The organism is Pseudomonas hunanensis, from assembly GCF_013393325.1.
GTDB lineage: Bacteria > Pseudomonadota > Gammaproteobacteria > Pseudomonadales > Pseudomonadaceae > Aquipseudomonas > Aquipseudomonas putida_P.
On record NZ_QJRC01000094.1, the window covers coordinates 1 to 55,278 of the forward strand.

Below are 55,278 nucleotides of genomic sequence, written 5' to 3' on the forward strand. Positions count from 1 at the left end.
TCCAGGTGTACCGCCCCCGGCTTTTCTTCTTCGGCCAGGCGGAAGGCTTCGCGCATGCGCGACGGGATGTTGTCGGCCGAGGCGAACTGGTGGGTGTACTTGGTGATGGGGTCCATCATGCCGCACACGTCAATGATCTGGAAGCGGCCCTGCTTGGACTTCTTGATCGGCTTCTGCCCGGTGATCATCATCATCGGCATGCCGCCCAGGTAGGCATAGGCGCTGGCGGTGACCAGGTTGGTGGCGCCAGGGCCGAGGGTCGACAGGCTGACGCCGGTCTTGCCGGTCAGGCGGCCGTAGGTGGCAGCCATGAAACCTGCAGACTGCTCGTGACGGGTCAGTACCAGCTTGATCTTCGACTTGCGCAGGGATTCGAGCAGGTCGAGGTTTTCCTCGCCGGGAATGCCGAACACGTACTCAACACCTTCACTTTCCAAACATTGCACAACGAGATCAGCTGCCTTGGCCATCTATTTGCCCTGCCACTATCGAGAGTGAGCCACGCGAGCAGATGACGAAACATCTGCCCGGTGCTGAATGAGTTTTATGATAAAGAGGAAACTTGCGGATTATGCTGTTTTTCGAGGAAGCACTAAGGTGGCGTCAATAGCAACCAAAGCATTCAACGCGAGCGCCGATACACCCACGGTAGCTCGTGCTGGGTAAGGCGCTTCAAAGTAACGGCCCATTATTTCGTTCACGACACCAAAGTGCGAGAGTTCCGTGAGGTAAATAGTGAGCTTTCCTACGTCAGAAAAACTACCGCCTGCGGCTTGTGCTACTGACTGGAGGTTCTCGAATACCTGAATGGTTTGGGCTTCAATGCCTTGAGCCAATTCCATCTTTTCAGGGTGAAGCGCGATTTGCCCTGTCAAGAACACCAACTCACCCATGTGGACTGCTTGCGAATACGGGCCAATAGCTTTCGGCGCCTGGTCACTGTGGATAGCGATTCTGCTCATTAAAATTGATCCTGCCTTAGGGAGCGATCCAACCCGCCTGCCAATGGTCGCCTTGCAAAATGAAGCGTGCCCGTTGGTGGATATCCTGGGTAAGATCGAGCCACTCTATTTGTCGTAGGTGGACAGCCAGTAAAGCGAAATTCTTGAAACCATCCATGTGCGTTTCGTAAGCTGTTGAAGGTGAAGAAATAGCCTCACCGGGTATGCGTCCATGGCGAAAGAGCGCTTGAGTTCGTCCTCGTGCCTGCTCCCAGTGCCTGGCAAGGAGCGACACATCCGACAACGGCTCACCTAGGCCTTCAACCCGAAGTTGACGCTTGCCAGACGGGTCGACGGAGGTAATGCCGACTCTAGGTTCGGCCAGTATCTCTGCAAGTTTCGCCGAGCGCTTGTCCACATAAAAGATGATCGACTTCGTACACGCATCCGCATGTCGCAAGACAACAGTGCTTACCTTAGGTTGCCCTTCAGTATTGACGGTGGCCAGTTGCATCAAGCGATATGGATTTGGAATACCGCCAACAGGTATGGATAAATCTGACCATACCTTAGCCAATATCAGATCAAGCATGACAATCGCCCAAAATGAAAAAGGGCCGCGTACTGCGTGCGGCCCGGAGGCATTCAGACGCTGCGGGTAACGCCGCCGTCGACCTTGATGTTCTGGCCGGTAATGTAGGCTGCCCCTTCGCTTGCGAGGAAGGCGATAGTGGCGGCAATTTCCTCACTGGTGCCATAGCGCTTGAGCGGCACACCTTCTCGACGCTGTTCGGTAGCTGGGAGGCTGTCGATCCAACCAGGCAGCACGTTATTAATGCGAATGTTGTCAGCGGCGTACTTGTCAGCATAGATTTTGCTGAACGACGCCAAACCGGCACGGAAAACTGCCGAGGTAGGGAAGAGTTCGCTTGGCTCGAACACCCATGCAGTGGAAATGTTGATGATTGCACCACCGTTCTGGCGCTGCATGTACGGGGTCACCAGCCTCACAGGACGAATTACGTTGAGCAGGTATGTCTCCATACCCTGGTGCCAGTCTTCGTCGCTGATCTCAAGGATCGGTGCCCGCGGACCATGGCCGGCGCTGTTGACCAACACATCGATACGGCCCCATTTATGAATGACTGCGTCGACGAGGCGCTGCAGATCTTCATTTGACTGGTTACTGCCGGTTACGCCAATGCCGCCTAATTCCTGCGCCAGGGCCTCGCCCTTGCCAGATGAAGAGAGAATACCGACCTTGAAGCCATCGGCAGCCAATCTACGTGCTGCCGCCGCTCCCATGCCGCTACCACCGGCAGTGACTATTGCTACTTTTTCTACTGACATACATCCTCCTGAGTGAGGCGTGGACGGGTTGTTGGTGAAATGAGACTAGCACCGCTCAGCACCGCTCAGAGAGACAGCAACCCTTCTTCATGCCAGTAGATAATCTATAGTCTTGTTTGTTCAAGCAGCCAGATTCGAACGATATCGAGGGCCGCCTGCGGGTGAGCGTTTCGTGGCCAGGCCAGACAATAGGCATTGTCCTAGCTCGTCGGCGGCTACCCGAAAATTCAAATGACGGGCTGCTACGTCATCTGAGTGGAGCAGCCTGGCGCCTCAAGGTGCTTGGCCACTTTTTTCGCCAGTTCGACAAAGGCCCTCGCTGCAGCCGTTTGGTAAGCCCCTTTTCGTTGCATCAGAACAGCAGTGCGTTGCAAGCGCTGCTGGTCCGGCTCGATAGCGACCAACTGCTCGTGAGCCAGGGCGATGGTAGCCGGCAACAAGGTCGAGAGCGTGGTCCGGCCGTTTGGATCGAGGGCGGCGTGATAGCGACCGTAGCACTACAGCGCCGCTACTTGGATCCGCGCCGCCAGCGCATCAACGCTTGTCGTGCAACTCAGCCGGCCAAGCACTGAAAAGCAGGTACATACCTGGGCCACCTACCCAAGCCCAGTTGCTGCTTGGCCACACTACCGTCGCAGCGATCCAGGCTACGATCAGCGCTATCCCGGTGCGCCGACGGCGCCTTGGCGTGAGCCACTCTTGCAAAGCCTTATGTCTCTCCCGCAACCTCATTACCACTCTCCCTGTTTGGTAAGCGGCGAGCATACCACCACGAAACAATTCCGCTGACGACTGGGCCGAATTGCGAATCTGGAAAAGTACGTGATTGGTTAAAAATTGGTACAGGATTAAATATCGTTCACTTTGCGCCCTTTAGTCATAAGGCATTCGACAGCAATTCAGCCATACTCCAGAATGCATCGGTTTTAGGGGGAAAACCCTTGCACAGCCAACGACATACCAACTTTTAGTGAGCCTCAACGTGAAAACATCCCTGTCCATCCTCAGCCTGCTGCTGTTGCTCACAGGTACCGCGACCCTTCCGTCGACTGCTGCTGCACAACCCCCGGTCCAGGCTCAACGAGACCCGTCCAAGCTGCACCTGGCTTCAGGCAGTGCCCTGCTGATCGACCTGAACAGCAACCAGGAATTGTATTCGAGCCACGCCGACCGCGTGGTGCCGATCGCCTCGGTAACCAAGCTGATGACAGCGATGGTGGTGCTGGATGCCAAGCTGCCCATGGATGAAATGCTCACCATGACCATCGCCAACAACCCGGAAATGAAAGGCGTGTATTCGCGCGTGCGCCTGGGCAGCCAGCTCGACCGCCGCGAAACCTTGCTGATTACCCTGATGTCGTCGGAAAACCGTGCGGCCAACAGCCTGGCCAACGCCTACCCCGGCGGCTACCCGGCGTTCATCAAGGCCATGAATGCCAAGGCCCGCAGCCTGGGTATGGCACACACCCGCTATGTTGAGCCGACTGGCCTGTCGACGCAGAACGTGTCCACCGCACGCGACCTGGCCAAGCTGCTGATGGCCTCGCGCAAGTACCCGATGCTGAGCGAGCTGTCGACCACCCGCGAAAAGACCGTGGCCTTCCGCAAGCCCAACTACACCCTGGGCTTCCGTAACACCGACCACCTGGTGAACAAGAGCAACTGGGACATCAAGCTGACCAAGACCGGCTTCACCAACGAGGCCGGGCATTGCCTGGTGCTGTTGACCCGCATGGACAATCGCCCGGTAGCCATGGTCATTCTCGATGCCTTCGGCAAGTACACCCACTTCGCCGATGCCAGCCGCATGCGTCAGTGGCTGGAAACCGGTGCCGCCAAGCCGGCGCCAGCAGTGGCCATGCAGTACAAGGCGGACCGGCAGAGCAAGGGCCGCTTGGTGACCGAATAACCACTACCTGCTACTACGCGCGTGTCTGACGGAGCGGCCCATCGCGACACATGGCCGCTCCTACAGGGACTGCGCATGCCGGCGGGATGATCAGGCCGTGGCGCTGACCATCCCGCCGGCACTGCTGCCACCCTCTTGCTGCAACAGCTCCAGCAATTGCGCCGTGGCTGCCATGATCTGCCCATTGATGGTGGCAATGCTCGCCTGCTTGGCGCCCACCGCAGCCGCCTTGGCGGCCTCGTCCATCTTGCTGTTCTGCAGCGCAGCCAATTGCTTCTGCTCTTCAGCCAGTTGTTTCTGCAGATCCTTGATCAGCTGACGCAGCTCGGTCACGGCCTGCGACTCGCCACTGTCTTCAGTGTCAGTGGATTGCGCCTGGCTACCCGCTGAAACTTTCATGCTGTCACTGCTGATGCTCAGTGGCCCCAGTGCCTCACCGGCCTGTTTTGCCTGTTCGCGTTCAGTCGCTGCGTTGGCGCTCAGCGTCTGCGCTGAAACGCCGTTGATCATCAGGTTGCTTGCCGTTATTCCGCTCATGTCGATTCCTTGCCAAAAAGATCGGTCCTTGCCGTAACCACCCTATCGGCCGCCTCATGCAGTTCTTGAGCCCGCTTAAATTCCCCCCCGCCTGGCTCGTTCCAACTCATGTACTTGCGCAGGAGCCGGAGCCCCGGCGGGCGTCCATATTCGACCATTCAGGGAATCGCAGCCATGAGCCAGCCCTCACAGCAGGAAACCATCAAAGATCTGATCGGCGTGGGCTTCGGCCCTTCCAACCTGGCCTTGGCCATCGCCCTGGAAGAACTCGCCGAGTCTCAGGGCCATGCCCTCGACGCACTGTTCATCGACAAGCAACAAGACTACCGCTGGCACGGCGAAACCCTGGCCACCCAGAGCGAGCTGCAGATCTCGTTCCTGAAAGACCTGGTGTCACTGCGCAACCCCACCAGCCCCTACAGCTTCGTCAACTACCTGCACCAGAAGCAGCGCCTGGCCGACTTCATCAACCTCGGCACCTTCTACCCCTGCCGCCTGGAGTACAACGACTACCTGCGCTGGGCCGCCGAGCATTTCGCTACCCAGGCGGTGTATGGCCAGGAAGTGTTGCGCATCGAACCGGAATTGAATGCCGGCCGGGTCGAGCACCTGCGCCTGGTTTCACGTGACGCGCAAGGCCGCGAATACAGCCGCCGCACCCGCTCGGTGGTGGTCGGCAGCGGCGGCACGCCGAAAATCCCGGAAAAGTTCGGCGCCTTCAAGGACGACCCACGGGTGTTCCACCACTCCCAGTACCTGAGCAGCCTGAACAAGCTGCCGTGCACCGACGGTAAACCCATGCGCATCGCCGTGATCGGCTCAGGCCAGAGCGCCGCTGAGGCGTTCATCGATCTCAATGACAGCTACCCGTCGGTCAAGGTCGACATGATCCTGCGCGGGTCGGCCCTCAAACCCGCCGACGACAGCCCGTTCGTCAACGAGATCTTCTCACCGGATTACACCGACCTGGTCTACAACGAACCGGCCGACCAGCGCAGCAAATTGCTGGGCGAGTACCACAACACCAACTACTCGGTGGTCGACCTCAACCTGATCGAGCGCATCTACGGCATCCTTTACCGTCAGAAGGTCGCCCACCAGCACCGCCACAACGTGCTATGCCGGCGCCAGGTGGAAGCGGTGGTGGCCACCCGCGAAGGCCTGGAACTGACCTTGCGCGACCTTGCCACCGGCCAGCAGCAAACCCACCGCTACGATGCCGTGATCCTCGCCACCGGTTACGAGCGCCGCTCGCACCGTGACCTGCTGGCGCCACTGGCCGGTTATCTGGAGGACTTCAGCGTCGACCGCAACTACCGTGTACTGGCCAGCCCCGACCTGCAGGCCTCTGTTTACTTGCAGGGCTTCTGCGAAAACAGCCACGGCCTGAGTGACACGCTGCTTTCAGTGCTGCCGGCCCGCGCTGCGGAAATTGGCCGGGCGCTGTACCAGGACCTGGCGCAGCTGCACGGCAAGCCGCAAGCGGCGGTAGCCCTGACCCGCGCCTGAACCCTCTGCAACAAGCCTTCAAGGCCGGACTGACGCCGCGTGCGCCGTCCGGCCTTCGTCTTTTGAAACATTTGCTTTCATTTTAAAAGGCAGGTTTTCAATTCTCATTCGTCCTTATCAGTACAGCCCTCTTTGGTTGGGCACACGCTCGACCACCCATTGCAGAAGACCGTCTGATGGCCAAATCACCGAAAAAATCCAAATCCAGGCTGTGGTTCCTGGTCCACAGCTGGCTTGCCTTGCCGATCTGGTTCTTTGTCCTGATCGTCTGCTTCACCGGCATGCTTGCCGTGGTCAGCCAGGAAATCGTCTGGCTGGCCGACTCGGCCGTGCGCGCCAACAAGCCAGACGCGGACGTGCAACGCATGAGCTTCCAGCAGGTGCTGGAAGCCTTGCACAAGGCCGAGCCGGATATGGTCGTGGACCGGCTCAGCCAACCCGATGGCTCGCACTTCGCGGTAAAGGCCAATGTCACCCTGCCAGACGGCACCAGCCCGACGCTGTACGTAAACCCCTACACCGGCGCCATCCAGGGCAAGACCCCTGACTTCAACTTCGAAGCCTTCACCCGGGCCCTGCACGGCTGGTGGCTGGTGCCGTTCACCAATGGTTTCAGCTGGGGCTGGTACCTGGTGTCGCTGCTCGGCCTGCCGATGCTGGCCTCGCTGGTCACTGGCCTGGTTGTGTACAAAAAGTTTTGGAAGGGCTTTTTCAAACCCGTGCGCACCGGCCATGGCTCGCGGATTTTTTGGGGTGACTTGCACCGCCTGGCCGGGGTGTGGTCGATCTGGTTCATTGCGGTGATTTCCATCACCGGCACCTGGTTCCTGATCCAGGCGATACTGTTCGACAACCACATCACCATTTCCAGCCGGCCCATAGTGCCGGTGATCGCCCGTGAGGACGTGCCGCAAACGCCGGATGGCAGCCCTGCCCCGCGCATCAACCTGGATGAAGCTGCGCGCATTGCCGGCCTGGCGATCCCGGGGCTGGAGATCAACTCCGTCTCGCTGCCCGCCACCGCCTACAGTCACGTCACCCTGTCCGGGCCAGGCTGGTACCCGTTGATGTTCCAGAGTGCGTCGGTAAACCCGTATACAAGCAATGTCGACAGCCAGTTCGAAATCAGCGACCGCTCGGCCCTGGAGTTCGTCACCGAATCCATGCGCCCGCTGCACACCGGCGATTTCGGCGGCCTGCCAATCAAGCTGATCTGGTTCTTCTTCGGCCTGGTCCTCACCTTGATGGTATTCAGCGGCCTGCTGATCTGGACCAAACGTACCGCCCAGGCCACCGCCGCCGCCCTCAAACGCAGCGAGCGAGCACCCCGTGCGGCGCGCAGTGAAACCACCGTGGAGATCCATTCATGAGCCAGGCCCAAGCCCTGCCCGCCAGCCCGCTGAAGCAGCTTTGGCTGAAGTGGCGTTTTCACCTGAATATTCTGCTGATCCTGATTCCGCTGGGTTTCATGCCCAAGTACTTCGCCGACGCCAAGCTGTTTCGCGGTGACGCCGGCCTGGGCGCCAATGTGATCAGCAACATCCAGGTCGGCCCCTACAGCCTCGACCTGGCCGAACTGCGTGACGAAGCGCCTCGCGCCGATGGCCCGGCCGGCTTCTTCAAGTCGTTCAACGCATCGCTGTGCAAGGCCTGCATCAAGGACGTCAAAGCGGCCTACCTGCGTATTGGCAAGCCTCGCAGCCTGCGCGCCGCCGGCACCATCTTCTTCGGTGCACCGTACAACATGGGCACCTCGCTGCCGATTCCACCACGCACCAAACCCGACGCGCAGATCTGGATCACCCTGGAAGGCTGGGACGGCAGCATGCACCAGGCGTCAGTCCCCCTGGCCAAGGCATCGCCAGCCACCGTGGCCTGGCTCGAGAAACAAGGAGGCAAGAAATGAAAAACCTGATGCGCACCCTCGCCCTGCCCTTCATGGTACTGGCCGCCGGCCCCGCCCTGGCGCACAACCCGATGTGCGAATGCGAAGCGCTGGCCAGCGGCCAGGTCAAGTGCACCGGCGGCTTCTCGGACGGCAGCGGTGCCCCTGGGGTGACCCTGGATGTGATCGGCTATGACGAACAGGTGCTGGTCGGCGGCAAGCTTGGTGACGATTCGACGCTGACCTTCAAGCGCCCGGACGGTGAGTTCTATGTGCTATTCGACGCAGGCCCCGGGCACGTGGTGGAAGTCGACTACGCCGACATCGCCCAGCCATGAGCCGCGCCCAAGTGATTCGCCCGGCCGGCGCCGGGCACGAAACCCTGTACGTGCTGCTGGCCAGCCTGTTGATCGTGGTGCTCGCCGCCAGCGTGGTGCTGCTACGCGGTGAGCGCGAGGACGAACAGACCATCGCCAGCCACCAGATCGACGCCCGCCGCGACCTCACCGCCGCCGAGCAAGGCCTGTACACCGACTTGCGCGTGGCCTTCGACGAAATCCAGCTGCTGCGTGAAGAAAATGGCGTCGTACCCAGCGTGCAGGCCCTGGCCGAGGAAGGCCTGCCACCGTTCGTGGTCGATACCGGCAGCCAGAGCCGCGGCGGCCACCAATGGTCGTGGCTGGAGCCCGGCGCCTACCTGGGCCGCAGCCAGGCCCCCGAGGTCGCCGGCAGCCTGCTGCTGATCCTGCCCGCCGACAGCACCGGCCAGGCCGATGTCTGGCTGCGCCGCGACAGCGCCGCCGTGATCCCGGACGACCTCGGCCAGGCCACCCTGATCGCCGCCGGTTGGCAGCAGGTCGTCAGCCATTACGACGCCGGGGTTACCCGCGAACACCGTCACTGAACCCAAGGACTCCCCCATGCTCCGCTCCGCCCTCGCCCTGCTCCTGGCCTTTGCCCTGCCGTCACTGGCCCTGGCCGATAACGGCAAGCCGCTGCGCATCGGCATCACCCTGCACCCCTACTACAGCTACGTGAGCAACATCGTCGGCGACAAAGCCGAAGTGGTGCCGTTGATTCCAGCAGGCTTCAACCCCCACGCCTACGAGCCACGGGCCGAGGACATCAAACGCATCGGTACGCTGGACGTGGTGGTGCTCAATGGCGTGGGCCACGACGACTTCGCCGACCGCATGATCGCCGCCAGTGAAAAGCCCGGCATCACGACCATCGAAGCCAACCAGAACGTACCGTTGCTGGCGGCCACCGGCATTGCCGCACGCGGCGCCGGCAAGGTGGTCAACCCGCACACCTTCCTGTCCATCAGCACCACCATCGCCCAAGTCAACAACATCGCCCGCGAACTGGGCAAGCTCGACCCGGACAACGCCAAGCTGTACACGCAAAACGCCCGCGCCTACGCCAAGCGCCTGCGCGCCCTGCGGGCCGAGGCCCTGGCCAAGGTCACCGAAGCTCCCAGCGCCACGTTCCGCGTGGCGACCATCCATGCTGCCTACGACTACCTCGTGCGTGATTTCGGCCTGGAAGTGACCGCAGTGGTCGAACCGGCCCATGGCATCGAGCCCAGCCCGGCGCAGCTGAAAAAGACCATCGACCAGCTCAAGGCACTGGACGTGCGGGTGATCTTCTCGGAAATGGACTTCCCGTCGGCCTATGTCGAAACCATTCAGCGTGAGTCCGGCGTGCGCCTGTATCCGTTGACCCATATCTCCTATGGCGAATACACCAAGGACAAATACGAGGTGGAAATGAAGCGCAACCTCGACACCGTGGTCCGTGCCATTCAGGAGAACCGCGCATGACCGTAGCCGCCAACCTGCTGGCAGCCTGCGGGCCACGCATCGAGTTCGCCGGTATCGACCTGACGCTAGGCCGCACCCGCATCCTCGAACAGGTCAGTTTCAGCGTTGCCGCAGGCAGCGTGCACGCCATCGTCGGCCCTAATGGCGGCGGCAAGAGCTCGCTTATCAAGACCCTGCTGGGGCAGATGCCGCATCAGGGGCAGCTGACCCTGCATTGGCCGAACGAGCGCGAAGTGATTGGCTATGTGCCGCAGGCACTGGAGTTCGACCGTGGCCTGCCAATGACCGTCGACGACTTCATGGCCGCCATGTGTCAGCGTCGCCCGGCCTTCCTCGGCCTGTCGCGGCGCGTGCAGCCGGCTATCGACGCGGCCCTGGCGCGGGTCGGCATGCTCGACAAACGCAAGCGGCGTATGGGGGCGTTGTCAGGCGGCGAGCGCCAGCGCGTGCTGCTGGCCCAGGGCCTGATCCCCGAGCCGCAGTTGCTGGTGCTGGACGAACCCATGTCAGCGCTCGATGAAGCGGGTATCCAGGTGTTCGAACAATTGCTGCTTGGCTGGCGCCAGGTTGGCACAACCGTGCTGTGGATCGAGCATGACCTGGAAGCTGTGCTGCGCCTGGCCGACCGAGTGACGGGCCTGAACCGCCAGGTACTGTTCGACGCCCCACCCGCCCAGGCCCTGACCCCGGAGCGCCTGCTCGGCCTGTTCTCCGTTCACCCGCGTAGCGAGAGCCTTGCCTGATGAGTTTTGAATTCTTTCGCCAAACGGTCCAGGACTGGGCCACTGCCGGCTACCTGCCCGAGGCGCTGGCCTACGGCTTCGTGGTCAACGCCCTGCTGGCCGGCCTGATGATCGGCCCGGTGCTCGGTGGCCTGGGCACCCTGGTGGTGGTCAAGCGGTTTGCCTTCTTCTCCGAAGCGGTCGGCCATGCCGCGCTGACCGGCGTGGCCATCGGCATCCTGTTGGGCGAGCCCTACACCGGCCCTTACGGAAGCCTGTTCGGCTACTGCCTGCTGTTCGGCATCCTGCTCAACTTCCTGCGCAACCGCACCGGTCTGTCGCCGGACACGTTGATTGGCGTGTTCCTGTCGGTGTCGCTGGCGCTGGGCGCCAGCCTGCTGTTGATGCTGGCAGGCAAGATCAACGTGCATATCCTCGAAAACGTGCTGTTCGGCTCGGTGCTGACCGTCAGCGGCCAGGACCTGGTGGTACTGGGCATCGTCGCAGTGCTGGTACTGGCCTTGGCCTTGCCGCTGTACAACCGCATCATGCTGGCCAGCTTCAACCCACAACTGGCGGCTGTGCGTGGGGTGGCGGTGAAAACCCTGGACTATCTGTTCGTGGTGCTGGTGACCTTGGTAACCGTGGCCGCAGTGAAAGTGATCGGTGCCATCCTGGTCGGTGCGCTGTTGGTGATTCCTGCCGCCGCCGCTCGCCTGGTCAGCCAGTCACTCAAGGGCTTTTTCTTCCTGTCGGTGCTGATTGCCACCATCAGCACCCTGTTCGGCATCCTGTTGCCGATCGTGTTCGACCTGCCGGTGCCGTCAGGTGCCGCGATCATTCTGGTCGCCGGTCTCTGTTTCGCCCTGGCCGCCCTGGCCCGCGCCCTCGTTCCCCGCCTGCAAGGAAACCCGGCATGAACTTCAAACGCCTGACCCTGGCACTAGCCCTGGCCGGCCTGCCATCGCTGTCTTTCGCCACGCAAGTGCTGACGACCCTGCCCGTCACTCACAGCCTGGCCAGTGCCCTGCTCGGCGGCACCTCGGTACAGCTCAAGCAGGCAGCACCGGCCAACCTGCCGGCCAGTCGCCAGCCGTCATACTTCAGCGGGCGTGGTGGCGCCAGCCTGCACAAAGCCGCACAGCAAGCGGATGCGGTGATCGGCGTGCGCTCGATCTGGCGTGACGACCCGCTGTACCCGATGGCCCGGCGCAGCAACATCCGTATTGTCGAGATCGATGCTGCGCGGCCGGTGGACGGCGCGCTGCCAGGTATTGCGGTCACGGGTGACGATGCCTATGGCGCCTACCCCTGGCTCAACCCGACCAACCTCGGGCGCATGGCCGATGTAGTAGCCAATGACCTGGAGCGGCTGGCACCGGACGAAAAGACGAAGATCCAGGGCAACCTGGCGGGGCTCAAGCGCCAGTTGCTGGAGCTATCGGCCAGCAGCCAGACGCGTCTGGCCAAGGTCGACAACCTGACGGTGGTGAGCCTGTCCGAGCGATTGGGCTACCTGGCCAGCGGGTTGAATCTGGACGTGGTGGAGCAGCCGCTGCCAGCCGAGTGGGATGCTGCCGCGCTCAAAGCGCTAGGTGAAAACCTGAAAGCGCAGGATGTGGCACTGGTGCTGGACCACCGGCAGCCAGACCCCGCGGTGGCAGAGGTGATCGAGGCGGCCGGGGCTAAGCTGGTGGTGGTTGAGAGTGACCCTGAGGATGCGTTTGCAGGGCTGAAGGCTAGCGTGGAGCAGGTGGTTGGGGCATTGGGCGAAAGCTGATGTCGCCTGTGCTGGCCTCTTCGCGGCTAAAGCCGCTCCTACAGGGACCGCGCAACCTTAGGGTCCGGCCACATTCCTGTGGGGGCGGCTTCAGCCGCGAAGAGGCCGTTACAGGCAACGCACTGCTACCGCTTCATGCACCGCTGGTAACGCTCATCCACCCGCCCTGCGAACCACGCGGTAGTCAGCTTGCGAGTGATCTTGGGGCTCTTCAGTTCAATCCCCGGCAACACCGCCCGTGGCACCGGCTTGCCAGTCTTGGCATCCGCCAGGGCAAACACCCCACTGTAGAGCTTGCTGTCCTCGAACGCCAAGCTGTCGCCCTCCTCCAGCTGGCTGCGAATCTGCGGGTTACGCAACCCCAGCTTCACCCCAAGCTTGCGCGCCACGAGCTCAGTAGTGCCTGGCATGATCGAGCCCGGCGCGATCAAGTCACCGTCCAGGGCCAGCGGCGCACCCGTTACTCTGCTCAACGCCGCCTGGAACGCCGCATTGCGGCTGGCGTACCAGCCCGCGTTGAAATCGGCAAAGCGATAAAGCTGGCGCTCGTAGTTGGCCGGGTAGCCCAACAGGTGGGCAATACCGAAGTACATGCCGCCGCGCCGAGTGAACACCTCCTGGCGAATCGTACCGCCATGGCTGTAGGGGTAATCCGTTGCATGCTTTTCGGCAAAGTCGATGCTGACCTGCATCGGCCCGCCGGTGTGCACCGGGTTCAGCCCGCCCAACAAGTTTTTGCCCAACGGCACGCGGGCAATGACCTCGTCGTACAGTTCGCTCAACTGCTTCTCGCTGCGCACTGCCTGCAAACGCTGCTGGTAGCTCTGGCCGTTACCCGAAGGCGCCTTCAGCGCACCGTCGACCAACAGTTTGGGAATGTGCAGGCGTGCAGCGCGGCGGTCGATTTCCTCGCGGGCGATACGCCCCAGGTTGGGCACCTGCGGATCGGCCGTGAAGGTCGACTCCTGCTCGGTTACCGCCAGCACTGCGCACAGGTTGCTTTTGCTGGGGGCTATGCGCTGCGCTGCAAAGGCCACTTGAATATCCTGGGCCCAACCCTCGCGATCCTTGGCCTGGGCAGGCAGCAATCGCAGCAGCTGTGCGCGGACCTTGGCCGGGTCCGCTTCTGGCGCTTCTTCACGACGCCCGGCGCAGCCTTGCAGCAGCGCCAGGGCCATCACCCCCACAGCCAGTGCCCGACCGTTCAGGGCTGTTCACCGACCAGGTAGGTTTTGCTGATGTGGCGGAACAGCGGATGGCTGGCGCTGCCCAGCAGTTCGAATAGCACCATCTCACGGGTCACCACTTGCGCCCCGGCGGCACGCATGCGAGCCAGGCCTGCCGCCTTGCTGGCCGAGGTTCGGCTGTCGCAGGCATCTTCGACCACGAACACCTGCTTGCCCAGCCCCAGCAGGCCGAGCACGGTCTGCAGCACGCAGACGTGAGTTTCCATGCCACAGACGATCACCTGCTCACGCGCCATCAGGCTGGCTGGCAGACACTGCGCGGCCACGCAGGAAAAGTGGCTTTTCTCCACCACCTCGGCGGCCGGTGCTGCGGCCAGCAATTGCGCCAGGGTATGGCCCAGGCCCTTGGGGTACTGCTCGGAAATCACCGTCGGCAGTTCCAGCTCGGCAGTCGCGGCCAGCAACCAGCGGGCCCGCGCCCGAGTGCCTTCGGGGTCGCTCATGGCGCCGATGAGTTTTTCCTGGATGTCGACGACCAGCAGCGTGGCCTTGAGTGGATCGATCAGCATTGTCTGCCCCTTGCCTGGGAAAAGCCCTAGCCTCCCCCAGGCAAGCGGTGACGTCAATCAGGCGGACAGCCGAAGCGGCTGCAACGACGCGGTCAGCGCGTCGAGCACGCGGTCTTCATGCTCATGGATGAAGAAGTGCCCACCTGGGAACATCTGCAGCGAGAACTTGCCGTGGGTTTCCTTGCGCCAGGCCTGCAGTTGCTCGTCGCTGGCCCGGTCATCCACGCCACCCAGCACATGCAGTGGGCACTGCAACGCCGGCCGCTGGCGGTAGGCGTAGGTGCCGCACAACAGAAAGTCGGCACGCAAGGTCGGCAAGGTCAGGCTCATCAACTCGGCGTTCGCCAGCACTTCCTCGGGCGTACCCTGAAGCTCGCGCAACTCGCTGATAAGCTCGGCGTCACTCTTGGGCTCGCGCCAGTTCTTGCCGTCGTAGTCCTCACGCCGCGTGGGTGCCGCCGTGCCGCAAGCGAACAGCGCCAAGGGTGGCGGGCAGCCCAACGCTTGCAGTTCATGGGCCAGCTCGAAGGCCAGCAGCGCGCCCAGGCTGTGCCCAAGCAGCGCATAGGGGGCGCTGGCCGCCAGGCGCTGTTCGCGGGCCAGTTGCCGGGCCAGGGCTTGCATGTCGGTGCGCAGCGCCTCGGCCATGCGCGCGCCCCGCCCAGGCAGCTCTACCGGGCGCACTTGCAACCACGCTGGCAGCTTGCGCCGCCAGCGGCTGTAGACCATGGCGCTGGCGCCGGAGTACGGCAGGCACAGCAGGTTCAGCGTGGTCACTGGGCGGCGGCTTCGGCCATTTTCTGGCGCAAGCTCAGCGGGCGCATATCGGTCCAGACCTCATCGATGTAGGCCAGGCAGTCCTTCTTCAAGCCGCTCTTGCCCACCGCACGCCAGCCGTTGGGGATGGCCTTGTAGTCGGGCCAGATCGAGTATTGCTCTTCGTGGTTGACCACTACCTGGAACTGGATATCGTCGCGGTCGAAAACGGAAGTCATTGCCTGTCTCCTTGAATGATGAGTACCGCTGCGGGCTTCGCGCAGGGGGGCTTTCAAGTAGACGTGGGAGGCTTCGGAAAAATTAAGGCGCTATGGTTTGTTTGCGCCGCCATGTGCATGACTCACTCCTCTCTCAACCGTCACGCAGCAGGTCGTAGGTATCGAGCAGGCGGTAGGCGACCTGCGGGTTGCGCTCCAGCCCACGCCGAATGGCCGCCGGGATCGACTGCCTGGTTTTGCGGCATAGCCCCGGCTGATCATCCAGCTCGATGACGATGCCGCGCATGGTGCGCACTTCGTTGAAGCCGGGGGCGATGTGTACGCGGATGCCGAGGTTGTCGTACAGACGCTGCTGCAGGCGCTGCAGGTCTTCGAGGTCCTTGAGGTTTTCCAGGCGTTCGAGCAGGCGCTTTTCTTCCTGGCGGGTCAGCAGGAGGATGCGTTGGGCGGCCTGCGGGTGTTCGACCAAGTGTTCCCGGCCGCAGTCGCAGGCGCCAGGGGGGCAAGGTTGGCGTAGAGGCGGTGGTGTGGTCATGGAGCAAGCATAGCCCGGCAAAGGCCTCTAAAAAAACTTTCCTGCCAGGATAAAAAATTTCACAAACATCTAGACCACAACCCCTCATATCGCCTATAAATCTCCAAAAGGAAATTTATATTCCTACCAAGAAACACCCTTCGCACCGTCGCGAATCTTCTTTTGCCCTTGTGCCCGACCTGCCCCACTCCATCACGAGGCCTATCCGACATGCATCCCGCTCCCGATCACTTCATCCTGCGCGTCAGTTGCCCGGCCGTGTCCGGCATCGTCGCTGCGGTGACCACTTACCTGGCCGAGCACGGTTGCTACATCAGCGAGATGGCGCAGTTCGACGACGAGGACAATGGGCGCTTCTTCATGCGCGCGGTGTTCCGCTTCAACACCGGTGTCAGCGGCGACACACCACAGCTGGAGGCTGGCTTTACCGACGTGGCCCAGCGCTTCGAAATGCAATGGAGCCTGCACAGCAGCGCCCGGCCGATGCGTGTGCTGCTGATGGTGAGCAAGTTCGACCACTGCCTGTCCGACCTGTTGTACCGGCATGCCAAGGGCGAACTGGACATGCAGATCACCGCCGTGGTCTCCAATCACCTGGACCTGCGCCCCATGGCCGAGCGCCAGGGCATTCGCTTCGTTTACCTGCCGGTCACCAAGGAAACCAAGGCCGAACAGGAAGCCGCACTGCTGCGTATCGTCGAGGACACCGGCACCGAACTGGTGGTGCTGGCGCGCTACATGCAAATCCTCTCCGATGACCTGTGCCGCCAGCTGTCGGGCCGGGCGATCAACATCCATCACTCGTTCCTGCCCGGTTTCAAAGGCGCCAAGCCCTACCACCAGGCCTATCAGCGCGGGGTAAAACTGATCGGCGCCACCGCCCACTACGTGACCCGCGACCTGGACGAAGGGCCGATCATCGAGCAGGAAGTGCAACGCGTGGACCACGCCTATGCCCCGGACGCTCTGGTGGCCATCGGCCGCGACACCGAGACCATCGCCCTGTCCCGCGCGGTGAAATACCACCTTGAACACCGGGTATTCCTTAACCACGACCGCACGGTGATCTTCAAATGAACGCACTTACCAGCCTCAAGCTGATCGACGGCAAGGCCACCGCCGCGCGTGTGCTGGCCGAGGTACGCGAGCAGGTGCAGGAACTGCGCCAGGGCGGCGTGCAACCGGGCCTGGTCGTGGTGCTGGTGGGTGCCGATGCCGCCAGCCAGGTGTACGTGCGCAATAAAGTACTGCGCGCCGAAGAGGTGGGCATCCGCTCGCAGGAACATCGCCTGCCCGCCGACACCACCCAGGCCTACCTGCTGACCTTGATCGACCGCCTGAACCGCGACCCCGAGGTGAACGGCATCCTCGTGCAACTGCCGTTGCCCGCGCACATCGACGAGCATTGCGTATTGCAGGCCATCAACCCGCTCAAGGACGTGGACGGCTTCCACAGCGAGAACGTCGGTGGCCTGGCCCAGGGCCGCGATGTGCTGACCCCGTGCACCCCCAGCGGCTGCATGCGCCTGCTGCGCGACGCCTGTGGCGAGCTGCGTGGCAAACATGCGGTAGTGGTCGGCCGCTCGAACATCGTCGGCAAGCCCATGGCTGCCCTGCTGTTGCAGGCCGACTGCACGGTGACTGTGGTGCATTCACGCAGCCGCGACCTGCCCGCGTTGTGCCGCCAGGCCGACATCCTGGTTGCCGCAGTGGGCAAGCCACGGCTGATCGGTGCCGATTGCCTCAAACCCGGTGCGGTGGTGATCGACGTCGGCATCAACCGCATCAATGAAGACGGCCAAAACCACCTGGTCGGTGATGTCGATTTCGCCGCTGCCCTGCCCCAGGTCGCCGGCATTACCCCGGTCCCCGGCGGCGTCGGCCCGATGACCATCGCCTACTTGATGAAAAACACCCTGCTCGCCCTCGACCTGCAACAACAGGCCGCCCACCAGGAGCGCACCGCATGCCTTTCGCCCTGCTGAAATACGGCCTGAGCGCCGACTACCCGGTGGAGGTCGACCTGCCGCCACCGTGCGAACTCAAGCCACGCTATGACGTGGTGATCATCGGCGGCGGCGGCCACGGCCTGGCCATCGCCTACTACCTGGCCAAGTACCACGGTGTGACCAACGTCGCCGTGCTGGAAAAAGCCTACCTGGGGGGCGGCAACACCGCGCGCAACACCGCCGTGATCCGCTCCAACTACCTCACCAGCGAAGGTGTGCGCTTCTACGCAGAATCGGTGCGCATGTTCCAGAACCTGTCGAACGAGTTCGACTTCAACATCATGTATTCCGAGCGCGGCCAGCTTACCCTGGCGCACACCGACGCCACCGTGCGCGCCTTCCGCCAGCGCGCCGAAGTGAACAAGCACTTCGGCGGGCGCAGCGAAATGATCGATCGCCAACAGATCCGCGAGCTGGTGCCCAGCCTGAACCTGGACCCCGGCCACCTGCCGGTGCTGGCGGGCCTGTGGCACATCGACGGCGCCACCGCGCGCCACGACGCGGTGGCCTGGGGCTACGCCAAACAGGCAGCCAGGCGCGGCGTGCAAATCCACCAACTGACCGAAGTGCAGGACTTGCTGATCCGCAATGGCCGCATCGAGGCGGTGAAGACCAACCGCGGCACGGTGCAATGCGGCTGCGTGGTCCAGGCCGTGGCGGGTACCAGTTCGCTGTTGATGGCAAAGGCCGGCATCCGCGCGCCGATCCACACCTACCCGCTGCAAGCCATGGTCACCCAGCCCTTCAAGCCGTTTCTCGACCCGCTGGTAAGTTCGTCGGCGCTGCACTGCTACGTGCAGCAGACCAGCCGAGGCGAAATCGTCTTTGGCGGCGGCTCCGACCCTTACCCGCTGTACAACACCCGCCCCACCCTCGACCTCAAGGAAAGCCTGCTGGCCCACGCCATCGAAATGTTCCCGTTCATGGCCAACGCCAAGCTGATGCGCCAGTGGGCCGGGATGACCGATATGACCCCGGACTACAGCCCGATCATGGGCCTGTCACCGGTGCAGAACTACTACCTGGATGCTGGCTGGGGCACCTGGGGGTTCAAGGCCACGCCGATCTGCGGCAAGGCCATGGCCGAGTTGGTCGCCAGCGGCGGCAAGGTGCCCGAGCTGATTGCCCCCTTCGCCCTCGAGCGCTTCAGCCGCTTCCAGCAAGTCAACGAAATGGGCGCCACTGCGGCCAGCCACTAGGAGCACATGACGATGAAAATCCTGACCTGCCCCTTGAACGGCCCGCGCAACATCAGCGAATTCACCTACGGCGGCGAGTGCAAGCACATGCCCGACCCGGCCAACTGCAGCGATACCGAGTGGGCCGACTATGTGTTCAATAGCGACAACCTGGCCGGGGTGGTGCTCGAGTGGTGGCTGCACAACGCTTCCAGCTACTGGTTTCTGGCCGAGCGCCACACGGTAAGCGACCAGGTGCTGCGCACCTTCGACCCGAAAGCACTGTTCGACCGCCGCGTCGACTTCACCCCCGCCGCCACCCCGGAGATCGCCGGATGAACAGCCACACTCGCCTCCCCGCGCCCATGGGCCTGCTGATCGACCGCGAACGCCCCTTGCGTTTCCAGTTCGACGGCCAGGCCTGTTCGGGCTTTGCCGGTGACAGCATTGCCAGCGCCCTGCTTGGCAGCGGCCGCTGGTTGCTGTCGCGTTCATTCAAATACCACCGCCCACGCGGCCCGCTGAGCATGGCCGGGCAAGATGCCAACACCCTGGTGCAACTGCCTGAGGAACCCAACGTGCTGGCCGACCTGGAAGCCGCCCGCGACGGGCAGGTGGTCGAAGGGCAGAACTTCAACGGCAGCCTGGAGCACGACCGCGACGCCTACCTGGGCAAGTGCTCGCGCTTCATGCCGGTGGGTTTCTATTACCGCTCGTTCTACAAGCCCAAAGGCATGTGGAAGGTGTGGGAGCCGCTGATTCGCAAAAAGGCCGGCCTGGGCGTGCTCGACCAAGGCTTCAAGCCACAGTACTACGACAAGGCCTACCTGTTTGTCGATGTCGCCGTCATCGGCGCAGGCCCTGCCGGCCTGCGCGCGGCGCTGGACGCAGCCAATGCCGGGGCCAAGGTGTTGCTGATCGAGCAACAGCCCGTGCTTGGCGGCTCGCTCACCTACGCCCGCTTTGACATCGCCGGCACGCGTGCCGCCAGCCTGCGTCAGGAGTTGCTGGCAGCCGTAGAGGGTCACCCGAATATCCAGGTGCTGCTGGACGCCACCTGCAACGGCTGGTTCACCGACCACTACCTGCCAGTGATCCAGCACAAGCGCCTGTACAAGGTGCGTGCCGGCCGTTGCCTGGTGGCGGCCGGTTCGTTCGACCAGCCGGTGGTGTTCCGCAACAACGACCTGCCCGGTGTGATGCTGACCAGCGCCGCACAGCGGCTGATGAAGCTGTACGCGGTCAAACCGGGCCAGCGCGCAGTGATCCTGACCGGCCATGATGACGGCTACCTTGCCGCGCTCGACCTGCAGGAACAAGGCGTGGCTGTGGCTGCTGTGATCGACATGCGCGCCGCACCGGCCGATGCCACGCTGGCCGCCGAGCTCAAGCGCCGCGATATCCCTGTGCACCTGGGCAGCACCGTGTACGAAGCGCTGCACGAAGCGGGCATGCGCCATGTCAGTGGCGTGGACATTCGCCCAATCACCGGCCAGGGCAAGGTTGGCCCGCATGGCCTGCGCCTGGCCTGTGACCTGCTGTGCATGTCGGCGGGCTACATGCCGGTGTACCAGTTGCTGTGCCAGGCCGGTGGCAAGCTGGCCTATGACATCGACCGCGACGAGTTCGCCATCAGCCACCTGCCAGCCGGGCTGGATATCGCCGGTTCGGTGAACGGCCGCCATGCGCTAGGCAACGTGCTGGCCGACGCCACCCGTGGGGCGGCCGAAGCCGTGGCCGCGCTGGGCCTGCAAGCGCCGGTGCAGCCGCTGTTCAACGCCGAGGCCAAGGTCAACTTCCCCTGGCCGATCTTCCCGCACCCCAAGGGCAAGGATTTCGTCGATTTCGACGAAGACCTGCAGGTGCGCGACATCGTCAACGCCACCCGCAGCGGCTACCGCGATGTGCAACTGGTCAAACGCTTCTCCACGGTCGGCATGGGCCCATCCCAGGGCCGCCACTCGGCACTGCCCACCGCGCGCCTGGTGGCCCATGCCACCGGCCGCAGCATCAGCGAGACCGGCGTGACCACTGCCCGCCCACCGTTCCAGGCAGAAAAGCTGGCACACATTGCCGGCCGCGCCTTCGACCCGTACCGGCAAACGCCAATGCACTGCCGCCACCTGCAAGCCGGGGCGAACATGATGCCCGCCGGCATCTGGCAGCGCCCGGCCTACTATGGCAAGCCGGAGGAACGCGATCGCTGCATGCAGGAAGAAGCCCGGCATGTACGTGAAAAAGTCGGCCTGATCGACGTCTCCACGCTCGGCGGCCTGGACGTGCGTGGCCCGGATGCGGCCGAACTGCTGGAACGCCTCTACACCTTCGGCTTCGCCAAACTGCCTGTTGGCCGCACCCGCTATGCGTTGATGACCAACGAGCACGGCGTGGTCATCGACGATGGTGTCTGCGCACGCTTGGGCGAGCAGCACTTCTACGTGACCGCCACCACCAGCGGCGTCGACCGCATCTACCAACAGATGCTGAAGTGGAACGCGCAGTGGCGCCTGGACGTGGACATCACCAACGTCACCGCTGCCCTGGCCGCCGTCAACCTGGCCGGGCCACTGTCACGCCAGGTGCTGGCCAAGGTGTGCGATGACGTAGACCTGGCCGCCGGAGCCTTCCCTTACCTGGGCGTACGCCAGGGCAAGGTGGCAGGCATTGCTGCACGTATCCTGCGAGTCGGCTTTGTCGGTGAGCTGGGCTATGAAGTGCACGTACCAGCGCGCCATGCCGAGCGGCTGTGGGATACCTTGATGCAGGCGGGTGCCGGGTTGGGCATTCGCCCCTTCGGCGTCGAGACCCAACGCCTGCTGCGCCTGGAAAAAGGCCACGTGATCATCGGCCAGGACACCGACGGCATGACGCACCCGGCGGAAATCGACATGCAGTGGGCCATCGGTCGCAAGAAGCCGTTCTTCGTTGGCAAGCGCTCGATCGAAATCCTCGAAGCACAGCCGCTCAAGCGCAAGCTGGTCGGTTTCACGCTGCCCAAAAGCAGCCCGCGACCACTGGAGGGGCACCTGGTGCTGGACGGCCGGGACATCAGCGGTAACGTCACCTCCTGCGAGTACTCGCAAACCCTGGGGCAGATCATCGGCCTGGCCTATGCCGGCGCCCACCAGGCCAGCCCCGGCATGCTCATCCCGATTCGCACCGACGGTGGCGTGATGGTCAATGCCAAGGTGGTAGCGCTGCCGTTCCACGACCCCGACAACCTGCGCCAGGAGCTCTGAGCCATGACCCGTTTGCAAGCCGAAGCGTTTATCCCTCGCAACCCGCGAGCCGAACTGCTGCACACCTGTGCGTTGACTGACTTGACTGCGTTGGCGCGGGTTGGATTTCGCGGCGCAGACAGCGCCGCCTACCTTCAGCAACGTGGATACCGTTTGCCCACGCAGCCGAACCAGGCCGTGCGTCAGCATGATGGAAGCTGGGTGGCGCGATTGTCGCAGGCCGAGTACCTGCTGCTGGGCAGCCTGGCCGACGATGGCGCACGGGTGGCGGATGTAGAGGCCGAGTGGGTGCAGGATGCCCAGCGCAATTACCTGCTGCCGCGCCAGGACAGCCATGCCTGGCTACAACTGTCGGGGGTGCATGGCAGCGCGGTGATGGCCAAGTTGTGCGGGGTGGATCTGCGTGCCGGGGCGTTTCCGGTTGGGACGGTGGCGCAGACCTCGGTGGCGCGGATCAATATGATTGTGCTGAATGTAGGCAGTGATGAGCGGCCGGCGTTGCAGCTGCTGTTTGATCGGGCTTCGCTGGCGTATGTGTGCGAGGCGGTGCTGGATGCCATGGGTGAGTTTGGTGGGGGGATGGTCTAGCGGGGGGTGTTCGCCGCATGATTTTTGGCGCCTGGGAGATCGAGCGTCGCGCGAAAACTGTACAAAAATTTTCTTCTGTATAGATTTATCCAGAGACCTGCACTATACCTTGTACAGCAAATTAATTTTGTACAGGTATTGTGCATGTCCACCTACCTGCGATCCTTCGCCGAACGCTTTGCCACGCTGGATACGCACAACCTCGACCTGTTGGGTGACCTGTACAGCGAGGACGTCGCCTTCCGCGACCCCTTGCACCAGTTCACCGGCCTTCCCGCGCTGCGGGCTTATTTCGCCCAGCTGTACGCCAAGGTTTCCGACTGCCACTACCGCTTCGAGGGCACCGACGAACTACAGCCGGGCCATGGCTACATTCGTTGGACGTTGCACTATCGCCACCCGCAACTGGCCAGCGGGCAACTGATCAGCCTGCAAGGCTGCAGCCACCTGCGCTGGCATGAGCGGGTGTATTTTCACCAGGACTACTTCGACGCCGGTGCCCTGCTGTACGAACATCTGCCGATCATGGGCAGCGCGATTCGCTGGCTCAAAGGAAGGCTGGCATGAGCCGTTGCTGGCTGACCGGTGCCAGCAGTGGCATGGGTGCCGCGCTGGCGTTGCACCTGCTGGAACAAGGCCACCAGGTAGCGTTGGGCGCACGCCGGGCAGACAAGCTGACAGCACTGGCCGAACGGTTTCCGGACCAGGTACTGCTGGCAGTCGGCGATATCGATCAACCTGGGCAAGTGGCGCGAATCGCCGAGCAGATCGAGCACGCCTGGGGCGCACTGGACCAAGTGATTCTCAATGCGGGCACTTGCGAGTACCTGGAGCCTGGGCACTTCGACCCTGCCCTGATCGACCGAGTGATACGCACCAACCTGACCGGCACCAGCTTATGCCTTGCCGCCGCCCTGCCCTTGCTGCGCCACGGCCAGCGGCCACACCTGGTGGTCATGGGCAGCTCGGTGAGCTGGCTGGCATTGCCGCGTGCGGGTGCCTATGGTGCCTCCAAAGCGGCATTGCGGTACCTGGTCGAGTCCCTGCGCATCGACCTGGTCGGCGAAGGCATCGATGTCACCTTGGTCTGCCCCGGCTTCGTCGACACGCCACTGACCCGCCGCAACGACTTCCCCATGCCCCAGCTGTGGAGCGCCGAGCGCGCCGCCGCCCATATCATCGCGCGCCTGCCACACCGCCCGCTGGAAATAGCCTTCCCCGCCACCTTCACCCTGGTGCTGCGCCTGCTAGGTGCACTGCCGGCGCGCTGGCGCCTTAAGCTGGGCCGCCGCCTGGCGCGCCAACCACAGGGCTGACCCATGCGTATCGCCATCATCGGTAGCGGTATCGCCGGCCTCACCTGTGCCCACCTGCTGTCACGTCGTAACGAGGTCACGGTGTTCGAGGCCGCGAACCGGGTCGGCGGGCATACCCATACCGTCGATGTGCAGTGGCAGGGCCAAGGCTACTCGATAGATACCGGTTTCATCGTCTTCAACGACTGGACCTACCCGCACTTCATCCGCCTGCTCAAGCATCTGGGTGTCGCCTCGCGCCCCACCGAAATGAGCTTTTCGGTGCATGACCCGCGCACGGGGTTCGAGTACAACGGCCACGACCTGGTCACGCTGTTTGCCCAGCGGCGCAACCTGCTGTCCCCGCCATTCTGGGGAATGCTGCGCGATGTGCTGCGCTTCAACCGCGAGGCCACCGCCGACCTGAACCAGCAACGGATCGAGAGCGCCACCACGCTGGGCAGTTATCTGCATGCCCAAGGCTATGGGCGGCGCTTCATCGACCATTACATCGTGCCGATGGGGTCAGCGATCTGGTCGATGTCGCCGGCCGATTTGCTGGGCTTCCCGTTGCAGTTTTTCGTGCGGTTCTGTAACAACCACGGCTTGCTGTCGGTCAACCATCGCCCGCAATGGCAGGTTATCGACGCAGGCTCACGCGCGTACCTCAGGCCTCTGTGCCAGCCCTTTGCCGATCGCATCCGGCTGAGCTGCCCGGTGCATCAGGTAAAACGTGACGACCTCGGCGTGACGGTTACCTGGGCCAGCGGTAATGAGCGATTCGACAAGGTGGTATTTGCCTGTCACAGCGACCAGGCACTGGCCCTGCTGGCACCGCCAAGCGAACATGAGCGCGCCATCCTGGGTGCCATCCACTACGCCAGCAACGACGTGGTGCTGCACACCGACACGCGCCTGCTGCCACAACGGCGCAGGGCCTGGGCCAGCTGGAACTACCGCCTGGGCGGCAACGCGCAGGCGCCTGCCGCACTCACCTACAACATGAACATCCTTCAGGGCATCAAGGCGCCGGCCACGTTCTGCGTAAGCCTCAACCAGACCGCGCAGGTGGACCCTGCACAGATACTTGCCCGCTTCGAGTATGCCCACCCGCAGTACAGCCTTGACGCTCTGACGGCACAGGCTCGGCAGGGCGAACTGCAGGGGCGTTTGCACAGTTATTACTGCGGCGCCTACTGGGGCAATGGTTTTCACGAAGACGGGGTGCTAAGCGCGCTGAACGTCGCCCAGCACTTTGGAGAACAGTTGTGAACAGCAACCTGTGCCAGGGCTGGCTGAGCCACCGGCGGCTGAGCCCACGCTACCATGCGTTTCGTTACCGGGTTGGCATGTTTTACCTGGATCTCAACGAACAACCCCAGCTCCTGCGCCTGTCCCGCTGGCTTGGGAGCTCCCGGCTGGCCCCCCTGTGCTGGCGTGAAACCGACTATCTGCCGGCGCTGACCCGCCAGGGCAGACCACTGGCCGAGGCCGCACGGCTGATGGTCGGTCAGGCTATCGGCCAAGCACCCGAAGGCGCCGTGCACCTGCTGACCCAACCGCGCTGCTGGGGGCTGTCGTTCAACCCAGTGAGTGTCTATTTCTGCCATGACCGGCAAGGCCAGCTCGCGGCTATTTTGCTGGAAGTGCGCAACACCCCCTGGCGTGAACGTTTCCACTATGTACTGCCCGTGAACGATGGCCTGAGCCAGACATTTACCCTGGCCAAAGCCTTCCATGTCTCGCCGTTCATGCCACTGAACATGGACTACCACCTGCAGTTCGCCCTCGATGCACAGCGGGTGCGCATCCACATGCAGAACTGGCGCGCCGGGCACAAGGTGTTCGAAGCCGACCTGGCGCTGCAACGTCAGCCGCTGGACCGCGCGGCCTTGCAGCGGCACATCCTGAGCTTTCCGTGGATGAGCCTGCGCACCCTCTCCGGCATTTACTGGCAGGCCCTGCGCCTGCTGCTGAAACGTACCCCTCTACATGACCATATCGCCAGCCAGCACGACCTGGCATTCGGCCAACCTGCCCGCGAGGAGCCCGACCATGCCCGAACCGACCCTGAGCGTTAGCAAATCGGCAAGCATTGCCCCGCTGCTCGGCGGCCTGGCCAGGCGCGCAGTGCTCGCGCAGTTGCGCCAACTGCGCCACGGCAACCTGCGCCTGATCTGCCAAGGCCAGCAATGGACGTTCGGCGACGTTGCCAGCCCGCTTTACGCGGAAGTGGAAGTGATTGATGACGCCGCCTGGGGCCTGGTCGCCGGCAATGGTTCGATTGGTGCCGGAGAAGGCTATATTCACGGCTACTGGCGCAGCTCGGACCTGGCCGCTGTCACCCGGTTGTTCGTTGCCAACCTGGATGTTCTCGATGCCATGGAGGGCGGCCTGGCACGCCTGGCGCGCCCGGCCCTGCGCCTGCTGCACCGCCTCAACCGCAACAGCCGGCGCGGCGCGCGGCGCAATATCCTGGCGCATTACGACCTGGGCAATGACCTGTTCGAGCGCCTGCTGGACCCCACCATGATGTACTCCGCTGCGCAGTTCGACAGCCCCGGGCAAACCCTGGAGCAGGCCCAGACCAGCAAGCTGCGACGCATCTGCCAGAAACTTGAACTCAAGCCCGACGACCATCTGCTGGAGATCGGCAGCGGCTGGGGCAGCCTGGCCATCCACGCCGCACTGCAGCATGGCTGCCGGGTCACCACCGCCACGCTCTCGGCGGCGCAGTACGCCCATACCCTGCAGCGGGTCAAGGCCCTGGGCCTGGAGCAGCGCATCACCGTACTGCTCGAAGACTATCGCGACCTGCGCGGGCGCTTCGACAAGCTGGTATCGATCGAAATGATCGAAGCTGTCGGCCACCGCTACTTGCCGACCTACTTTCGCCAGTGCGCGTCGCTGCTCAAGGATGATGGCCTGATGCTGGTGCAAGCCATCACCATCCGCGACCAGCGCTACGCCCAGGCCAGGCGCTCGGTGGATTTTATCCAGCGCTATATTTTCCCCGGCGGCGCCTTGCCTTCGCTGAGCGTGCTGCTGGACACCGCCAGCCGCCAGACCGCGCTGAACCTGGTACACCTGGAGGATTTCGGCCAGGACTACGCGCGCACGCTGCGCCATTGGCGCGACAACCTGCGCCTGGCGCGCTCGGAACTAACGATGCTGGGGTATGACGATACCTTTCAGCGCTTGTGGGAGTTCTACCTGTGCTATTGCCAGGGCGGTTTCGAAGAACGCACCATCGGCGTGGCGCAACTGCTCTGGGCCGGGCCACAGGCGCGCAAGGCACCACTGCTGGCCCTGTGCTGAGGTAAACCTATAGTTGCACCAACCGCTCACGCAAGAAGTCGACAAAACCCTGCACCGGCCGCGCTACCTGCCGGTGCTGCGGATACACCGCTGATAACTGCAACGCCGGCGGCGTCCATTCTTCAAGCACACTCACCAGCCGCCCATCCGCCAACGCCTGGCCAACGATGAAGGTCGGCAGGTAGGTCACCCCCATGCCGGCGATGGCCGCATCCCTGAGCAACTCGCCGTTGTTGGCACGCATGCGCCCTGTCACCTGAATCGCCTGCGCCTTGCCGCCCTGGCGAAACTGCCACTGCACCTGTCGCGAATGCCCATAGGGCAGGCAGTCATGCCCGGCCAGATCCTCCGGTATTACCGGTACTGCCCGCGCCTGCAGGTACGCCGGACTCGCGCAGTAGACGCGCTCGACATTGGCAATACGCCGCGCAATCAGGCTGGAGTCCTCCAGCGCGCCAATGCGCAGCGCCAGGTCGTAGCCCTCGCCGATCAGGTCCACGGCGCGGTCGCTGAGGTCCACCTCTACATCTACTAGCGGGTGCAGTTGAAGAAACTCGGTCAGCAGGCAACCCAGGTGCGACATGGCGAACGACAGCGGCGCACTCAGGCGCAAGGTGCCGCGCAAGGCCTGGGCCTGGCCGCTGATGTCGTGCTCTACCTGCTGCACCTCACCCAACAAGCGCAAGGCCGACTGGTAGTAGTGCTGGCCCAGCGGTGTGGCATCCAGGCGCCGGGTGGAGCGGTTGAGCAGGCGAACGCCAAGGCGCTCCTCGAGCTGCATCAGGCGTCGGCTGACCGATTGCTTCGACATGCCCAGGCGGTCGGCGGCGGCGGTGAAACTGCCAGCCTCCATGACCTGGGCGAAGATCCGCATGTCTTCGTAAGGGTTCATTGTCTCGCTCATAGTGACAGTCAAACGCTTTATAGCGGCTTTTTCCTGCAAGTGCACCTGCCTAATCTACGCACAAGTCGCAGCGATGGCCCAGCAGGCCAGGCAAGACGCCCACTACCACCACTTGCATAGAAAAGGATTCGCTCATGAACATTGTCCACAAGGCCCTCACCGCCTCCCTCTTGGCCCTGTCCGTTTCCAGCGCTTTCGCCGCTGGCAGCCCTGGTGTCGAACAACACACTCAGGCCTTCCTCGAAGCCCTGGAAAAAGGGGGTGGCAAGCCGCTGGAGCAGCTCAGCCCAACAGACGCCCGCGCAGTGCTGACCGGCGCTCAGGCCTCGGTCAAGGTCGACCTTTCGGGCATCGAGGTAAAGGAGCGCACCATCCAGGCCAATGGCGAGTCGATCAAGCTGCAAGTAGTGCGCCCGGCCAACGCGAAGGGTGACCTGCCAGTGTTCATGTTCTTCCACGGTGGCGGCTGGGTGCTGGGCGACTTCCCCACCCACCAGCGGCTGATCCGCGACCTGGTAGTCGGCTCGGGTGCGGTGGCGGTCTACGTGGACTACACCCCATCGCCGGAAGCGCACTACCCGACGGCCATCAACCAGGCCTACGCCGCGACCCGCTGGGTGGCCGAGCATGGCAAGGCGATCGGCGTGGACGGCAAGCGCCTGGCCGTGGCCGGCAACAGCGTCGGCGGCAACATGGCGGCAGTCGTGGCGCTGAAAGCCAAAGAGGCCGGCACCCCTGCGCTGCGCTTCCAGCTGCTGCTGTGGCCGGTGACCGATGCGAGTTTCGAGACTGCCTCGTACAAGCAATTTGCCGAAGGGCACTTCCTGACCACAGGGATGATGAAGTGGTTCTGGGACAGCTACACCTCCGATACCAGTGCCCGTGCGCAGGTCTACGCATCGCCGCTGCGGGCCAGCACTGAGCAGCTCAAAGGCTTGCCGCCAGCACTGGTACAAACGGCTGAGTTCGATGTGTTGCGTGATGAAGGTGAGGCTTATGCCCGCAAGCTGAATGCTGCCGGTGTGACGGTTACCTCAGTGCGCTACAACGGCATGATCCATGACTATGGGCTGCTCAACCCACTGAGCCAGGTGCCGGCAGTGAAGGCGGCGATGCGCCAGGCGGCCGGTGAACTGAAAGTACACCTTCAATAACATTATCCACCCATGCGGCAGGGCCTGGTGCCCTGCCGGTCCGGGAGAGCCGTGAGACCATCACTCAAGGCTCGAACCCTTCGACAATGATCACTTCGGCCTTCGCCACACCTTGGCGATGGCTGCACGCTTGCTGGTACAACTCGGACCGGTAACACGCCACCGCCTGCTCGTACGAATCGAACTCGATCACCACGCTACGCTGGGGGGTAGACCGCCCTTCCATCGCCTCGCTGCGCCCACCACGGGCCAGGAAGCGGCCGCCGAACGCCTTGAAGGCAGCCGGGGCACGCTGGGTGTACTGCTGGTATTGCTCGGGGTCGGTCACGTCCACATGGGCGATCCAGTAAGCCTTCATCTGCTGCTCTCCTCTTAAGGCGATATTTATGTATGATGGTATACCATAATAATCACCCCACCACAGTGAGCGTGCAACATGGCTTTCAACACCATCGAGGAACTTCTCGAGGACTACCGGCAAGGCAAGATGGTCCTGCTGGTGGATGACGAGGACCGGGAAAACGAAGGCGACCTGTTGATCGCCGCCGAGCGTTGCGACGCCCAGGCCATCAACTTCATGGCCCGCCAAGCGCGTGGGCTGATCTGCCTGACCTTGACCGACGAGCACTGCCAGCGCCTGGGCCTGGAGCAGATGGTACCGGCTAACGGCAGCGTCTTCAGCACCGCGTTCACCGTGTCGATCGAGGCGGCCACGGGTGTCACCACCGGTATTTCCGCTGCCGACCGGGCGCGCACCGTGGCAGCGGCCATGGCCCCCAACGCGCGCCCCGAAGACCTGGTGCAACCGGGCCACATTTTCCCCCTGCGCGCCCGCGAAGGCGGCGTGCTGACCCGCGCCGGCCATACCGAAGCCGGCTGCGACTTGGCACGGCTGGCAGGCTTCAGCCCGGCTTCGGTGATCGTCGAAGTGCTCAACGACGACGGCACCATGGCCCGCCGCCCGGACCTGGAAGTGTTCGCTGCCCAGCATGGCATCAAGATCGGCACCATTGCCGACCTGATCCACTACCGCCTGAGCACCGAGCAGACCATCAAGCGCATCGGCGAACGCGAGCTGCCGACCGTGCATGGCATTTTCCGCCTGGTCAGCTATGAAGACCGCATCGAAGGTGGTGTGCACATGGCCATGGTCATGGGCGACATCCGTCGCGAACAACCGACCTTGGTGCGGGTGCACGTAATCGACCCACTGCGCGACCTGGTCGGTGCTGAATATGCAGGCCCGGCCAACTGGACGCTGTGGGCGGCGTTGCAGAAGGTGGCCGAGGAAGGTGCTGGCGTGGTGGTAATCCTGGCCAACCATGAGTCCTCCCAGGCATTGCTTGAACGCATACCGCAGTTGACTCAGCCGGTACGGCCTTACCAGCGTGGGCAGTCGAAGGTGTATTCCGAGGTGGGCACCGGCGCGCAGATTCTGCAGGACCTTGGCGTTGGCAAACTGCGTCACCTGGGGCCACCGCTGAAATACGCGGGCCTGGCGGGATATGAGCTGGAAGTGGTGCAGAGCATCCCGTTCGAGCCAGGTCTTCCAAGCTGACACCACCCCTTGTAGGAGCGGCCTTGTGTCGCGAAAGGGCCGCAGAGCGGCCCCAGCAATCTGTGCATCTGCTGACATCCTGGGGACGCTTCACGGCCCTTTCGCGACACAAGGCCGCTCCTACAAAAGCAGACCGCGACAAATTGAAGAGGTCGGAGTGATGGCCGGTCGCCTCACACCTCTTGCCAAAAGTTTGGAATACCATAATATGATATCCCGTAGACCTTAAATCTGCAGGCCGGCACCTACACTTAAAAACGGCCACCCGGACACTTTGTTTTTGCTGCTCCCCGAACACTGTTGGCGGGCGCACCACAAGCCCCGCCTCGAATAACAAAAGCAACGAGGGCGTAACCATGCTGTTGAGCAAACGTGTAACCGCAGTGCTGTCCGCCAGCCTGCTGACCCTGGCATGTCAGGCCGCCCAGGCCGCCGACAGCCTGAACTTCGTCAGCTGGGGCGGTACCACCCAGGACGCCCAGAAAGAAGCGTGGGCCGTACCGTTCAGCAAAGCCACCGACATCAAGGTCGTGCAGGACGGCCCCACCGACTACGGCAAGCTCAAGGCCATGGTCGAGAGCGGCAACGTGCAGTGGGATGTGGTTGACGTCGAAGCCGACTTTGCCCTGCGTGCCGCCAGCGAAGGCCTGCTCGAACCCCTCGATTTCAACCAGATAAAGCGCGACAAGATCGACCCGCGGTTCGTCTCCGACCACGGCGTCGGCTCGTTCTTCTTCTCCTTCGTACTCGGCTACAACGAAGGCAAGCTCGGTGCCAACAAACCGGTGGACTGGACCGCGCTGTTCGACACCAAGACCTACCCCGGCAAACGTGCCCTGTACAAGTGGCCGAGCCCCGGCGTGCTGGAACTGGCCCTGCTGGCCGACGGCGTAGCCCCAGACAAGCTGTACCCGCTGGACCTGGACCGCGCCTTCAAGAAGCTCGACACCATCAAGAAAGACATCGTCTGGTGGGGCGGCGGTGCCCAGTCGCAACAGCTGCTGGCCTCGGGTGAAGCCTCGCTTGGCCAGTTCTGGAACGGCCGCGTCTATGCCCTGCAGCAAGATGGCGCACCGGTGGGCGTGAGCTGGAAGCAGAACCTGGTCATGGCCGACTTCCTGGTCATTCCCAAAGGCGCCAAGAACAAGGATGCGGCCATGAAGTTCCTGGCCAACGCCAGCAGCGCCGAAGGCCAGGCCGAGTTCGCCAACAAGACCGCCTACGCGCCGGTCAACGTCGACAGCGTGGCCAAGCTGGACAAAGACCTGGCGCCGAACCTGCCAACAGCCTACGCCCAGGACCAGGTCACCCTCGACTTCGCCTACTGGGCCAAGAACGGTCAAGCCATCGCGGCCCGCTGGAATGAGTGGTTGGTCAAATGAAAGTCGCCATCAACGCCCTGCATAACGCGCAAGGTGCCCCCACGGGTGCCGGCGCGCCGGGCACCGCCCCCCGCCGCGCCAGCCTGAGCCAGCGCTGGAAAGGCAGCCGCAACCTGCTGCCGGCCCTGCTGTTCCTTGGCCTGTTCTTCTTCGCCCCGCTGGTCGGCCTGTTGCTGCGCGGGGTGCTTGAGCCAACCCCTGGGCTGGGCAACTACGAGCAACTGTTCGCCAACTCGGCCTACGCACGGGTACTGTTCAACACCTTCTCGGTGGCTGGCGTGGTCACCCTGATCAGCGTACTGCTGGGCTTCCCGCTGGCCTGGGCGATCACCCTGGTGCCCAAGGGCTGGGGCCGCTGGCTGCTGAACATCGTATTGCTGTCGATGTGGACCAGCCTGCTGGCACGCACCTACTCATGGCTGGTGCTGCTGCAGAGCTCGGGGGTGATCAACAAGGCGCTGATGGCCATGGGCATCATCGATGCCCCGCTGGAAATGGTGCACAACCTCACCGGCGTGGTGATCGGCATGAGCTACATCATGATCCCGTTCATCGTGCTGCCGCTGCAGGCGACCATGCACGCCATCGACCCGATGGTGCTGCAGGCGGGCTCCATCTGCGGCGCCAGCCCGTGGACCAACTTCTGGAAGGTATTTCTGCCGCTGTGTCGCTCGGGGCTGTTCTCCGGCGCGCTGATGGTGTTCGTGATGTCGCTCGGTTACTACGTCACCCCGGCGCTGCTGGGCGGTGCACAGAACATGATGCTGCCCGAATTCATCATCCAGCAGGTGCAGTCGTTCCTCAACTGGGGCCTGGCCAGCGCCGCCGCCGCACTGCTGGTGGCGATCACCCTGGTGCTCTTCTACCTGTACCTGAAGCTGCAGCCGGAATCCCCGGTTGGCAACGCGAGGTAAACCGCCATGCTCCTGTCTCCCAATGCCATGGGTCGCCCGCTGCGTACGGGCCTGTACCTGACCACCGGGGTCATCGCGGCCTTCCTGCTGCTGCCGGTCGTGTTCATCGTGCTGCTGTCGTTCGGCTCGTCCCAGTGGCTGGTATTCCCGCCGCCAGGCTGGACCTTCAAGTGGTACGGCCAGTTCTTCTCCAACCCGGAGTGGATGGACGCTGCGCTGGCCAGCCTGAAGGTGGCCGTGCTGACCACCCTCGCCGCCGTACTGCTGGGCCTGCCCAGCGCGTTCGCCCTGGTGCGTGGCCGCTTCCCGGGCCGCGAACTGCTGTACGGGCTGTTCACCATGCCGATGATCGTGCCGCTGGTGATCATTGCCGTGGCGGTGTATGCGCTGTTTCTCAAACTTGGCTACACCGGCACGCTGTTCGCCTTCGTGGTCAGCCACGTGATCGTCGCCCTGCCCTTTACCATCATTTCCATCATCAACTCGCTGAAGCTGTTCGACCAGTCGATTGAAGATGCCGCGGTGATCTGCGGTGCCTCGCGCCTGCAGGCGATCTTCAAGGTCACCTTCCCGGCCATCCGCCCCGGCATGATCGCCGGCGGCCTGTTCGCCTTCCTGGTGTCGTGGGATGAAGTGGTGCTGAGCGTGATGATGGCCAGCCCCGACCTGCAGACCCTGCCGGTGAAGATGTGGACCACCCTGCGCCAGGACCTCAGCCCGGTCATTGCCGTGGCCTCGACCCTGCTGATCGGCCTGTCGCTGCTTGTCATGTTCATTGCCGCCGCCTTGCGCCGGCGCACCGAAAACGCCTGAGCGCGGAGAAAACAACAATGAGTGCAGTGATCAAAGACAACGCGCACGGCAAGACCCTGGTCAGCCTGCGCGGCCTGAACAAGCACTACGGCGACTTCACCGCCGTGGACAACCTCGACCTGGAGATCCAGGACGGCGAGTTCCTGACCTTCCTCGGCTCCAGCGGCTCGGGCAAGTCCACCACCCTGTCGATGCTGGCCGGCTTCGAAACACCCAGCAGTGGCGAGATCCTGGTCGACGGCCAATCGCTGGTCAACGTACCACCACACAAGCGTGACATCGGCATGGTGTTCCAGCGCTATTCGCTGTTCCCGCACCTGAACGTGCGCGACAACATCGCCTTCCCGCTGGCCATTCGCAAGCTCGGCGCTGCCGAGACGGCCAAGCGCGTCGACGCCATGCTCAAGCTGGTGCAGCTAGAGAAGTTCGCCCACCGCAAACCCTCGCAAATGTCTGGCGGCCAGCAGCAGCGTGTGGCGATTGCCCGGGCGCTGGTGTACGAGCCGCGTATCCTGCTGATGGACGAGCCGCTCGGCGCGCTGGACAAGAAGCTGCGAGAAGACCTGCAGGACGAACTGCGCCAGTTGCACCGCCGACTGGGCATTACCATCGTCTACGTCACCCACGACCAGGAAGAAGCCATGCGCCTGTCCCAGCGCATCGCCATTTTCAGCCACGGCAAGATCGTCGGCCTGGGCACCGGTTACGACCTGTACCAAAACCCGCCGAATGCCTTTGTCGCTTCGTTCCTGGGCAACTCCAACTTCCTGCGGATCAAGGCCAGCAGCAATGGCGCAGGCAGTTTCGAGGGGCAGCCGGTAGCCATTCGCCTGACCCCAGGGCTGGCCGCCTCGCAAGATGCACTGATCATGGTGCGCCCGGAGAAGGCCCTGGCCCTGACCGCCGAACAGGCTGCGCGCGCGCCACTGCCAGCGGGCTGGAACGAGGTCAGCGCCAAGGTTGGCGAGGTGCTGTTCCTGGGTGAGAGCCAAACCTGCCATGTGGTGACTGCAGGGGGTACCGAGCTGACGGTGAAGGCGCTGTCAGCCGCAGGCATGCCGATGCAGCCGGGCGACAGCGTAAAGGTGCGTTGGGCAGTGGCGGATGCGTGCATCTATACCGAGTGGGCCGAGAGCGATTTGAGCAAGTCTGCCGGGGCGCATTGAGTTCGCCAGCCGCCGAGAAGGGGGGGGCAAAGCCCTCCCCTACGGACTGTCACATTATCATCACGCCACTGTCGTAATCTGCCGGCCAACTCTATGCCACAGGGCCATCCGGCATGCCCCGCCTGCTTGTCTTGCTGCTTATCCTGCTACCGCTTGCGACCTTGGCCGAGCCCCAGCACCTGCGCGTGCAAGGTTCCAACACGATTGGTGCGGCCTTGCTGCCGGCGCTGGTGCAGGGGCAATTGCGCGCGCAGCAAGCCAGCGCCATCGCGCAACAGCCGGGCAAACTGCCCAATGAAACCGTGATCAGTGCGCGCGATGCGCATGGGCAGCCCGTGCGCGTGGACATCGCCGCCCACGGCTCCAGCACCGGCTTCGTTGCCCTGGGCCGGGGCGAGGCCGACCTGGCAGCGGCATCGCGGCCGATCAACGACAGTGAAGTGCGCCAGCTGCAGGCCCTGGGCGACCTGCGTGCTGCCAGCGCTGAACAAGTCATCGGCCTGGATGGCGTCGCGGTCATCGTCCACCCCGACAACCCACTGCCGCAGCTCACCACAAAACAACTGGCGCAGATTTTCTCCGGGCAGGTCCAGCGCTGGGAACAATTAGGTGTTTCTGGCGGGGCCATTCACCTGTATGCCCGTGATGACCGTTCCGGTACTTTCGAGACCTTCAAGGCACTGGTGCTGGAACCTCTGCACAGCGAACTGTCGCCCAAGGCCAAGCGCTTCGAGTCCAGTGACGAACTGGCGGCCCAGGTAGGTGCCGACCGCCAGGCCATCGGCTTCAGCAGCCTGGCCGCCGTGCACGGGGCCAAGGTGCTGGCAGTGGCCGAGGGCGACGCACCGGCCATGCTGCCTGAACGCGCACTGGTGGCCAGCGAAGACTACCCACTATCGCGGCGCCTGTACTTCTACCTGCCGGCCAACCCCAAGCCCCAGTCCAAGGCCCTGGCCGATTTCGCCCAAAGCCCCGCGGGCCAGGCGATCGTCGCCCAGCAGGGTTTCGTTTCGCAGCAGATCAAGGCTCAACCTGTCCCTCCCCAGTCTGATATGCCGCCGCGCTATCGCACCCTCGCCCAGCAGGCGCAGCGGCTGAGCGTGAACTTTCGCTTCCAGGAAGGCAGCGCCAGCCTCGACAACAAGGCCCTGCGCGATGTGCAGCGGGTAGCCGAGTACCTGCGCCAGGCTGGCAAGTTGCAGAGCAAGGCGGTGCTGGTGGGGTTTGGCGACCCCAAGGAGACACCCGGGCGCGCGGCCCTGCTCTCACGCCTGCGCGCGCAAGCAGTGCGGCGCGAGCTGGCGCGCGATGGTGTGGAGGTGCTGGAGGTGACTGGGATGGGCGATGAACTACCCGTGGCCGGCAATGAGCTGGAGCAAGGACGGTTACGTAACCGACGGGTCGAGGTGTGGGTGTATTGAAGGCCAGATCCGAGCCCTGGCAAAGAAATGTAACAGCTCCCTGTTCGGCATCACTGGTAAACGGGTCTAGGCTCAAAATCATGTGATACCGGGCCCCTCTGACGGCTGCCAAGCCGCCATGTCGGATCACTGTTGCCAAGCAACGTCGACATTCAAGGAGGGGCTCATGACAGCTCTGCAAGCATTTCTCACCACCCCGTTCCTCGGTACCAGCGCCTGGTTGTGGCTGGTGTTCATGGCCATCGTCATCGGTTTGCTGGTACTCGACCTGGGCGTGCTGCACCGCCACGACCGGGAAATCGAAATGCGCGAAAGCCTGCTGCTGTATTCCGGCTACTTCAGCGTCGGCGTGCTGTTCGGCGCCGGGGTCTGGTACCAGTTGGGCGCGCAGTCGGCACTGGAGTTCTACACCGGTTTCCTGGTCGAGCAGTCGCTGTCGATGGACAACGTGTTCGTCATGGCAATGATCTTCAGCTACTTTGCCATCCCCCGCCGCTACCAGCACCGCGTGTTGTTCTGGGGCATCCTGGGGGTGGTGTTGCTGCGGGCGATCATGATCGGCGTAGGCGCGGCGTTGGTGCAGAACTTTGCCTGGGTGCTGTACATCTTCGGTGCCTTCCTGCTGTTTACCGGGGTGAAGATGGCGCTGTCCAAGGAAGACAGCCACCCGGACCTGGCCAACAACCCGATCATCAAGTTCGTGCGCCGGCACATGCGGGTCACCGACCAGATCCATGGCTCGCACTTCTTCATCCGCCAGACCCCGCCTGGGCACAGCAAGGCGCTGCGTTATGCCACCCCATTGTTCCTGGCGCTGGTACTGATCGAACTTGCCGATCTAGTGTTTGCGGTCGACAGCGTGCCAGCGATTTTCGCCATTACCCAGGACCCGTTCATTGTCTACACCTCTAACATCTTTGCCATTTTGGGGCTGCGCTCGCTGTACTTCGCGTTGTCGGCGTTGATGCACCGCTTCGTTTATCTCAAGTACGCACTGGCGCTGGTGCTGATCTTCATTGGCTGCAAAATCTTCTACCACGGCATGGTGGGCAAGGTGCCGGCGTTGCTGTCGCTGGGGGTGACGTTCGGGCTGTTGCTGGGTGGGGTGGTGGTTTCGTTGATCAAGACGCGGGGGCAGAACGTGGCGGTCGAGAGTATCCAGCCGTCGCAGGATTCGACGGGGCAGAACAACCTGGGAAAAAAGAAGGACGACCCGCAATTGCGGGCGTGAATGGCTGTTGTGGGGCCGAATCAAATTGGATTCTTCCTAGCTGCCGCAGTGATTATTCCTACATAAGGAATTCGGTTCGTCTGATTGTGATCACGGGGCTGAATTAACCAGGATGGGCCTTTCCGCACAAGGAGTGCCCCGTGCAAAAACTGCCCATTCCCGACCTCCCTCAATTACGTGTCAACCGCAAGCAAATTGCCGCCATTGCCATCCCAGTTCTCGCGTTCGGCGCCCTGGCAGCAATATTCAACAACGTATTCTTCTACAACGAAGCAGGCCAGATGACCCACGTTCGTACGATTTTCGGCGAGGAGAAAGTAGTCGAGGACGTAGGCTACGCCACCAAGTGGTTCGGCCGCAGTACAGCTTGGCGACGTACCATCGGCGTTCAGTCCTCCTTGCGCATGGACAACCCGGAAGATACCCGCAGCGGACATCCCTCGATCACGCTGGAAAACCTGCCTATCGTTTTTCTGGGCAACGTCGATGCCAAAGCCGAGTTCAGTAGCCAGTTTCGCCTTCCTTCAGGGGAGGCATTTCTGAAGATTGCCCAGGAATACCGCACGCCTGACAATTTCCTGCAACGTGCACTGTTGCCGGCAGTCAAGGAAACGCTGCAAGCCACAGCCTCCCTGATGAGCGCAGACGACTATTACGCCGGCAACCGCAGCCACTTCGGTGCCGAGTTCGAAAATCAGTTGCGCAACGGCCTGTACTTGACAAGCCGCAAGGAAATTCGCGTTCAGCGCGACAATTATCCTGCTCAAACTGCGATTCTGCAGGCCGGTACCGAACAGGGTAGTTTTGGCGACAACAGTGCAACGCGTTTCATCATTGAGAAGAAGCTCGACAAGAACGGCCAGGAACTGCGCAAGCTGCAACAATTTCGCCTGTTCGGCGTTGAGGTGGTGGATGCTCGGGTCACCCATATCGACCCCAATCCGCAGTACCAGCAACGCATGGTGCGGGTGCAGCAAGCACTGGCGGAGCTTGCCGTGGCCCGGCAAAACAGGCTCAAGGAGGAAGAAGAGAAGGAACTGGTTTCTGCACGCGGCGCCAAGGATGTCGAAGCCAAACGCCAGGAGAGTCTACGCCAACAGATTGAGCGTACTACCGAAGCCGAAACCGAAAAACAGCTTGCGCTGATCAACGCAGAGCGGGAGAAACGGCGCGCCGAGATCGACAAGCAGACAGCCGAGCTGCTTCGGGACAAAGCGCATGTAACGGCAGAAGCGACCAAGATCACAGCCGATGCCGAAGCCTACGCCCGTGAAGCCTCGATTAAGGCGGACGGTGCCCTGCAAACCAAACTGGATGCGCTGGTGCAGATCAATCGAGCGTGGGCAGAGGCAGCAGCAAAGGCACCGGTGCCAAGTGTCATGATGGGGGGCACCGAACCAGGGATCGGGCGACAGGATGAAATGAGCAAGCTCATGAGTGTACTGGCGACGAAAGCCGCCAAAGACCTGGTAGTGGACCTGAAAACTCAATGAAACTTTACCGACCGCTTCGCGGGTAAAACCGCGAAGCGGTCGGCACAGGCTCACCGAATTAGCGCCCGCTACGCAACAGTTCCACCGGCACATACTTGCCAATTTCATACTTGCCAATCGCCGCCCGGTGCACTTCATCCGGCCCGTCGGCCAAGCGCAAGGTGCGCTGCATGGCGTACATGTAGGCCAGCGGGAAATCGCCGCTCACCCCTGCCCCACCATGTATCTGGATCGCCCTGTCGATTACCTTCAAGGCAACGTTCGGTGCCACCACCTTGATCTGCGCGATCTCGCTGCGGGCGACTTTGTTGCCCACGGTGTCCATCATGTAGGCCGCCTTGAGCGTCAGCAGCCGGGCCATGTCGATTTCCATGCGCGAGTCGGCGATCTTGTCGACGTTGCCGCCCAGGCGTGCCAGTGGCCGGCCGAAGGCGGTGCGCTCGACCGAGCGCTTGCACATCAGCTCCAGCGCGCGCTCGGCCATGCCGATCGAACGCATGCAGTGGTGGATGCGGCCAGGCCCCAGGCGGCCCTGGGCGATTTCGAAGCCGCGCCCTTCGCCAAGGATTACGTTTTCGTACGGCACCCGCACGTTCTCGAACAGGACTTCGGCATGGCCATGGGGTGCATCGTCATAACCGAACACCGGCAGTGGGCGAACGATCTTCACGCCTGGTGCATCGGTGGGCACCAGCACCATCGAATGCTGCTGGTGGCGTGGCCCTTCAGGGTCGGACAGGCCCATGAAGATCATGACTTTGCAGCGCGGGTCGCAGGCGCCGGAGGTCCACCACTTGCGGCCGTTGATCACCCATTCGTCACCGTCACGCACGGCGGTGGCAGCCATGTTGGTGGCGTCCGAAGAGGCCACGTCCGGCTCGGTCATGGCGAACGCCGAGCGGATCTCGCCGCGCAGCAACGGCTCCAGCCACTGGCGTTTTTGCGCCTCGCTGCCATAGCGCACCAGCACTTCCATGTTGCCGGTGTCCGGTGCCGAGCAGTTGAACGGCTCTGGCCCGAGCAACGAACGGCCCATGATCTCCGCCAACGGGGCGTATTCCAGGTTGCTCAGGCCGGCGCCATATTCCGACTCTGGGAGGAACAGGTTCCACAGCCCTTCGGCGCGGGCCTTGGCCTTGAGTTCTTCCATGATAGCGGTCGGCTGCCAGCGGTCGCCCTCGGCGACCTGGCGCTCGAACACCGCTTCAGCGGGGTAGACATAAGCGTCCATAAACGCGCTGACGCGCTCGCGCAGTGCCTGGACCTTGGGCGAATAGGCGAAATCCATCGGGGCTACCTTCACGGTTCGGAGTACATGGGCCAGAGCCTAGAGCAGCGCGGACCAATCCACCTAGTCTATTTTCCGCGTGTATAAACATTCATAACCGATATATGATCGACCGATAATTCCAACAAAGAGCGGCGCCCATGAACCTCAGCAAGGTCGACCTCAACCTGTTCATCGTGTTCGATGCGATCTACACCGAAGCCAACCTGACCCGCGCCGGGCAAATTGTCGGCATTACCCAGCCGGCGGTGTCCAACGCCCTGTCACGGCTGCGCGAAACCTTCAACGACCCGCTGTTCGTGCGCACCGCCCAAGGCATGGTGCCCACGCCCATGGCGCAGAACATCATCGGCCCGGTGCGCAATGCCTTGGCGCTATTGCGCACGTCGGTGCAGGAAAGCCGCATTTTCAACCCGCAACAGGCCAACAAGACCTTCCGCATCAGCATGACCGACCTGACCGAAGCGGTCATTCTACCGCCGTTGTTCCAGCGCCTGCGCCGTCTGGCGCCAGCGGTGCTGATCGAGAGCTTTCTGTGCAAGCGCCGCGAGACCACCAAGGAACTCGCCGCCGGCCGCCTGGATTTCGCCATCGACGCCCCCCTGAACACCGACCCGCAAGTGCGCCACGTCAAGCTGATGCAAGACCGCTATGTCTGCGCCCTGCGCCAGGGTCATCCGCTGGCCGACAGCAAGCTGACCCTCGACAGCTACCTGGGCATGACCCACATCCATATTTCCAGCCGCCGCAACGGCCTGGGCTATGTCGACCTGGCGCTGGGCAAGATGGGGGTGCAACGCAAGGTCGCCCTGCGTTCGCAGCATTACCTGATGGCCTCGCAGGTGTTGCAGCAGACCGACATGGCAATGACCGTTCCCGAGCGCTTTGCCCGTCGCCATCAGTTGCGTTACCAGCCACTGCCGGTGGAAGTGCCAGCGCTGGAGACGCACCTTTACTGGCATGAAAGTACCGACCAAGACCCGGCCAACCGTTGGATGCGTGAGCAGATCACCGAGTTATGCGAGCGCGTGGTGGCGGAGGAAGAGAAGGCTCTGGACCCTGCCTGAAGGTAGCTGGCGCGGGGCCGATCGCAACGCTTCGCCAGCTGAAGAAAAAAATCCTACAAAACCAATGCCGCGGGGAAATTTTTTTTATTGGGATCGAGAAGACAGCGGTGGGAAGCGAAAAATATCTCACAGCTGGCGGGTACGCTTAGGTCAACCATCGCCGATTTCATGGCAACTGACACGGACCCGCCCCAATGCCTAGCGCCCCACTCTACTTCGATTACGCCGCCACTACCCCAGTCGACGACCGGGTCATCGAAACCATGCTCGCCTGCCTGGGTAACCAAGCCAACTTCGGCAACCCGGCGTCCAGTGGCCACGCCTTCGGCCAAGCCGCCCGTCACACCGTGCAGCAGGCTCGCCAACAAGTGGCCGAGCGCGTCGGCGCGCAGGCCGAAAACCTGGTGTGGACCTCGGGCGCGACCGAGTCCAACAACTTGGCACTCAAAGGCATTGCCCAAGGCATCGGCCAGCCCGGCCACCTGATCACCAGCCAGCTGGAGCATAAGGCCGTGCTCGACACGGTGGCCGAACTGGAGCGCCAAGGCTGGGCCGTTACCCGCCTGGCGCCGGATGCCGCCGGCCTGATCCAGCCCGCCAGCGTGCAGGCAGCATTGCGCGCCGATACCCGCCTGGTATCGCTGATGGCGGTCAACAACGAACTGGGCACGGTCACCGACGTTGCCGCAATTGGCGAGCAGGTGCGTGCCCACGGTGCCCTGTTGCACGTAGACGCCGCGCAAGCTGTGGGCAAGCTGGTCATCGACCTGAATGCGATGAGCGTGGACTTGATGTCATTCTCGGCGCACAAGGTCTATGGGCCAAAAGGCATCGGCGCGCTGTATGTCGGGCCACGCGCCCGTACGCTGATGCGCGCGCAGATGCACGGCGGCGGCCATGAACAGGGCCTGCGCTCCGGCACCCTGGCGACCCATCAGATTGCTGGCATGGGCAGCGCCTTTGCCCTGGCCGGCCAGCCTGGCGACAGCGAGCACCAGCGCCTTGAGCAACTGGCTGCACGCCTGCGCGAAGGCCTGCTGGCTTTACCCGGCGTCACCCTGAACGGCTGCGTCACCCACCGCATACCCCATACGCTGAACCTGTGCATCGACAGCAAGGGCTTCAACAGTGCGGCACTGGCCGGCGAGCTGGCCTTGTCGACCACCTCGGCCTGCAACTCGGCGAGTAACGCCGCCTCCCATGTGCTGCTGGCACTGGGGCTGGATGAGCGCCAGGCACGCAATAGCGTGCGCTTGAGCATCGGCCGCTTCAGCACCGACGCTGAAGTGGACAAGGCTGTCGAAGTGTTCGGTCGGGTGCTGACGACGGCATCGGCGGCGCTGTGGTGAACAGGCACTAGAACAAGCGGCTGTCCGGGGTGAAATCCTCGACCTGTATTTTCGCGCTCTGCGCCTGCGGGTGCCGTGGGTTGAACAGGTAGTTGGTGGTACTGGGCATGATCGCGCTCGGCACCGGCAACAACAATGCCGAACAGTCATCCAGAAAGCGATTGCCCAGTGCCCGGGTCAACTCCGGCTGAGCGGACCAGCCCGGCTGCAAGGTGGGTAACCGCGCTTGTGAAACCGTGTCGGGCAATTCGATGCGGATCAGGCGCAGGGTAGTGGGGAAATCCTCAGGGTCGATCTCCAGGTGCACCAACACCTCGAGCATCGCCCCTGGAGGGCTGGTGGCGGCATATACCACCGGCCGGCCCGCCTGGTGCCAACGGCCGCTTACCCGCAAGCCCCCCGTGCCGCTCAAGTCTGCGTAGGCGCTGATACGCCACAGAATCACAGGCCAAAGCCCTCGGCAATCTGCAGCAGCATCTCTTCAACCTGAGTGGTGCCTTGCTGGGTGGTAAGCATCTGCATCGGGGTGAGCCCCGAAAAGCGCTCCTTGGGCTTGGACAACCAACGTTTGGCCTTGTCCGCCTCGCCGAACACGGCTTCGGCCATGGCGGTGATGTGGGCCGAGCGGAACAGACGGTCGCTTTCATCCACGGTCAACGGCTGGTCGCGCTCAATGCGGGTTTTCAGGGTGCGCAGGGGAATGATCTGGTCGCGCTCCACCGGCGTGAGCACACCACGCTCGGTCAGCTTTACCAGCCAGGTGGCGGCAAAACCATGGGTGATGCGGGTGTGGATTTCAAAGTCACTGGCAAGCTCGGGGATTTCCAGCAGCGCGTTCAAACGCGCCCGGTACTCATGGTAACCGTTGTCGCGAAGCACTTCGGCAAGCATGGCATGCTCCTTATCGGCGTTTGCCGACAAGTATGCGGTATATGCCGAATCATTGCCAGTTTGCCCGGCCACCCGGGCGAGTCAGGGGCGCTTTGCGCCCCCTGCAATCTCACAGGAACGTGAAGACTTGCGACGCCGGCAGGCGCGACTTGTTCAGCCCGGCATTGAAGTCCGTCTCACTGCGGTAACCCAGGCTGAGGATCACCACGCTGGTAAACCCACGCTCACGCAGCCCCAATTCGGCGTCGAGGATCTTGCTGTCAAAGCCTTCGATCGGCGTTGCATCCAAACCATGCGCCGCAGCCCCCAGCAACGCCGTGCCCAAGGCCAGGTAGGTTTGTTTTTCCATCCAGTGCTGCACGTCCTTGTGGTCGTAACGGTGCAGGTTGACGTAGTGCCGGCGGCTTTGGTTTTGCCCGGCACGCGCTTGCTCGTCACGGAAACGACCATCGGCAGCCTCCTGGTCGAGCACCGTGTTCAGGTGCGCTTCGGTCATTTCGGTGCGGGTGCAGAACACGATCACATGCGACGCATCAAGGAGCTTCGGCGAGTTGTAGGCATAACCGTCCGTGGTGCTCTTTGCCAGGCGAGCCTTGCCTTCGGCAGTGTCGGCGACGATGAAATGCCAGGGCTGGGAATTGACCGACGACGGGCTGTGGCGCAGTTGCTCGAGCAGGGCATCGACAGTGGCCTGGGGAATACGGCGCGAGGCATCGTAAGCTTTGGTGGTGTAGCGGCGCTTGGCCAGCGAGACGGTATCCATGCAAGAACTCCGGTATGAACAGTGGATGTGCCGTGCATCTTATCTTTCCGGTAGAAAAGAAAAACCGGCACAATGCAGCAACACTTTCATCCCTGGAATGAAAATGCTGCGCATCACTGATCTCGAATTGTTCGCCCGCAGCAGTGTGCTGGGTAGCTTCACTGCAGCGGCCCATGAAGCAGGCCTGCTACCGGGCCAGGTGGCTGCCGCGATCAAGCGCCTGGAGCGCGACCTGGATGTACGCCTGTTCGCCCGCACCACCCGCAGCCTGCGCCTGACCGCCGAGGGCGAGCGCTACCTGCCAACCGCGCTGAATGTGCTGGAGAGCCTGCGCCAGGGCCATGAGGACCTGCATGGCAACCCCAATACCCTGCGCGGCACACTGCAGGTATCGGCGCCTTCCGACCTGGGCCGCAACATGCTGCTGCCTTGGCTCAGTGCCTTCCGCCGCGAGCACCCGGCATTGCAGCTTCGCTTCTTCCTGTCTGACCAGATTGCCGACCTTAACCGCGACCCGGTGGATGTGGCCATCCGCTATGGCCTCAACCAGGATGCCAACTACATCGCCCTGCCATTGGCCGACTGGAATCGCAGGGTGCTGGTTGCCTCGCCCGATTACCTGGCCCGCCACGGCCGCCCGCTCACTCCCGACGCGCTGCAGCAGCACGCCTGCCTGTTGTACATGCAACACAACCGGGTGTACGACAAATGGCGGTTGGGCAACCGCACCGTGCAGGTGCGTGGGCCGCTGGTCAGCGACGATGCCGATGTCATCCGCCGCCTGGCCATTCAAGGCGAAGGCATCGTCTATAAGTCTTGGCTGGATGTCAGCGCCAACATAGCGGCCGGTGAACTGGAAATCGTGCTGCCCGAAATGCTCGGCGAGCCCACCCCGGTCACCTTGGTCTGCCCGCATCGCAAGCAGCTCACACCTGCGGTTTCGCAACTGCACCTGTGGCTGCGCGAGCGCTTCGAGGCCCTGCGCAACCGTGCCCTGACCAACGGCTGCACAATCGTTCCAGACTGAGCCGGAGTGTTGCGCTAAGGTAGCCATTTACCCCGACGGCGCATGTACATGAGCAACTGGATCGACCTCAAGCAAGACGCCGACACCGGCATCGAGTCGGTCCGTGCGCATTTCGTCGGGCATGCCTACGACCCGCACTGGCACGACAGCTTCCTGGTCGGCGTCACCGAACAGGGTGTGCAGCAGTTCAACTGCCGCCGGGTGCGCCACCGCAGCACGCCGGGGCAGGTATTTCTGCTCGAGCCTGGCGACATCCACGATGGGCTGGCGCCTACCGATGAAGGCTTCACCTATTCAACGCTGTACCTGGAGCCCGCTTGGCTCGACCAACAGCTGCGGGCGCTGTTCGAGCACGCACCGGACGACAGCCTGCCCAGTTTTGCCGATACCCTGTGCCATGACGAACGCCTGGCCCAGGCCACCGCCCTCGCCTTCCAGGCCGTGCACACGCAGGACTTGCGCATCGTCCGGCAAACGGCCATGGACGACCTGCTGGCCTGCCTGACCCGCCACCTGCACTGGCGCCGGCGCATCAACCCCGACCCGCGCCTGCCGCTGACGGCACAGCGCGCACGGGACTACCTGCACGCCAACCTGGAGCGTGACATCGGCCTGGAAGACTTGGCCCACGCCTGCGGCATCGACCGCTTTCGCCTGACCCGTGCGTTCAAGGCCGCGTTCGGCATTGCACCGCATGCCTACCTGATCCAGCTGCGCCTGGCACGGGCGCGGCGCCTGCTCGCCCAAGGCCAGACCCCTGCCGAAGTGGCCGTGGCGTTGGGCTTTGCCGACCAGAGCCACTTGGGCCGCTGGTTCCGCCGCGCCTATCGGCTAACCCCCGCCGACTACCGCAGGCGCTGCTCAAACCTTCCAGACTGAATGTCGGCGGGCGGCGAGCATGGTGCTTCGATTTCACGGAGCCTTGAACCATGTCGCAGTCGTTGCTGCCCTTCTTCCTCTTTGCCCTGGTGTCCAGCATCAGCCCGGGGCCGACCAACTTGTTGATCCTGGCTCATGGCGCGCGCGTGGGCCTGCGCGCAAGCCTAGCGCCGATCGTGGCAGCCTGCGGTGCGGCGGCCGCGATCGTGCTGCTGGTTGGTCTGGGGCTGGGCGAGCTGTTGCTGCGTCACCCATTGGCCCAACAGCTGATGAGCTGGGCCGGAGTGCTGTGGCTGAGCTGGCTGGCGTGGAAGATGCTGCGCAGTGCCGCCGCCCCGCTGCAGACGGCCACAGCACAAGGCTTCAGTGCGCTCAGCGCTGCCTCGTTGCAGGTGGTGAACCCCAAGGTTTGGTTGATGGCCGTGGCGGTGGTCGGGGTCTTTGCCGCACCGTCGTTGCCGGTGTGGCTGCTGGCGCTGGTGTTTTTGCTGATCGCCCTGCCGTGCATGGCGGCGTGGGCGATGCTGGGGGTGGGTAGCGCCCGGTGGTTGCAGGCGCCACGGCGGCTACAGGTGTTCAACCAGATGTTGGCGGGGGCGCTATTGATCTCTGCATGGGCTGCCGTCCTGGCTTGAGCCCTCTCCCACAGGCCTGGGCGGGACATGTGGGAGCGCTGGCCTGGGGGTCAGCGTGTCAGCGCCTCGCGGAAGCGCCGAGTGCTGGCAACGGCCAGCACCAGCCCGACCACCGCCACGCTACCGCCCACCAGGCCAATATTCGCCACGTCCATCTGGCTGCTGACAATACTGCCCAGCAGCGCACCACCACCAATGCCGATGTTGTAGATACCCGAGAACAGCGCCATGGCCACATCGGTGGCATCCGACGCCAGCTTCAGCGTCTTGGACTGCAGCGACAGGCTGAAGCTGAGGATCGCCACACCCCAGAACATGCTCAGCGTCGCGAACGCGTAGAAGTTGCCCGAGAGCGGCAGCAACAGCAACAGGCACGCGGCGAGCAAGCCGATCGAGCCTACCAGGAAGCCATGGGGGAAACGGTCGCTGTAGCGGCTGAACAGCAACGAGCCGAATACCCCCGCACCGCCGAACAGCAACAACACCAGCGTGGTGCGCTCACCGCCAATCTGCGCCACGTGCAGTGCAAACGGTTCAATGTAGCTGTAGGCAGTGAACTGCGCGGTAATCACCAGCGTCACCAGCAGGTAGGTGATCACCAGCGCCGGGCGCTTGAACAGGATCGGCAGGCTGCGCAACGAGCCGGAGTTCTGGCTGGGCAGCAGCGGCAGCGATTTCATCAGGCACAGCATGGTGGCCAGCGCCACCCCGGCGATGCTCAGGAACGTGATGCGCCAGCCCAACGCCTCGCCTACCACGCGGCCCAGCGGAATACCCAGGACCATGGCCAGGGTAGTACCGGTGGCCAACAGGCCCAGCGCCTTGGCCTGCTGCCCTGGTGGCGCCACACGCACCGCCAGCGAAGCGGTGATGGCCCAGAACACCGCATGCGCCAGGGCAATGCCGATACGGCTGACCAGCAGCATGGCAAAGCTTTGCGACAACCAAGACAGCAAATGGCTGACGATGAACACCAGGAACACGAACAGCAGCAGACGTCGCCGTTCGATGTTGCGGGTCAGCAGCATCATCGGCAGCGAGGCCAGCGCCACCACCCAGGCGTAGATGGTCAGCATCAGGCCCACCTGGGCGGTGCTCATGTCGAAGCTGCGGCCAATGTCGCTGAGCAACGCCACTGGAACGAACTCGGTGGTGTTGAAGATGAAGGCCGCCAAGGCCAGGGCGATCACGCTAAGCCAGCTGCCGCTGCCCGTTGCGGGCGGTATGTGGGTAGGTGTGGGTCCGTTCATGGGTGGAAAGTGCTTCTCCGCAGACAGGCAACAGGTCGCACGCCAGCCACCCGCTTGCCGGGGTGCCAACGTGCGCGTTGTTATTGACAGGAATGCCCGGCATGGTACGCGTCAAGCCGGGGCCTCACAACCGCGAGGCAGGTAGAAGGAGTACCATGCGCGCTTTGTGTGAAACGCGTGTGCGACAAGGAGCCCGATCCGCTCATGGACAAGCAGCACCCCCAGCAGCAATGGCAGCAGGCGGTTACCGCCTACGCCCAGGCCGTCAACGACTACGTCGCGCAAGGCCGTGCGCAAGGCTGGGACAACCTCGAAGAACCGCAGGCGCCAGCCACCAGACACCTGCTCGACGCCTGGTTGGCAGCCCTGCAGGCAGCCAACTGCCCAGGTGTCGACGAACAGCAGCGCCGGGCCTTCCGTGAGGCCTGGCCCCCCGCGCACCATCCCCTGGTACCGTTGCTCGAAGACCACGCCCAAGGCATCAGCAATGTTTTGCTGCTGGAGGATGGCAGCCTGCTGGCACGCATCGGCATGCCGTACGACAAAGGCCAGGTGGTGCGTATCGACCACCATGGGGTAACCCCGGTCATCGGTATCGAACACTTTGGCCGCTGCCCGGCCCGGCGCTACTTCGCCCTGGCCAATGCCGAGGGCATACGTGTGACCGATGGCTGGGGTGGCCCGCAGGTGCGCCGTCTGGCCTGGCCAACCGGGCTGGAGGGGTTGCCGCCGGGCTACCCGTTCGAGCCGTTCGACCTGCCGCCCACACCCACCGCGCTTATCCCCTTCCCGGACGGCCAACGCGTGCTGCTGGTGAGTGCCGAAGGTATCTTCGTGCTGGCCGGTCAAGGTGCAACGCGCCTGCTGCCGCAGCAGACGCGCGTGCTCGATGAGCTGGCCGAAGGTACCGAGCCAGACGACATCAACCTGGGGCTGAGCATGGAGCATGGCGCGGTGTCGGCAGATGGCCGCTTGATCGTGGTGGGTGAGCAAGGCAGCCGGCACCGGGTCCTCGACGATCAGCTCAGGCCGCTGGCACACATCGGCCCAGGCAGCGAATACCCGCACTTTGCTTTGTTCAACCGCACCGGTGACCAGTTGATCGTCAATGCCTGCCATTTCTACAGCGGCGCCACGCTGGCGGTCAGGGTGGCGGACTTGCCCGGCCTGGATACCGACTACTACAGCCAGGACCCACGCACCCCGCTGGTGCAGGATGGCGCACGGGTGTACGCCGGGGTGGCGCGCGATGGCGAGTACATCGTGGGTGATGCCTACGGGTACCTGCGGGCATTTGGCGAAGATGGCGAGGAGCATTGGCAGCACTACCTGGGGTCGACCATCAGTGCGATGGACATCAGTGCCGACGGGCGAACACTGGTGGCGGCAAGCCATGCGGGGGTTGTGTCGGTAATTGCGCTGGAGAGCGGGCGGCCCGAGTGGCAGATCGGTACCGGAGCACACGGCGAAGTGCGGCGGTGGTTGTTCTGGAAGGGTTGGGACAAGGCGATGGTCTGGTAAAAGACCGATCATTCATGTTGCCTGTACTGGCCTCCTCGCGGGTGCCCCCGCGAATAGGCCAGTACAGGCAACCGATCGATCAGCCCTGCAACGTGGCCATGTCGATCACGAACCGGTACTTCACGTCACCGGCGATCATCCGCTCATACGCCTGGTTGATATTGCGGATATCCAGCATCTCGATATCGCAACGGATACCGTGCTCAGCGCAAAAGTCCAGCACTTCCTGGGTCTCGGCGATGCCACCGATCAACGACCCCGCCAGTACTCGGCGCTTCATCACCAGGTTGGCAGCATGCACCGCCGGGTCGATCGGTTCGATCAGCCCGACCAGGATGTGCACGCCATCGAACTTCAGGGTTTCCAGGTACGGGTTGAGGTCGTGCTGCACCGGAATGGTATCGAGCAGGAAATCGAAGCGGCCAGCAGCGGCGCGCATCTGCTCGACATCGGTGGACACGATCACATGGTCGGCACCCTGGCGGCGGGCTTCCTCGGCCTTGGCCTGGGAGCGAGTGAACAAGGTCACTTGCGCACCCAGGGCCTTGGCAAGCTTGATACCCATGTGGCCCAGGCCGCCCATGCCGAGAATGCCGACCTTGTGGCCCGGGCCGACGCCGTGATGTTTGAGTGGCGAGTAAGTGGTAATGCCGGCGCACAGAATAGGTGCAGCGCTGGGCAGGTCCATGCCGGCCGGGATGCGTACCACGAAATGCTCGCTGACCACGATGCTGCTGGAGTAACCGCCCATGGTGTTGCTGCCATCGACCCGGTCCGGGGTGGCGTAGGTCATGGTCGGGCCTTCCAGGCAATATTGCTCCAGGTCCTTGGCGCAGGCTTCACAGGTGCGGCACGAATCGACCATGCAGCCGACGCCGACCAGGTCACCGACCTTGTGCGCAGTGACGTTGTCGCCCACCGCTGTAACCCGGCCGATGATCTCGTGGCCAGGCATCAGCGGGTACACGGCAATGCCCCATTCGTTGCGCGCCTGATGGATGTCGGAGTGGCACACACCGCAGTACAGGATCTCGATGGCGACGTCGTCCGGGCGCGGGCTGCGGCGCTCGAAGGTCATGGGGGCCAGGGGGCTGGTGGGGGTTTGGGCGGCGTAGCCGATGGCGGTGTACATGCAGGACCTCGCATTTAAGTGAAACGATTCAGGCGGCGCATTCTGCGCGTCGCCTGCCGCCTCGCCCACGGCTGATTCTCCGGCATGCATGCCTGATCCTCCGAAGATGCCACCCAGCATCTAGCGCCACGCCACCAGTCTGCGATGATTAAGCTGTCTGATTCTCTGCCCTTGGTTCACCATGCAACTGACCCGCCACGTCGACGCCAATGCGCCGCTCTGCGCGCTCATCCGCACCCTCGCCACACGCCCGGGCTTCGTACCTACACGCCTGCCCCAGGTGCAGGTGCTGAGCTGGGACCACTATGTCGCCAGCAGCCCACAGATCTACGAACCCAGCCTGATGATCCTGGCCCAGGGCAGCAAGCTGGCGCGGCTGGGGCCACGCACTCTGGAGTACGGCGCCGGGCATTACCTGGTGCAGGCGTTGTCGGTGCCGTTCATGTGCGAAACCTTCGCCACCCCTGACGCGCCATTGCTGGGCGTGGCGGTGGACATCGACCGTGGCGTGCTGGGTGAACTGGTGCAGAGCATGGACATGGTGCCGGACGCTGCAGTACAGGCCCAAACACCGCAATCGATGACCTCGGCAGCACTGGATGCGCCAATGCGCGACAGTGTGGAACGGCTGCTGCATTGCCTGCAGGACCCGCTGGACGCCAAGGTGCTTGGCCCGGGGCGCGTACGCGAGGTGCTGTATACCGCGCTGCGCGGCCCGCAGGCCGGTGTGTTGCGAGCACTGGTGGAGCAACAGGGGCACTTCGCCCGCATCGGCGCAGCCCTCACCCACCTGCGCGAGCACTACGCCGAGCCGCTGAGCGTGGAGGCACTGGCCACGCGGGCCAACATGAGTGTTTCTACCTTCCATGAACACTTCAAGCGCTGCACCGACATGGCGCCGATGCAGTACTTGAAGCGTTTACGCCTGCTGAAAGCGCAGCAGATGCTGATTGGCGAAGGCCTGGGGGTGGCGCAGGCCGCGCACCGGGTGGGCTATCAGAGCACGTCGCAGTTCAGCCGCGAGTACAAGCGCCAGTTCGAGCGCAGCCCAGGGGATGAACTGCCGTACCAGAGCTTGCCAGTTTGACGGGATGGGCCTCGTGGCCGCTTTGCGCCCCCCCACGAACTCAGGCCTTCACTGCCGCTCTACCATAGCGATAATTGCGGCCTTGAGCTCGGCCTTGGCCTGCCCGGCCTCCAACTCCCCTGCTGCAGCCGCCTGGGACAGCGCATCCGCCGCCCCCACCAGCAGGCGCATGCCGGCAACCCCCACGTTGCCGCTGGGCGAAAAACCGGCCAACGCTTCGCGGCACTTGTCCAGAAACGGCTGCTCATACGCCCGTTTCAGCGCTTCCATTTCCGGCGACCCGGCCAGCGCTGCCGACACACCCGGTATTTCCCGGCCCTGGCTCATCACGCAGTCCACGTAGGCCTCGGCAATCACCTGGGCTCGGCTGACCAGGCTGTCTTCGCAGTTGGCCAGGGCCTGCGCCAGCATCTGCGACTGACGCGCATCGTATTCCTGGTACAGCGCCACCAGCAGCCCGGTGCGGGTATCGAAATGGTCATAGACCACCGGCTTGGTTACCCCAGCCTGTTCGGCCAGGCGCCCCAGGCTCAGGGCATCCGTCCCCTCCACACCCACCAGTTGCCAGGCCACATCCAGCAACTGCCTGCGGCGTTCGTCGCGGTTCAGCCGTTTACGCACCGGGGTGCGATCGTCGCTTGACATTGCTTACCTACCAAAAGTAACTTACTGAACGTAACTTACCTCGAGTATATAGCGCTCAGGGTCATTCCGCATCCCGTCTTGGAGAACCCACCATGCACGCCTTGATCGTCGTCGGTCATCACGACCCGCAATCCCTCACTCACGCCCTTGCCCGCCAAGTCGTCGAAGGCCTTGCCAGTGCTGGGCACACTGGCGAAATCGCCGACCTGGCCAGTGAAGGTTTCGACCCACGCTTTGGCCTGGCCGATCACGCGGTGCACCGCCGCCAGGCAGCGCCACCGGCTGACGTACTGAAGGAGCAGGCGCGCATCGACCGCGCCGATGCCCTGGTACTGGTTTTCCCCATCTATTGGTGGTCGTTGCCGGCTTTGCTCAAAGGCTGGGTCGAGCGGGTATTCAGCAATGGTTGGGCGTTCGACTACGAAGGGGGCGTTAGCGTCAAGAAGCTGCGCGGCATGAAGGTGCACCTGGTCGGTGTTGCCGGCGCCGACAGCGGTACCTTCGATCGGCATGGCTATGCCGAGGCCATGCGCGTGCAGATCGAGCACGGCATCTTCGACTACTGCGGCGCCGAAGTACTGGGTTCGACCTTGCTGGACGACAGCGAAGGCCCCAGCCAGGTTCGCCATTTGCAGCACGCCAACGCCTTGGGCAAAAAGCTGTTTGCCGAACTCAGGCCGCTGCCTGATCCCTACGAGAGTGCCTTCCCATTGCAGGAAATCAAACGACCCAGCTACTATTGAGAACGATTTTCACTCACGACCGGATACCAGGCGTTGGACAGCACATCGACCCGTAAACTGGGCTTTTTCTTCAGCGACCACCATCGCTGGTTGCTCCAGCATATCCACAAACGCCTGCGTAACCACGCCGACGCCGAGGATACCGCGGCCGAAACGTTCTGCCAGATGCTCGGCGCGCGTGTCGATCCAGACAGCATTCAGCAGCCTCGCGCCTACCTCACCATCATTGCTCGCCGGCTGATCTTCGACCGCCACCGTCGTCGCCAGCTCGAGCACGCCTATCTGGAACATCTGGCGCGGCTGCCGGAGGCCGTAGCGCCATCGGCCGAGGAGCAGCTGCTGCTGATCGAGGCCTTGGTGACCATCGATCAGGCACTGGACGGCTTGCCAGCGGTCGTCAAAGCCACCTTCCTCTATAGCCAGCTCGACGGCATGCACTACGCCGACATCGCCGCAAAGCTGCAGATCAGCGAGCGCTCGGTCAGCCGCTACATGAAACAGGCGCTTCGCCAATGTTACCTGTGCGAGGTGCAGGCATGAGCAGGCCAGCCCTCGACCGGGTCAGCGAGCAGGCCATCGACTGGATGGTCGAGCTCAGGGCCGCTACGCCTGATGCAGCGCTGCTGCAACGGGTCAGGCTCTGGCTGCAGCAGGACCCCGCTCATCAACAGGCCTGGAACCGCCTGGAACAACGCCTTGGCCACCCGCTCGCCGCATTGCACGCCCTCGATCAACGGGCCCCTGGCCAAGCCGCAGAGGCGCGCCGATTGCTGATGCAGCCGACTCGCTCACGGCGTGACGTACTGGGCGCTATGGCAAGCCTGGGGCTGTTGGGCACGGCGCTGTGGGGTGGATGGCGCAGTGACACTGCCCAAGGCTGGCTGGCCGACTTGCACACCGGCCGTGGCGAGCGACGCAGCTTCACTTTGGCGGACGGCAGTCGCCTGAGCCTGAACAGCGCCAGTGCGGTCGACGTGCAGTTCGATGCCGGGCAGCGTCTTGTGGTGCTGCGTCACGGTGAGTTGCTGATCCAGGTTGCACGCGACCCGCTGCGTCCCCTGCGCGTGCGCACCGCGCAAGGGCAAGTGCAGGCGTTGGGAACGCGCTTTCTGGTCAGCCAGGAGGAAGATGCCACCCGGGTGGTGGTACTGCAGCACAGTGTCCGCGCCAGTTTGGCCGATGGCCAATGGGCCGAGCTGCAGCAAGGGCAGGCCGCGCTGCTGCGCAGTAACACCCTCGAACGGCTGACGGGCGAACAACAGCAACGCGCTGCATGGCTGGAGGGCCGCCTGGAAGTCCTCGACCAGCCCCTGCATGAGGTGGTCGACGCGCTGCGCCCCTACCAGCGTGGCTACATTCGGCTCGCCCCCGCGGCACGCGGTCTGCGGGTACAAGGCGTATTTCCTCTGGACCAGCCACAACAGGCGTTGAAGGCGTTGGCCGAAGCGCTGCCAATCAGCGTGGAACGCTATGGCCCGTGGCTGATGCTGATCGACCTGAAAACCCCTTGATAAAAATATTTATCAAAATCATTCGCAATGGTGGCAAGTTTTTTTTGTTCGTCCCACATACCTCCTGACAGCCACTTCATTCGGG

General features: G+C 63.2%; 59 protein-coding genes and 1 pseudogene. 40 read left to right on the forward strand and 20 right to left on the reverse strand.

What is annotated here, in order from left to right:
• The 5 genes and pseudogenes from DM807_RS15355 to DM807_RS27715 form a co-directional block, all read right to left on the reverse strand.
• A partial coding sequence (locus tag DM807_RS15355) for a thiamine pyrophosphate-binding protein (RefSeq protein ID WP_425326927.1) occupies positions 1–413 on the reverse strand: 413 nt, incomplete at its 3' end.
• Positions 414–569: 156 nt separating this feature from the next.
• Positions 570–962: a Rid family detoxifying hydrolase gene (locus tag DM807_RS15360; protein ID WP_012271777.1), complete on the reverse strand. Its 393-nt coding sequence runs from the start codon at positions 960–962 to the stop codon at positions 570–572.
• A gap of 16 nt (positions 963–978) precedes the next feature.
• On the reverse strand, positions 979–1,533 hold the full coding sequence (locus DM807_RS15365; protein ID WP_179027519.1) for a pyridoxamine 5'-phosphate oxidase family protein: 555 nt from the start codon (positions 1,531–1,533) through the stop codon (positions 979–981).
• A gap of 53 nt (positions 1,534–1,586) precedes the next feature.
• The gene (locus DM807_RS15370; RefSeq protein WP_012271775.1) at positions 1,587–2,291 is read right to left on the reverse strand and encodes an SDR family oxidoreductase; all 705 of its coding nucleotides are present in this window, start codon (positions 2,289–2,291) and stop codon (positions 1,587–1,589) included.
• Positions 2,292–2,533: 242 nt separating this feature from the next.
• Positions 2,534–2,749, reverse strand: a pseudogene (locus DM807_RS27715) (transcriptional regulator CynR); the annotation flags it as partial.
• Between the two features lie 524 nt (positions 2,750–3,273).
• On the opposite strand from DM807_RS27715, the gene pbpG reads away from it, so the two are divergent.
• A complete protein-coding gene (gene pbpG, locus DM807_RS15375; protein WP_012271773.1) occupies positions 3,274–4,200 on the forward strand; it encodes a D-alanyl-D-alanine endopeptidase in 927 nt (308 codons plus the stop codon).
• A 90-nt stretch (positions 4,201–4,290) separates the two neighbouring features.
• Here the strand turns inward: pbpG and DM807_RS15380 are convergent, their stop codons facing one another.
• Entirely contained in the window at positions 4,291–4,737 is a 447-nt protein-coding gene (locus tag DM807_RS15380) for a hypothetical protein (RefSeq protein ID WP_012271772.1), read from the reverse strand.
• Positions 4,738–4,911: 174 nt separating this feature from the next.
• Between DM807_RS15380 and DM807_RS15385 the strand changes: the two genes are divergently transcribed.
• From DM807_RS15385 to DM807_RS15425, 9 genes are all read left to right on the forward strand, one after another.
• Entirely contained in the window at positions 4,912–6,246 is a 1,335-nt protein-coding gene (locus DM807_RS15385) for a lysine N(6)-hydroxylase/L-ornithine N(5)-oxygenase family protein (RefSeq protein WP_179027520.1), read from the forward strand.
• Positions 6,247–6,422: 176 nt separating this feature from the next.
• Positions 6,423–7,616, forward strand: coding sequence for a PepSY-associated TM helix domain-containing protein (locus DM807_RS15390; protein ID WP_012271770.1), 1,194 nt, complete (start codon positions 6,423–6,425; stop codon positions 7,614–7,616).
• Positions 7,613–8,152: a hypothetical protein gene (locus tag DM807_RS15395; protein ID WP_012271769.1), complete on the forward strand. Its 540-nt coding sequence runs from the start codon at positions 7,613–7,615 to the stop codon at positions 8,150–8,152. The genes DM807_RS15390 and DM807_RS15395 overlap by 4 nt, the downstream gene beginning before the upstream one ends.
• Entirely contained in the window at positions 8,149–8,469 is a 321-nt protein-coding gene (locus tag DM807_RS15400) for a hypothetical protein (RefSeq protein WP_012271768.1), read from the forward strand. Before DM807_RS15395 ends, DM807_RS15400 begins: the two co-directional genes overlap by 4 nt.
• Positions 8,466–9,035 (forward strand): DUF6162 family protein, encoded by a 570-nt coding sequence (locus tag DM807_RS15405; protein ID WP_179027521.1) that lies wholly within the window; start codon positions 8,466–8,468, stop codon positions 9,033–9,035. Before DM807_RS15400 ends, DM807_RS15405 begins: the two co-directional genes overlap by 4 nt.
• Before the next feature lie 16 nt (positions 9,036–9,051).
• Positions 9,052–9,954: a metal ABC transporter substrate-binding protein gene (locus DM807_RS15410; protein WP_012271766.1), complete on the forward strand. Its 903-nt coding sequence runs from the start codon at positions 9,052–9,054 to the stop codon at positions 9,952–9,954.
• The gene (locus tag DM807_RS15415; protein WP_012271765.1) at positions 9,951–10,697 is read left to right on the forward strand and encodes a metal ABC transporter ATP-binding protein; all 747 of its coding nucleotides are present in this window, start codon (positions 9,951–9,953) and stop codon (positions 10,695–10,697) included. Before DM807_RS15410 ends, DM807_RS15415 begins: the two co-directional genes overlap by 4 nt.
• Entirely contained in the window at positions 10,697–11,596 is a 900-nt protein-coding gene (locus tag DM807_RS15420) for a metal ABC transporter permease (protein ID WP_012271764.1), read from the forward strand. Before DM807_RS15415 ends, DM807_RS15420 begins: the two co-directional genes overlap by 1 nt.
• Positions 11,593–12,456, forward strand: a complete 864-nt coding sequence (locus tag DM807_RS15425; RefSeq protein WP_179027522.1) for a metal ABC transporter substrate-binding protein — start codon at positions 11,593–11,595, stop codon at positions 12,454–12,456. The genes DM807_RS15420 and DM807_RS15425 overlap by 4 nt, the downstream gene beginning before the upstream one ends.
• Positions 12,457–12,581: 125 nt before the next feature.
• On the opposite strand, the gene DM807_RS15430 is transcribed toward DM807_RS15425, so the two are convergent.
• The 5 genes from DM807_RS15430 to DM807_RS15450 form a co-directional block, all read right to left on the reverse strand.
• Positions 12,582–13,664, reverse strand: a complete 1,083-nt coding sequence (locus tag DM807_RS15430) for a DUF1615 domain-containing protein (protein ID WP_425326928.1) — start codon at positions 13,662–13,664, stop codon at positions 12,582–12,584.
• On the reverse strand, positions 13,661–14,212 hold the full coding sequence (locus DM807_RS15435) for a hydrolase (protein ID WP_012271761.1): 552 nt from the start codon (positions 14,210–14,212) through the stop codon (positions 13,661–13,663). The genes DM807_RS15430 and DM807_RS15435 overlap by 4 nt, the downstream gene beginning before the upstream one ends.
• A gap of 57 nt (positions 14,213–14,269) precedes the next feature.
• Positions 14,270–14,989, reverse strand: coding sequence for an alpha/beta fold hydrolase (locus DM807_RS15440; RefSeq protein ID WP_179027524.1), 720 nt, complete (start codon positions 14,987–14,989; stop codon positions 14,270–14,272).
• Positions 14,986–15,207 carry an MbtH family protein gene (locus DM807_RS15445; RefSeq protein ID WP_003256222.1) on the reverse strand — a complete coding sequence of 74 codons (222 nt, stop codon included), beginning with the start codon at positions 15,205–15,207 and terminating at the stop codon, positions 14,986–14,988. Before DM807_RS15445 ends, DM807_RS15440 begins: the two co-directional genes overlap by 4 nt.
• A 133-nt stretch (positions 15,208–15,340) precedes the next feature.
• On the reverse strand, positions 15,341–15,742 hold the full coding sequence (locus DM807_RS15450; protein WP_012271759.1) for a hypothetical protein: 402 nt from the start codon (positions 15,740–15,742) through the stop codon (positions 15,341–15,343).
• Positions 15,743–15,952: 210 nt separating this feature from the next.
• On the opposite strand from DM807_RS15450, the gene purU reads away from it, so the two are divergent.
• From purU to DM807_RS15505, 11 genes are all read left to right on the forward strand, one after another.
• Positions 15,953–16,819 carry a formyltetrahydrofolate deformylase gene (gene purU, locus DM807_RS15455; protein WP_179027525.1) on the forward strand — a complete coding sequence of 289 codons (867 nt, stop codon included), beginning with the start codon at positions 15,953–15,955 and terminating at the stop codon, positions 16,817–16,819.
• On the forward strand, positions 16,816–17,727 hold the full coding sequence (folD, locus tag DM807_RS15460; RefSeq protein WP_179027526.1) for a bifunctional methylenetetrahydrofolate dehydrogenase/methenyltetrahydrofolate cyclohydrolase FolD: 912 nt from the start codon (positions 16,816–16,818) through the stop codon (positions 17,725–17,727). Before purU ends, folD begins: the two co-directional genes overlap by 4 nt.
• The gene (locus DM807_RS15465; protein ID WP_179027527.1) at positions 17,709–18,950 is read left to right on the forward strand and encodes an FAD-dependent oxidoreductase; all 1,242 of its coding nucleotides are present in this window, start codon (positions 17,709–17,711) and stop codon (positions 18,948–18,950) included. Before folD ends, DM807_RS15465 begins: the two co-directional genes overlap by 19 nt.
• 12 nt (positions 18,951–18,962) lie before the next feature.
• Entirely contained in the window at positions 18,963–19,268 is a 306-nt protein-coding gene (locus tag DM807_RS15470; RefSeq protein WP_012271755.1) for a sarcosine oxidase subunit delta, read from the forward strand.
• Entirely contained in the window at positions 19,265–22,168 is a 2,904-nt protein-coding gene (locus DM807_RS15475) for a 2Fe-2S iron-sulfur cluster-binding protein (RefSeq protein WP_179027528.1), read from the forward strand. Before DM807_RS15470 ends, DM807_RS15475 begins: the two co-directional genes overlap by 4 nt.
• A 3-nt stretch (positions 22,169–22,171) precedes the next feature.
• A complete protein-coding gene (locus tag DM807_RS15480; protein ID WP_012271753.1) occupies positions 22,172–22,756 on the forward strand; it encodes a sarcosine oxidase subunit gamma in 585 nt (194 codons plus the stop codon).
• Between the two features lie 144 nt (positions 22,757–22,900).
• Positions 22,901–23,323: a nuclear transport factor 2 family protein gene (locus DM807_RS15485; protein WP_060492776.1), complete on the forward strand. Its 423-nt coding sequence runs from the start codon at positions 22,901–22,903 to the stop codon at positions 23,321–23,323.
• Entirely contained in the window at positions 23,320–24,072 is a 753-nt protein-coding gene (locus tag DM807_RS15490) for an SDR family NAD(P)-dependent oxidoreductase (protein WP_012271751.1), read from the forward strand. Before DM807_RS15485 ends, DM807_RS15490 begins: the two co-directional genes overlap by 4 nt.
• A gap of 3 nt (positions 24,073–24,075) precedes the next feature.
• Positions 24,076–25,323: an NAD(P)/FAD-dependent oxidoreductase gene (locus tag DM807_RS15495; protein WP_179027529.1), complete on the forward strand. Its 1,248-nt coding sequence runs from the start codon at positions 24,076–24,078 to the stop codon at positions 25,321–25,323.
• Complete coding sequence (locus DM807_RS15500) at positions 25,320–26,132, forward strand: DUF1365 domain-containing protein (protein ID WP_069942773.1); 813 nt, start codon at positions 25,320–25,322, stop codon at positions 26,130–26,132. Before DM807_RS15495 ends, DM807_RS15500 begins: the two co-directional genes overlap by 4 nt.
• On the forward strand, positions 26,107–27,369 hold the full coding sequence (locus DM807_RS15505) for an SAM-dependent methyltransferase (protein ID WP_012271748.1): 1,263 nt from the start codon (positions 26,107–26,109) through the stop codon (positions 27,367–27,369). The genes DM807_RS15500 and DM807_RS15505 overlap by 26 nt, the downstream gene beginning before the upstream one ends.
• 7 nt (positions 27,370–27,376) lie before the next feature.
• Here DM807_RS15505 and DM807_RS15510 read toward each other — a convergent pair whose 3' ends face one another.
• Positions 27,377–28,261: a LysR family transcriptional regulator gene (locus tag DM807_RS15510; RefSeq protein WP_041166463.1), complete on the reverse strand. Its 885-nt coding sequence runs from the start codon at positions 28,259–28,261 to the stop codon at positions 27,377–27,379.
• A 146-nt stretch (positions 28,262–28,407) separates the two neighbouring features.
• Here DM807_RS15510 and DM807_RS15515 point away from each other — a divergent pair, with 146 nt between their 5' ends.
• Entirely contained in the window at positions 28,408–29,427 is a 1,020-nt protein-coding gene (locus tag DM807_RS15515; RefSeq protein WP_012271746.1) for an alpha/beta hydrolase, read from the forward strand.
• A 64-nt stretch (positions 29,428–29,491) separates the two neighbouring features.
• On the opposite strand, the gene DM807_RS15520 is transcribed toward DM807_RS15515, so the two are convergent.
• Positions 29,492–29,785, reverse strand: a complete 294-nt coding sequence (locus DM807_RS15520) for a DUF1330 domain-containing protein (RefSeq protein WP_012271745.1) — start codon at positions 29,783–29,785, stop codon at positions 29,492–29,494.
• 78 nt (positions 29,786–29,863) lie between these two features.
• On the opposite strand from DM807_RS15520, the gene ribBA reads away from it, so the two are divergent.
• The 8 genes from ribBA (at position 29,864) to DM807_RS15560 (ending at position 39,405) form a co-directional block, all read left to right on the forward strand.
• Positions 29,864–30,985 (forward strand): bifunctional 3,4-dihydroxy-2-butanone-4-phosphate synthase/GTP cyclohydrolase II, encoded by a 1,122-nt coding sequence (ribBA, locus tag DM807_RS15525; RefSeq protein WP_060515561.1) that lies wholly within the window; start codon positions 29,864–29,866, stop codon positions 30,983–30,985.
• Positions 30,986–31,341: 356 nt separating this feature from the next.
• Positions 31,342–32,367: an ABC transporter substrate-binding protein gene (locus DM807_RS15530; protein ID WP_012271743.1), complete on the forward strand. Its 1,026-nt coding sequence runs from the start codon at positions 31,342–31,344 to the stop codon at positions 32,365–32,367.
• The gene (locus DM807_RS15535) at positions 32,364–33,281 is read left to right on the forward strand and encodes an ABC transporter permease (RefSeq protein ID WP_060492782.1); all 918 of its coding nucleotides are present in this window, start codon (positions 32,364–32,366) and stop codon (positions 33,279–33,281) included. Before DM807_RS15530 ends, DM807_RS15535 begins: the two co-directional genes overlap by 4 nt.
• 6 nt (positions 33,282–33,287) lie before the next feature.
• Complete coding sequence (locus tag DM807_RS15540; RefSeq protein ID WP_012271741.1) at positions 33,288–34,094, forward strand: ABC transporter permease; 807 nt, start codon at positions 33,288–33,290, stop codon at positions 34,092–34,094.
• A gap of 17 nt (positions 34,095–34,111) precedes the next feature.
• The gene (locus tag DM807_RS15545) at positions 34,112–35,260 is read left to right on the forward strand and encodes an ABC transporter ATP-binding protein (RefSeq protein WP_012271740.1); all 1,149 of its coding nucleotides are present in this window, start codon (positions 34,112–34,114) and stop codon (positions 35,258–35,260) included.
• Positions 35,261–35,373: 113 nt separating this feature from the next.
• On the forward strand, positions 35,374–36,681 hold the full coding sequence (locus DM807_RS15550; protein ID WP_060515562.1) for a substrate-binding domain-containing protein: 1,308 nt from the start codon (positions 35,374–35,376) through the stop codon (positions 36,679–36,681).
• 166 nt (positions 36,682–36,847) lie between these two features.
• Positions 36,848–37,912 carry a TerC family protein gene (locus DM807_RS15555; protein ID WP_060492785.1) on the forward strand — a complete coding sequence of 355 codons (1,065 nt, stop codon included), beginning with the start codon at positions 36,848–36,850 and terminating at the stop codon, positions 37,910–37,912.
• Between the two features lie 140 nt (positions 37,913–38,052).
• Complete coding sequence (locus tag DM807_RS15560; protein WP_179027530.1) at positions 38,053–39,405, forward strand: SPFH domain-containing protein; 1,353 nt, start codon at positions 38,053–38,055, stop codon at positions 39,403–39,405.
• Positions 39,406–39,463: 58 nt separating this feature from the next.
• Here DM807_RS15560 and DM807_RS15565 read toward each other — a convergent pair whose 3' ends face one another.
• On the reverse strand, positions 39,464–40,693 hold the full coding sequence (locus DM807_RS15565) for an acyl-CoA dehydrogenase (protein ID WP_060515564.1): 1,230 nt from the start codon (positions 40,691–40,693) through the stop codon (positions 39,464–39,466).
• Positions 40,694–40,833: 140 nt separating this feature from the next.
• On the opposite strand from DM807_RS15565, the gene DM807_RS15570 reads away from it, so the two are divergent.
• Positions 40,834–41,760 (forward strand): LysR family transcriptional regulator, encoded by a 927-nt coding sequence (locus DM807_RS15570; protein WP_012271733.1) that lies wholly within the window; start codon positions 40,834–40,836, stop codon positions 41,758–41,760.
• 194 nt (positions 41,761–41,954) lie between these two features.
• Entirely contained in the window at positions 41,955–43,109 is a 1,155-nt protein-coding gene (locus tag DM807_RS15575) for a cysteine desulfurase family protein (RefSeq protein ID WP_012271732.1), read from the forward strand.
• Between the two features lie 7 nt (positions 43,110–43,116).
• Here the strand turns inward: DM807_RS15575 and DM807_RS15580 are convergent, their stop codons facing one another.
• The 3 genes from DM807_RS15580 to nfsB all read right to left on the reverse strand — a co-directional run bounded on the left by DM807_RS15580 (position 43,117) and on the right by nfsB (position 44,763).
• On the reverse strand, positions 43,117–43,554 hold the full coding sequence (locus tag DM807_RS15580) for an RES family NAD+ phosphorylase (protein ID WP_012271731.1): 438 nt from the start codon (positions 43,552–43,554) through the stop codon (positions 43,117–43,119).
• On the reverse strand, positions 43,551–44,000 hold the full coding sequence (locus DM807_RS15585) for an antitoxin Xre/MbcA/ParS toxin-binding domain-containing protein (protein WP_012271730.1): 450 nt from the start codon (positions 43,998–44,000) through the stop codon (positions 43,551–43,553). The genes DM807_RS15580 and DM807_RS15585 overlap by 4 nt, the downstream gene beginning before the upstream one ends.
• 109 nt (positions 44,001–44,109) lie before the next feature.
• A complete protein-coding gene (nfsB, locus tag DM807_RS15590) occupies positions 44,110–44,763 on the reverse strand; it encodes an oxygen-insensitive NAD(P)H nitroreductase (protein ID WP_012271729.1) in 654 nt (217 codons plus the stop codon).
• A gap of 103 nt (positions 44,764–44,866) precedes the next feature.
• Between nfsB and DM807_RS15595 the strand changes: the two genes are divergently transcribed.
• Genes DM807_RS15595 through DM807_RS15605 form a run of 3 tightly spaced genes read left to right on the forward strand, consistent with a single transcriptional unit; the run spans position 44,867 to position 47,304 of the window.
• Positions 44,867–45,790: a LysR family transcriptional regulator gene (locus tag DM807_RS15595; protein WP_041166461.1), complete on the forward strand. Its 924-nt coding sequence runs from the start codon at positions 44,867–44,869 to the stop codon at positions 45,788–45,790.
• A gap of 48 nt (positions 45,791–45,838) precedes the next feature.
• Positions 45,839–46,669 (forward strand): AraC family transcriptional regulator, encoded by an 831-nt coding sequence (locus DM807_RS15600; RefSeq protein ID WP_082421375.1) that lies wholly within the window; start codon positions 45,839–45,841, stop codon positions 46,667–46,669.
• Positions 46,670–46,719: 50 nt separating this feature from the next.
• Entirely contained in the window at positions 46,720–47,304 is a 585-nt protein-coding gene (locus DM807_RS15605) for a LysE family translocator (RefSeq protein ID WP_179027531.1), read from the forward strand.
• Between the two features lie 50 nt (positions 47,305–47,354).
• Here the strand turns inward: DM807_RS15605 and DM807_RS15610 are convergent, their stop codons facing one another.
• Complete coding sequence (locus DM807_RS15610; RefSeq protein WP_179027532.1) at positions 47,355–48,554, reverse strand: sugar transporter; 1,200 nt, start codon at positions 48,552–48,554, stop codon at positions 47,355–47,357.
• A 204-nt stretch (positions 48,555–48,758) separates the two neighbouring features.
• On the opposite strand from DM807_RS15610, the gene DM807_RS15615 reads away from it, so the two are divergent.
• Positions 48,759–50,075, forward strand: coding sequence for a WD40 repeat domain-containing protein (locus DM807_RS15615; RefSeq protein WP_060515796.1), 1,317 nt, complete (start codon positions 48,759–48,761; stop codon positions 50,073–50,075).
• Between the two features lie 79 nt (positions 50,076–50,154).
• Here the strand turns inward: DM807_RS15615 and calA are convergent, their stop codons facing one another.
• Positions 50,155–51,207 carry a vanillin reductase gene (gene calA / locus DM807_RS15620; protein ID WP_060515797.1) on the reverse strand — a complete coding sequence of 351 codons (1,053 nt, stop codon included), beginning with the start codon at positions 51,205–51,207 and terminating at the stop codon, positions 50,155–50,157.
• A 181-nt stretch (positions 51,208–51,388) separates the two neighbouring features.
• Between calA and DM807_RS15625 the strand changes: the two genes are divergently transcribed.
• A complete protein-coding gene (locus DM807_RS15625) occupies positions 51,389–52,294 on the forward strand; it encodes an AraC family transcriptional regulator (protein WP_012271722.1) in 906 nt (301 codons plus the stop codon).
• 48 nt (positions 52,295–52,342) lie between these two features.
• Here DM807_RS15625 and DM807_RS15630 read toward each other — a convergent pair whose 3' ends face one another.
• Complete coding sequence (locus tag DM807_RS15630; RefSeq protein WP_012271721.1) at positions 52,343–52,939, reverse strand: TetR/AcrR family transcriptional regulator; 597 nt, start codon at positions 52,937–52,939, stop codon at positions 52,343–52,345.
• 92 nt (positions 52,940–53,031) lie between these two features.
• Here DM807_RS15630 and DM807_RS15635 point away from each other — a divergent pair, with 92 nt between their 5' ends.
• The 3 genes from DM807_RS15635 to DM807_RS15645 are packed head-to-tail and all read left to right on the forward strand — an operon-like array spanning position 53,032 to position 55,193.
• Positions 53,032–53,682 (forward strand): NAD(P)H-dependent oxidoreductase, encoded by a 651-nt coding sequence (locus DM807_RS15635; RefSeq protein ID WP_179027533.1) that lies wholly within the window; start codon positions 53,032–53,034, stop codon positions 53,680–53,682.
• A gap of 33 nt (positions 53,683–53,715) precedes the next feature.
• Positions 53,716–54,222 carry a sigma-70 family RNA polymerase sigma factor gene (locus DM807_RS15640; RefSeq protein ID WP_012271719.1) on the forward strand — a complete coding sequence of 169 codons (507 nt, stop codon included), beginning with the start codon at positions 53,716–53,718 and terminating at the stop codon, positions 54,220–54,222.
• The gene (locus tag DM807_RS15645) at positions 54,219–55,193 is read left to right on the forward strand and encodes a FecR family protein (RefSeq protein ID WP_060492794.1); all 975 of its coding nucleotides are present in this window, start codon (positions 54,219–54,221) and stop codon (positions 55,191–55,193) included. Before DM807_RS15640 ends, DM807_RS15645 begins: the two co-directional genes overlap by 4 nt.
• Positions 55,194–55,278 lie beyond the last annotated feature (85 nt).

Bases quoted from the DNA above. Each gene is read 5' to 3' on its own strand.
- DM807_RS15380 (WP_012271772.1), bottom strand. From the start codon at position 4,737: ATGAGCGGAATAACGGCAAGCAACCTGATGATCAACGGCGTTTCAGCG.
- DM807_RS15385 (WP_179027520.1), top strand. From the start codon at position 4,912: ATGAGCCAGCCCTCACAGCAGGAAACCATCAAAGATCTGATCGGCGTG.
- DM807_RS15415 (WP_012271765.1), top strand. From the start codon at position 9,951: ATGACCGTAGCCGCCAACCTGCTGGCAGCCTGCGGGCCACGCATCGAG.
- DM807_RS15420 (WP_012271764.1), top strand. From the start codon at position 10,697: ATGAGTTTTGAATTCTTTCGCCAAACGGTCCAGGACTGGGCCACTGCC.
- DM807_RS15445 (WP_003256222.1), bottom strand. From the start codon at position 15,207: ATGACTTCCGTTTTCGACCGCGACGATATCCAGTTCCAGGTAGTGGTC.
- purU (WP_179027525.1), top strand. From the start codon at position 15,953: ATGCATCCCGCTCCCGATCACTTCATCCTGCGCGTCAGTTGCCCGGCC.
- DM807_RS15645 (WP_060492794.1), top strand. From the start codon at position 54,219: ATGAGCAGGCCAGCCCTCGACCGGGTCAGCGAGCAGGCCATCGACTGG.
- nfsB (WP_012271729.1), bottom strand. From the start codon at position 44,763: ATGGATACCGTCTCGCTGGCCAAGCGCCGCTACACCACCAAAGCTTAC.
- DM807_RS15370 (WP_012271775.1), bottom strand. From the start codon at position 2,291: ATGTCAGTAGAAAAAGTAGCAATAGTCACTGCCGGTGGTAGCGGCATG.
- DM807_RS15435 (WP_012271761.1), bottom strand. From the start codon at position 14,212: ATGCTGATCGATCCACTCAAGGCCACGCTGCTGGTCGTCGACATCCAG.
- DM807_RS15400 (WP_012271768.1), top strand. From the start codon at position 8,149: ATGAAAAACCTGATGCGCACCCTCGCCCTGCCCTTCATGGTACTGGCC.
- DM807_RS15475 (WP_179027528.1), top strand. From the start codon at position 19,265: ATGAACAGCCACACTCGCCTCCCCGCGCCCATGGGCCTGCTGATCGAC.
- DM807_RS15450 (WP_012271759.1), bottom strand. From the start codon at position 15,742: ATGACCACACCACCGCCTCTACGCCAACCTTGCCCCCCTGGCGCCTGC.
- DM807_RS15505 (WP_012271748.1), top strand. From the start codon at position 26,107: ATGCCCGAACCGACCCTGAGCGTTAGCAAATCGGCAAGCATTGCCCCG.
- DM807_RS15610 (WP_179027532.1), bottom strand. From the start codon at position 48,554: ATGAACGGACCCACACCTACCCACATACCGCCCGCAACGGGCAGCGGC.
- DM807_RS15510 (WP_041166463.1), bottom strand. From the start codon at position 28,261: ATGAACCCTTACGAAGACATGCGGATCTTCGCCCAGGTCATGGAGGCT.
- DM807_RS15630 (WP_012271721.1), bottom strand. From the start codon at position 52,939: ATGTCAAGCGACGATCGCACCCCGGTGCGTAAACGGCTGAACCGCGAC.
- DM807_RS15595 (WP_041166461.1), top strand. From the start codon at position 44,867: ATGCTGCGCATCACTGATCTCGAATTGTTCGCCCGCAGCAGTGTGCTG.
- DM807_RS15425 (WP_179027522.1), top strand. From the start codon at position 11,593: ATGAACTTCAAACGCCTGACCCTGGCACTAGCCCTGGCCGGCCTGCCA.
- DM807_RS15575 (WP_012271732.1), top strand. From the start codon at position 41,955: ATGCCTAGCGCCCCACTCTACTTCGATTACGCCGCCACTACCCCAGTC.
- DM807_RS15515 (WP_012271746.1), top strand. From the start codon at position 28,408: ATGAACATTGTCCACAAGGCCCTCACCGCCTCCCTCTTGGCCCTGTCC.
- DM807_RS15390 (WP_012271770.1), top strand. From the start codon at position 6,423: ATGGCCAAATCACCGAAAAAATCCAAATCCAGGCTGTGGTTCCTGGTC.
- DM807_RS15635 (WP_179027533.1), top strand. From the start codon at position 53,032: ATGCACGCCTTGATCGTCGTCGGTCATCACGACCCGCAATCCCTCACT.
- DM807_RS15555 (WP_060492785.1), top strand. From the start codon at position 36,848: ATGACAGCTCTGCAAGCATTTCTCACCACCCCGTTCCTCGGTACCAGC.
- calA (WP_060515797.1), bottom strand. From the start codon at position 51,207: ATGTACACCGCCATCGGCTACGCCGCCCAAACCCCCACCAGCCCCCTG.
- DM807_RS15570 (WP_012271733.1), top strand. From the start codon at position 40,834: ATGAACCTCAGCAAGGTCGACCTCAACCTGTTCATCGTGTTCGATGCG.
- DM807_RS15585 (WP_012271730.1), bottom strand. From the start codon at position 44,000: ATGCTTGCCGAAGTGCTTCGCGACAACGGTTACCATGAGTACCGGGCG.
- ribBA (WP_060515561.1), top strand. From the start codon at position 29,864: ATGGCTTTCAACACCATCGAGGAACTTCTCGAGGACTACCGGCAAGGC.
- folD (WP_179027526.1), top strand. From the start codon at position 16,816: ATGAACGCACTTACCAGCCTCAAGCTGATCGACGGCAAGGCCACCGCC.
- DM807_RS15545 (WP_012271740.1), top strand. From the start codon at position 34,112: ATGAGTGCAGTGATCAAAGACAACGCGCACGGCAAGACCCTGGTCAGC.
- DM807_RS15410 (WP_012271766.1), top strand. From the start codon at position 9,052: ATGCTCCGCTCCGCCCTCGCCCTGCTCCTGGCCTTTGCCCTGCCGTCA.
- DM807_RS15470 (WP_012271755.1), top strand. From the start codon at position 18,963: ATGAAAATCCTGACCTGCCCCTTGAACGGCCCGCGCAACATCAGCGAA.
- DM807_RS15625 (WP_012271722.1), top strand. From the start codon at position 51,389: ATGCAACTGACCCGCCACGTCGACGCCAATGCGCCGCTCTGCGCGCTC.
- DM807_RS15550 (WP_060515562.1), top strand. From the start codon at position 35,374: ATGCCCCGCCTGCTTGTCTTGCTGCTTATCCTGCTACCGCTTGCGACC.
- DM807_RS15465 (WP_179027527.1), top strand. From the start codon at position 17,709: ATGCCTTTCGCCCTGCTGAAATACGGCCTGAGCGCCGACTACCCGGTG.
- DM807_RS15490 (WP_012271751.1), top strand. From the start codon at position 23,320: ATGAGCCGTTGCTGGCTGACCGGTGCCAGCAGTGGCATGGGTGCCGCG.
- DM807_RS15540 (WP_012271741.1), top strand. From the start codon at position 33,288: ATGCTCCTGTCTCCCAATGCCATGGGTCGCCCGCTGCGTACGGGCCTG.
- DM807_RS15520 (WP_012271745.1), bottom strand. From the start codon at position 29,785: ATGAAGGCTTACTGGATCGCCCATGTGGACGTGACCGACCCCGAGCAA.
- DM807_RS15605 (WP_179027531.1), top strand. From the start codon at position 46,720: ATGTCGCAGTCGTTGCTGCCCTTCTTCCTCTTTGCCCTGGTGTCCAGC.
- DM807_RS15365 (WP_179027519.1), bottom strand. From the start codon at position 1,533: ATGCTTGATCTGATATTGGCTAAGGTATGGTCAGATTTATCCATACCT.
- DM807_RS15405 (WP_179027521.1), top strand. From the start codon at position 8,466: ATGAGCCGCGCCCAAGTGATTCGCCCGGCCGGCGCCGGGCACGAAACC.
- DM807_RS15530 (WP_012271743.1), top strand. From the start codon at position 31,342: ATGCTGTTGAGCAAACGTGTAACCGCAGTGCTGTCCGCCAGCCTGCTG.
- DM807_RS15495 (WP_179027529.1), top strand. From the start codon at position 24,076: ATGCGTATCGCCATCATCGGTAGCGGTATCGCCGGCCTCACCTGTGCC.
- DM807_RS15395 (WP_012271769.1), top strand. From the start codon at position 7,613: ATGAGCCAGGCCCAAGCCCTGCCCGCCAGCCCGCTGAAGCAGCTTTGG.
- DM807_RS15480 (WP_012271753.1), top strand. From the start codon at position 22,172: ATGACCCGTTTGCAAGCCGAAGCGTTTATCCCTCGCAACCCGCGAGCC.
- DM807_RS15535 (WP_060492782.1), top strand. From the start codon at position 32,364: ATGAAAGTCGCCATCAACGCCCTGCATAACGCGCAAGGTGCCCCCACG.
- DM807_RS15600 (WP_082421375.1), top strand. From the start codon at position 45,839: ATGAGCAACTGGATCGACCTCAAGCAAGACGCCGACACCGGCATCGAG.
- DM807_RS15565 (WP_060515564.1), bottom strand. From the start codon at position 40,693: ATGGATTTCGCCTATTCGCCCAAGGTCCAGGCACTGCGCGAGCGCGTC.
- DM807_RS15360 (WP_012271777.1), bottom strand. From the start codon at position 962: ATGAGCAGAATCGCTATCCACAGTGACCAGGCGCCGAAAGCTATTGGC.
- DM807_RS15615 (WP_060515796.1), top strand. From the start codon at position 48,759: ATGGACAAGCAGCACCCCCAGCAGCAATGGCAGCAGGCGGTTACCGCC.
- DM807_RS15485 (WP_060492776.1), top strand. From the start codon at position 22,901: ATGTCCACCTACCTGCGATCCTTCGCCGAACGCTTTGCCACGCTGGAT.